This window comes from Flavobacterium chilense (assembly GCF_001602525.1).
Taxonomy (GTDB): domain Bacteria; phylum Bacteroidota; class Bacteroidia; order Flavobacteriales; family Flavobacteriaceae; genus Flavobacterium; species Flavobacterium chilense.
This window is the reverse complement of the sequence record NZ_LSYT01000001.1, coordinates 1-57,671: the sequence shown is the minus strand read 5'-3', so window position 1 is coordinate 57,671 and position 57,671 is coordinate 1. Positions and strand designations below refer to the sequence as shown.

Here is a 57,671-nt window from a genome sequence, read left to right as displayed (position 1 = left end):
AAATGCAACAGGCAATTATCAGAATATTGCCGAGGTTACGGCTGCCGATCTTCCCGATCCTGATTCTACGCCAAATAATGGTGTTACCACCGAGGATGATTATGCAACTGTAAGTACAACTCCAATAAGTCAGTCTTCGGATTTATCTTTGACCAAAACGGTTAATAATGCAACCCCAATTGTAGGTTCACAAGTTACTTTTGAAGTCGTGGTAACCAATAATGGCCCTCAGGATAATACTGGTGTTCAGGTAACTGATTTATTACCTTCAGGCTACACCTACAATGCTTTTACGATTTCAACCGGAACATACAATCCCGCAACAGGATTATGGATTGTAGGCAATTTAATTAACGGAAAATCAGAGACATTGCAAATCACAGGAACTGTAAATGCAACGGGAGATTATCTTAATATTGCAGAGGTTACGGCTGCTGATCTTCCCGATCCGGATTCTACGCCAAATAATGGTGTTACCACCGAGGATGATTATGCAACGGCCATCACAACTCCAATAAGTCAGGCTTCGGATTTATCATTAACTAAAAAAGTAAACAATCCAACGCCGATTGTAGGTTCACCAGTTACTTTTGAAGTTGTGGTAACCAATAGTGGTCCACAAAACAATACCGGTGTTCAGGTCACTGATTTGCTTCCGAATGGTTATACCTATAATAGCTTTACAGTTTCCACCGGAACCTATAATTCAACAACAGGATTGTGGACTGTTGGTAATTTAATTAACGGAAAATCAGAAACACTGCAGATTACCGGAACCGTAAACGCAACTGGTAATTATTTAAATATTGCAGAAGTTACCGCTGCTGATCTTCCCGATCCGGATTCAACGCCGAATAATGGTGTTACCACCGAAGATGATTATGCAACGGCTACGATAACACCAACCAATCAGGCTTCGGATTTATCATTAACTAAAAAAGTAAACAATCCAACACCAATTGTAGGTTCACAAGTTACTTTTGAAGTTGTGGTAACCAATAGTGGTCCACAAAACAATACTGGTGTTCAGGTCACTGATTTGCTTCCGAATGGTTATACCTATAATAGCTTTACAGTTTCAACAGGAACCTATAATTCAACAACAGGATTGTGGACTGTTGGTAATTTAATTAACGGAAAATCAGAAACACTGCAAATTACCGGAACCGTAAACGCAACTGGTAATTATTTAAATATTGCAGAAGTTACCGCTGCCGATCTTCCCGATCCGGATTCTACGCCAAATAATGGTGTTACCACCGAAGATGATTATGCAACGGCTACGATAACACCAACCAATCAGGCTTCGGATTTATCATTAACTAAAAGAGTAAACAATCCAACGCCATTAGTGGGCTCACAAGTTACTTTTGAAATCGTGGTAACCAATAGTGGCCCACAAAACAATACTGGTGTTCAGGTGACTGATTTATTACCTTCAGGTTACACCTATAATAGTTTTACAGTTTCTACCGGAACTTACAATCCCACAACAGGATTGTGGACAGTTGGTAATTTAATCAACGGAAAATCAGAAACATTGCAAATTACCGGAACCGTAAATTTAACCGGTACTTACCTGAATATTGCAGAGGTAACCGCTGCTGATCTTCCCGATCCGGATTCTACGCCAAATAATGGTGTTACCACCGAGGATGATTATGCGACTGCAACTACGGTTCCAATAACCCAGGCAGCTAATTTATCATTAACCAAAACAGTAAGCAATCCAACACCATTGATAGGTTCATTCGTTACTTTTGAAGTTATTGTAACCAATAGCGGCCCTCAAAATACTGCTGGTGTCGAAGTAACTGATTTATTACCTTCTGGTTATACCTACAGCAGCTTTACGGCTACAAAAGGAACTTATAATAAAAATACCGGAAAATGGAATATTGGTTCTTTACTAAACGGAGATTCGCAAACATTGCAAATAACAGCAACTGTAAACGCAACAGGCAACTACCTCAACGTTGCCGAAGTAACCGCGAGCAGTTTACCAGATCCAAATTCAACTCCTAATAACGGTGTAACTACAGAAGATGATTATGCAACGGCAACTACTACTCCAACATCTGCTTTAGCTGATTTATCATTAACAAAAACTTTGGTAGGTGGTAATTTGAGTCCGATTTTTGGTACAACGGTTACTTTTGAAATCACTGTAAAAAACAGCGGTCCGCAAACTGCAACCGGTGTAAAAGTAATTGACTTACTGCCTAACGGATATGAATATATTGTGTACAGCTCTACTGCCGGACAATACAATCAAATTACCGGAATATGGGATGTTGGTACTATTGCTAACGGAGATTCACAATCTCTGTTGCTTTCTGTAAAAGTGAACAATACAGGAAACTATCTCAATGTGGCAGAAGTTTACAGCTCGAATCAGGCAGATCCAAACAGTACACCAAATAACAATGCACCTGGCGAAGATGATATAAGTTCTGTTACCCTTACTCCTGTTCCTGCGGTAGCTGATCTTTCGATAGAGAAAAAAGTCATCAATAATATTCTTACTCCTGATGTTGGATCACAGATTTCATTTTCTGTTACGGTAACCAATTCAGGGCCAAGTATTGCAACAGGTGTTACAATCAAAGATATTTTACCTTCAGGATATGATTACATTTTTTACAGTGCTACGTCCGGAAGTTACAATCGTATTACCGGAATATGGTCACCAGGAGTTATTCTGCCGGGCAATAGCCATACTTTATTGATTAATGTTTTTGTTAAAACTCCAACGGGAACTGCAAATGAATATCTGAATTCTGCAGAAATAATGACATCAGATCAATTTGATCCGGACAGTACACCAGGAAATGGTGTCGTAACCGAAGATGATTACGACAGTATTTCTGTAACTCCTGTAATTGTCATGGCCGATTTGTCTATCAGCAAAACGGCCCTAAATGGCGATGCTTTACAAGAAGTTGGCGGAACCGTTATTTTTACGGTTACAGTGACCAATGATGGCCCGGGAGATGCAAGTGGTGTCATGGTAAAAGATTTATTACCTCCCGGATTTACTTATATAACCAGTAGTCCTACAAGCGGTCTTTACAACTATATTACAGGAGTCTGGAATGCAGGAAGTGTAGCAAATGGCGCTACACAATCTCTGGATATTTATACGAAAGTAAATCCGCCAACAGGTGTACCTAACGAATATACAAATGAAACTGAAATTATTGCCAGTAACTTACCAGATCCGGATTCAACACCAAACAATGGCGTAAAAACCGAAGACGATTATGACAGTCTTCAGATAAAAGTTGCGATCTCTGACCTGAGTCTGAACAAAACAGTCAGCAATAAAAATGCAAATGTAAACGAGGTTATCACCTTTACCCTGCAGCTCGACAATGCAGGACCAAGTGTCGCTACCGGAGTTGCTGTAGAAGATATGATCCCTTTAGGATATTACAATATCTCCAATATTAATAACGGAGGAATCTTTAGTAAAAACGTGATAAAATGGACAGATCTTACTGTTCCGGTTGGTGGTATTACTTTAAGCTATCAGGTTACAGTTGCCAATCCGCATGGACTGGACAGCAACGATTACCTCAACATCGCGCAGGTTACAGCCAGCGATCAGTACGATCCTGACAGTAAACCAAACAATGATAATGGGGATCAGAGCGAAGACGACGAAGATTCAGAATTTGTCAATATTCCGTCAACTGATATTGCCATCAACAAAGAAGTTGATAAAACAGATGTTCCAATGGGCAGTACAGTAGTCTTTACTATTATGGCAGAAAATCTGGGCAATCTGACCGCAACCAATGTCGAAGTTCAGGATATTTTACCAAAAGGATATACACTTGACAGTTTTACGGTAACATCCGGAGTTTACAACGCCTCAACAGGTGTCTGGACTATTCCTGCTGTAAATAAAGGAAGTTCACAAACGCTTACGATTACTGCAAAAGTGGTAGACTTTAATGATTATCTCAACACGGCACATTTTGTAAAAATGGATCAGATTGATACCAATTCGTCCAACAATCAGGATAGTGCAACCGTTTCGCCAAACTGTCTGAAAATTTACAACGAATTCTCGCCAAATGACGATGGGCAAAATGATACTTTTTATATCGATTGTATCACACAATATCCGGAAAATCAGTTGCAGATATTCAATCGTTGGGGTAATCTGGTGTATTATAAAAAAGGATATAATAACACCTGGGACGGAAAAGCAGACGGTTCTGCCAAAACACTTCCGGAAGGAACTTATTTCTACATTCTTGATCTCGGAAACGGTTCTCCTAAAGTCTCCGGATGGCTTTATTTAAAATAAAATGGTAATAACCAAAATAAGAATTGGCTATGATTCAAAATATAAAAAAGATTATCACCATCATTACGATGCTTTCTGTATACAATGTTGTAGCACAGCAAGATCCGCAATACACACAGTATATGTATAATACGCTTACTGTAAACTCTGCATATGCCGGCTCATTAGGACATTTAGCCATAACGGGATTATACAGAACACAATGGGTTGGTCTTGACGGAGCTCCCAAGACACAGTCTTTTACACTCGATACTCCTGTTGGAAAACATGTTGGGCTTGGTTTATCTGTAATTAGTGAAGAAATCGGACCTATGGAAGAACAGTATATCGATGCCAATTTTTCCTATACCATTCAGTCCGGACAAACACACAAATTGTCCTTTGGTATAAAAGGTGGCGGAAGAGTCGTAAACATCGACTGGACCAAAGGAAGTTATAAAGATCCTGATGTACAGTTTCGCGAAAACATTACCAATAAATTTCTTCCGGTAGTAGGTGCCGGTTTATACTGGCATGGCGAAAGAGATTATATCGGATTGTCTATTCCTAATTTTATCACCAGAGAACGATACAATTATGATGATATTGCCGAAAATCTTGTCAACGAGCGCATGCACTTATACCTTATTGGCGGAATTGTTTTTGATCTTTCGGCTCATACCAAATTCAAACCTGCAGCTTTTGTTAAATATGTAGCCGGAGCTCCGCTTATTGCTGATTTTTCTGCCAACTTTATGTTCAATAACTGCCTCACGCTTGGTGCATCTTATCGTACATCAGACTCTGTTAGTGCTTTGGCATCCATACAAATTACACCACAAATACTAATTGGTTATGCTTATGATTATACCACAACAGAATTGCAAAATTATAATAGTGGTACGCACGAGATTATGCTTCGTTTTGAATTGGTATCCCGTAAAAATGGTTTAAAATCTCCCCGATTCTTTTAATACTGTGATTTATGAAAAGAACAATTATTATACTTGTACTGTTAGCCATACAAATGATGTATTCGCAAACGAAGAACAAAACAGCCGATGCTCTTTTTGATAAAATGTATTATGTAGATGCCGCAAAGTCGTATGAATTGTCCCTGAAAAATGGTGATGCTTCTAAAGAGACTTTACAGCGAATTGGAGACGCCTATTACTTTAATACACAAATGGAGCACGCCAGTAAATGGTACAGCAAACTGCTTTCAGACTACTCTAATGAAGTTTCTGCAGAATATTATTTCCGTTATGCACAGTCTTTACAGGGAGTTCAGAATTATGAACTGGCAAAAAAATGGATGAAATCATTTTCAGAAAAACAAAAATCTTCTGATTTAAGAGCACAGAATTTTTCGCTTAAAACAGTCACGCTTGAAGACATCAAAAAAATAAAGCCACAGTTTACACTGGAAAATCTCGAAATCAATTCGGCTTATTCTGATTTTGGTCCCATGTTTTACAAAGGCAATTTAGTGTATTCAACCACAGTAGATTCTTCTTATCTGAAAACGGCTAAATATGGCTGGAACGATCAGCCTTTTCTAAACATGCAACTCGGAAAAATAAGCCCGTCACAAACTAATGTTACCTTTAAGGAACGTTTTGGAAAAGAAATTACAACCCAATATCACGAAGCCTGTGTTGCCTTTTCGCCAGATGAGAAAACAATTTATTTTACCCGAAATAATTATAACGGAAAACTAAAAAGAGACAGTAAAGGCATCAATAACTTAAAAATTTATTCGGCAAAAGCTGTAGAAAACGGGAACGGAACCGTTCGCTGGGAAAACATAAAAGAACTTCCTTTTAACAGTGATAATTATTCCGTTGGACAGCCTTCTGTCAGCAAAGACGGAAAAAAACTATATTTTGTTTCTGATATGCCCGGAACAATTGGTTCTACCGACATTTTTGTTGTTGACATTCTGGGAGAAGATCAATACTCCAATCCGAAGAATTTAGGTGAAAAAATAAATACCAGCGGACGTGAAATGTTTCCTTTCATTACTGATAAAGCGTTGTATTTCTCTTCTGACGGATTTCTGGGACTGGGCGGACTTGACGTTTTTGAAAGCAGGTTAAACAACGAAATCTTCGATGCTCCGGTTAATCTTGGCGCACCGTTAAACAGCAATATGGATGACTTTGGTTATATCGTAAACGAAGATACCAACAGGGGTTTTGTATGTTCTAACAGAAAAACCGGAAAAGGAGACGATGATATTTATTCTTTCGAAAGAAGCTGTACACAAGCTATCGAAGGATATGTTTTTGATGCCATTTCGAATAATAAAATTGCCGGAGCTATTGTTACTTTAAAAGATAATGAAAACCGGAAAATAGAAGAAACCGTTTCAAAAATTGATGGGAAATTTGAATTTTCAGAAACCATAACCTGCAAAACGCCTTATACGATTGAGGTTTCAAAAGACAACTTCACACCGGCATCAAAAGCAATTGTAACAGCTGAAAATTCAGGAATTACGCAAGTCCCAATTGGTCTTGATCCTGCTCTTATTGAGCGTAAAGACGGTGTATTGAAGATCAAAATCGGAATCATTTTCTTTGATCTCGATAAATCGAATATACGTTATGATGCCGCAATCGAATTAAACAAAGTCGTTTTGCTGATGAGCCAGTATCCAAGTGTGGTTATTAAAATCGAATCTCATACTGATTCCAGAGCAAATGATCAGTACAATCTTGAATTATCTGACCGAAGAGCCAAGGCAACCCGCGATTACATCATTTCTCAGGGAATTGCTCCTGAACGAATTGAAAGCGCGATTGGATATGGCGAAACACAACTCATCAACAATTGTTCTAATGGGGTTCCGTGTACAGATGCACAACATCAAATGAACAGACGAAGCGAGTTTATTATTACCAAAATGTAGCAAACATTATTTACGATACATTAAAAGGCAATCTTAATTTTAAGATTGCCTTTTTTATATACTTAAAAATCAAACCTCATCACTAAACAGCTTAAGAAACATTCAGCGATGGCAACTGGTTGGGCGATAATCCGTACTTTTTCTTGAAAGCAAACGAAAAATGAGAAAGATCTTCAAAGCCCACTTCCAGATATACTTCTGTTGGTTTTTTCTTTTTTTCAGATAATTGATAATACGCTAATTGTAATCTTTTATCAGTCAGCCATTTTTGTGGCGTAATATGAAACAGCTTTTTAAAATCCCGGTTAAAAGTAGATAAACTGCGTCCGGTTAAATACCCCAATTTTTCCATTGGCATATTAAACATAAAATTACGTTCCATAAATGTAATCAGATCCACTTTTCCGGGTTCATCAAAATTAGCCAGAATACTATCTACACCTTTATCAATTTCCCTTAAAATACTAATCGCTTCAGTAATCTTCAGGGATGCAATATTTTCAGGAAATGCCCCTTCAACATCAAAATAAGGAATTACTGAGCTCAAGCAGCTTTTTAGTAGTGGATGATTGCTAAAACGTTGTATCGTCTGCTCTTTAGCAGGCTTTTTGTCAACATCAATTTTTTCGTAAAACTTTTTTAACCTTTCGGCTGATAAATGCATGACCACAGTTTTATGAGGTTTTCCGTTTTTAGGATAATTGATTATAGTTGCCAAAAGATTTCTCGGAATCAGGAATATATCACCCGTCTTAAAATAAAATGTAGCATCTGCCTGTATTATTTTTGTCTCGCCCGAAATAAACCAAATCAGCATATGGTCATCAAACATCAAATCTGATTTGAACAGCTTATCGTCGTAGCTGGAAAGCTTAATTTCTGGCGTCAGGTATTTTGAAATGTGTTCCATATTGTAATGGTTATAATTTGAAAATTAATCATTTTTTTTAAGTTTTTACCCCGCCAATTCAAATAAAACTTACCTCTTAAATTCTAAAAGATACACCGGTCATTTTCTCGCTTAAATCCCATAGTCTTTTAGCGTTTTCTTCATCCAGAGAATAAGCTTCAACGCCATATGAACCAAAACCTTCCTCACCTTTAACCAGTTTTGCAATGTCTGCATCTTCACAATACACACCTCCAATTTGGTCAAGTTGTGCACTTGTAGCGCACCAAACGGTTGTAGCTGCACCTTGTGGAATTGTTTTTAAATTTGCTGCAACTTCCGGAAGCATATTACCATCAGCATCCAGAAAACCCATTTTTTGAAATAATTCTAACGAAGCTTCTCTTGCCAGCTCTGTGCCTGCTATTGAACCAGGATGTACAGCATATGCCCTTACATTATAAACTTTAGCACGATTGTCCAGTTCAAGAGAAAATAAATTACTTGCCGTTTTAGATTGCCCGTAAGCCTGAAGTGTTTCGTATTCTCTGTGAAGAAAATTAGGGTCATCAAAATTAAAAGATCCCATTTGGTGTCCCAGAGAAGACACATTTACTACCCTTGCACCATTTGCTTTTTTAAGTGCAGGAAACAATCTGGCAGTCAAATGATATTGTCCCAGATAGTTGGTAGCCAATTGCGATTCGATTCCGCGGCTGTCTCGGCGAAGCGGAACCCACATAATACCCGCATTATTAATCAGCAAATGCAAAGATCTTTCTGAGGCAAGGAATTTTTTAGCAAACTGATCAATAGACAACGGATTCATTACATCCATTTCTTCTATTACTACATTTTGAATCCCTTCAAGATTTTTCTTTGCTTTTTCAACATCTCTTGCTGCTACAATTACTGTCGCGCCTGCGGCTGCCAGTATTTTAGTAGTTTCAAGACCAATTCCTGTATTTCCTCCCGTAACAATTGCAATTTTTCCGCTTAGATCAATTCCGTTGATGACTTCGCCTGCAGTTGATTTTGCGTTAAATCCTGAACCAATTGATTGTTGTAACGCTCCCTGATAATTATTCTGTTCCATTTTTTTTATTGTTAAAAAGTTATAGGACAAAATTAGGCGCAATGTTTCTGCCCGGCTTTGTTCAAAAAGTCAACTTTCTTTGTTTAAAACGTCATTAGAAAAGAGGTCATTTTTATAGAAATCTTTTTAAAATATTTTATCTTCACTCCCAACCTTTTTATCATTATTTCCCTCTATAAAAAAAAAGAGACTATGAAAAGAATACTAGTTACCTTGTTTATTTATTGTATTACACAAACTTTATTTTCTCAAACTGCTCTAAATACTGTATTTAAAGATGCTGTTGCTATAGAGAATGAAAATGTTGCTACAAATGGATTTGATTATATACTGAATGTCGTATTAGAAATTCCAAATCAAAAAGAATTAGTCATTGCGAATAATGCTTCTATGCTGCCCAATAAAATATTATTTCATTCTTCACTTGTTAATAGATTCAATTCAGTTACAGTAATTTCTCCTGATTGGGTATATTATAAAGCGGTAAGTAGCATAAAAGACGTTGATTGTGCAGAACCCAGTCCTTCATTCAGGGTTTATAAAATAACAAAGGGTCCTCAAAATAAAATTTCTATTGATAGCACTATCACATATAGAGGTACATTCCCTACAATACAATACAGAAAATCAAAAGAAACTGCTCAGGATAAATTATTAATTTATTACACTGAAAACTGGGGTTCAATATGTTGTCCAAAAGATCCTAAATGGGATCGCATAAAAGAAATTGAAGCATTCAAAAAGCAATTCAGAAATTACGAATCAAAAACATATTTAAAGAATCGTGGAAAAGAAGGTGAACATGAATATTATTATACTTTGGAAAAGCTTGAATTAAAAGACCGATTAAATTTTATTTTAAAAAGCAAGTCCTATGATGAAAAACCAAACACTAAAAAATTAAGTCCTGAACTTTATTTTCCATATTATATCAGCAATTATGATTTGACAGAAGTCAAATAAATACTGAAAACTCTTTTTTACGATGATTCATTTTAAAATAATATTATCCTTTCTTTTATGTTCTCAATTCTTTCTAGCACAAGACAGAAAAATATATGGCGTTGTTAAAGACAGTACTGGAAGTGTTTTACCAGGAGTAAATATTCTGGTTGAAGGAAAGCAGACCTATACCACAACAGATTTTTACGGTAATTATAATATAAAAGCCAATTCTGCTGATTTTTTAATTTTCAGTTATGTTGGAATGAAATCCAAAAAAATTAGTGCCAATCCAGAAGAGATAAATGTTACACTACAAGCAGATACTATAGTTGAAGATTTGCTACCACCTGTTATTCAGCAAAAAAAACCTAAGTATGCAATTAGTCGGGTATCTGAAGAGGATCTTAAAAACGGTAATAATCCCAATTACAACTTTAATAAAAATGCCAAAAATAATTTGTTTGTTATTTTTATTTCCAGTTTTAATGGTTTACAAAAAGAAGATTTCGACTTTCAACAAAAATATAAAATACTCTATTCAGGACCGGGAAGTTACTCTGCTAAATATTTAAACAAATACAATAAGCTTACATTTGAATATTTGACAAGAAAATACAAAAAAGACTGGTTATCTGAAGTACGACAAGACGCCATCGGGTTAAAAAAGTACAGCAATTAATCATCATTAAAAAAATAAAAAATGTGCAAAGCCAGAAGCATTTGCACATTTTTTATATCTAAAACTTTCAGAGCGTTTTAATCCCAATTGTTGTTTTTAGAAAGGGCATATTTTCCTCCACCAGTGAAAAACAAAACAAGAGAACCAAAAAAGTATAAACCAAGAAGTTCCAGTTCCCAACCGCCATGATCGCTTAATTTGAATATATCTGCACTATGAACCATTAAAACAGCCACTAAACAATTAACTGCATAAATTATTGCAGCGATTCTGGTTCTAAAACCAATGATAAGTAATACTGGTGCCAGAATCTCGCCAATTAAAACACCATAAGCAAAAAATCCCGGAAGACCTTTTTCTACAAGCATTCCGCTTATAAATTCTAAACCTCCTCCAAATTTAGAGATACCATGCAAAAGCATTAATAATCCAATTGTAATACGAAGTATTAACAAACCAAAATCGTTGTTTTTTCTCATTTTTCAATAATTTTTTAATAATAAACAAATCAGTATCTCCTGCAAAAAAAGGTTTCTGCAAGATAGCCGCTATGGGTAAAAATAGTAAAAAATAATTCGAAACACCCAAGAGCAAAAGATTTCTGATTATAAAATTCAGCGTTTTTATAAAATTTAAAACATATATAAAACAATAAAAAAAGCGCAACATCAGAGACAGACAGTTGCGCATTCTTTCACCATATATTTTAGAAATCAATCTGATATCTAACTTTCTAAAGCCAGTTTAGCTTTCAGTTTTCGGTCGTAAACAATTACAAATCCAATCCATACAACCAAAAGTCCCAAAATTACCATCAGTTCCTGTTCGTGTACCCCTTTTACAAAAAAATTGTTTAACGAATGAACACCGGCAACAGCAAGTAAAGAGCCTGTTTTAGTATATATTTTACCAATTCCCCAGGTACCAAAGAAAATAACGCCAAGAAAAATTAAATTAGTAGCTGTCATTTCGATATTAAGATGCCATAAAAACCAGAGAACCGCAATAATTACAGTACTGTAAAATGTTGGAAGCCCTTTTAATTGCTCCTGTAAAAATCCTCTCCAGCCAATTTCTTCCAAAAGGCCATAAACCAAAACCGTAAAAGCAAATACAATTGGAAATTTGCCATACATGAAATAATATAAAGTTGTAACCACAATTGCCGGAAGTATCCAAAAAACAGCAAAAGGCAAAACATAATTATTGTATATTCCTTTTAAAGACATGGAATTTTGAAGAGAGAATAATTTTATCGCCACCAATGCACCCAAAGCCGGACCAATACCGCGAAGCAAAATAAAGATATATTCATGTACAGTACCTGTTAGTAAATCTGTTTTTACTGCTACAAATCTGCAAGTGATAGCAATGATATAAAAAACTGCAATAGCCAAATAATTAATGTTACGTTTCATAAGATAAATTTGTTTGTTTGATTAGGTTGAGACAAACTTACTAAGTGGTAACAAGAATAAAATTGACTTTGGGTAAGAAATCACTTTTCGGTAATTCTTTTTCGAATTCGGCTTAAACTTTCAGCTGTTAGTCCTAAATAAGAAGCAATAACTTTTAACGGAGTACGTTGAAATATCTCGGGTCTCGATTCAATTAGTTTTAAATATCGATCCTGCGGTGTCAGCGTTAAAAGATCAATTTGCTGTTGTTGTTTTTGTACATACAACATTTCAGAAACTGCTTTTCCTACTCTTAAACCCGCTTCAGATCTACTGTAAAGCTCTTTAAGATCTGTATGAGAAATTGACCATAAAGTAATATCTTCCAAAGCTTCGACCTTAATACCAGAAGTTTTTTGATTAAGAAAAGAAAGATAATCACTTATAAACGATCTTTCGTAAAGCAAATTGATGCAGATATCCCTGTTCCCGTCCCAGACAAACAATCCGGCCGAACCATTTATGATGATATTCAGAAACCTTTCTATCTGGTCATATTCTTTTATAATCTCAGACTTTTTAAATTCCCGAATTGCTATCTTTTTAGAAAAAGCATCCCAGATATTGGTATCTGAAGCATAATAGGAATCAAAAATCTTTTTTACATCTTCTGGAGAAGGATTTTGGGACATAATTATGAAAATAACAATTTTACAAAAACCAAATTACAAAACTAATCCTGGCATATTGCATATTAACAACACATAGAAACATAGATTTTGATTCTGCTAAAAAAAGCGTTTCACTTATTTAGAAAACACATAACTGACTATGTGAAAGAAATGTGTTTCCTTTTGTCTACTTTTTTATATATAAATCTATGTTTCTATGTGTTAAATGATTTTTTTACAAATTATAGTATGCAATGTTTAGCTCATTTTAAATCTTCGCATTTTTTGGAAAAAATTAAGATTCCTTACTTTTCAAATTAGTATATTTGGCGCACCATCAAATATAAGCCTGTTAGAACAGAAAACAAATTTATAATCTTCGAATTCGATCGATGAAAAACACGAAGTTCACTTGTATCCTTTTATTATTTCTGTTGCTCTTTATAAAGAGTACAGAATCTAATAAATATCATGCTGAACAGGATGCCTGCAAAAATCTTTGCGAACTTACCATTTCGGATATTCCGCAGCTTTCATCTTCAGACTTTACTGCAAAAGAACTGCAGATTCATTACATTGTAAAAAAGAAGATTAAACACAGAGCAACTACTCTCGACAGCAGTACGCTCAAAACACCTTACTACAGCAATTTAATAAACTTTAAGCGCTATAAAAGAAGCTTAATCTATGGTATAGCTTCTATATACCAAATCCAGCGTCATACTTACCTTCATTTGTATCAGTTATTCTAGTTTAAGAATAACGTTAATCCCTTTGGGCGTAATTATTTTTAACAGATAGAAACATAGATTTAGCACTCACAAAAAAGGTGTTTCAGTTATTTAAACACACAGAGACTACTATGTGTTTAGTAACTTGTTTCTGTTTATATTCTTTTATACACGTAAAACCTATGTTTCTATGTGATAAATGATTTTTTTTATTAATTACACACATTGAGTTAACGCTAGTATTTTTATAAAAATGCGGTTTTTTAACTGCAGGATCTTTTTGTGTACCTAACCATGCACAAAGAGCGTATATCTGCTTATAAAAATATTTACCCGACCCGAAACTGTCTTAAAAAATAGTATTCGCGGTACCCCCTGTTTTATTTCTAAACCTAATTAAAAACTCCCTGTAGCTTCTATAAGGGAGAGAATCTATTTATTTATATTATAACAAATTAATCATGAGCATTAAAAACAATTCATTTTTCATCGCTATTTTATCGCTTTTCGTCCTGGTCTCGTGCGGAGATAAAGCCAAAAAAAATGCAGACAAAGTAAAAACACTTCCTGTGTATAAAGTAACTTTAAAAGATACCATCGTTTCGAACCGGTTTGTTGCCGATGTGCACGCCAAAAACAATGTCGAAATTCACGTTCGTATTCCCGGATTACTGGACAAAGTATATGTAAGCGAAGGCCAAAAAGTAAAAAAGGGACAATTATTATTTAAAATAAGCGATGTAGAACTTCAAATACAACTTTTAAAAGCCGAAGCTGTTTATAAAAGCAGTATGGCCGATTTAAGAATCGCAACCGTAGAGCTGGAACAAGCTCAAACCCTCTTCAATAAAAAAGTAATTGCCGATAAAGAATTAGAATTATCTAAAGCAAAACATGATGCGGCTTCTGCCAAAGTAGCGCACGCTTCCGCGGAAAGAAAAGCGATCAACCAGCAGATTAGTTTTACCACAATCCGTGCACCGTTTGATGGTACTGTGGATAGAATTCCGTTTAAAGAAGGAAGTCTGGTCGAAAACGGATCGCTGCTTACAACCGTTTCACAATTAGACGATGTTTACGCCTATTTTTCTATTCCTGAGAATACGTATTTCCAGATGATGGAAGACAAAACCCTTCATACACAAGGCGATATCAAACTGGTATTGCCAAACGGAATGGTTTACGACCAAAAAGGAGAACTAAGAACCGCCGACGGAGAAATCGACAGACAAACAGGCTCTATTCAATACAAAGCAAAATTTCATAATCCGCAGGGATTTATCAAACACGGAACTTCGGGAAAACTGATTATTTCAGAACCTAAAACCGATGCCATTATAATTCCGCAAAAAGCAGTTTTCTCTATTCAGGATAAACAATTCGTATTTCTGGTGGGCAAAGAAGGCATTGTAAAAATGACCAACGTAACCATTGGAAGTACGCTTGACGATGTATACATTTTAAACAAAGGACTAAAAAACAACGATTTAATTGTTCAGGAAGGCATTCAGTCTTTACGTGACGGCGATAAAATCAATATAAAAGAAACCCAAAACGTAAGCCTGTAATTAGTATACATATTTAAAAGATTTCACAATGATAGAAATGTTTATCAAAAGAAAAATATTATCATTAATCATCTCGGTTATGATAGTACTTTTAGGATTACTGGCTTTGTTTCAGCTTCCTATTACCCAGTTTCCGGATATTGTACCGCCGTCTGTAACGGTTACGGCAAAATATACGGGAGCAAATGCGGAGGTTTCTGCCAATGCCGTGGCACTTCCGTTAGAACGTGCCATAAACGGTGTTCCCGGAATGACGTATATGTCGACCGTAACTTCTAACGATGGTTTAACGCTGATTCAGGTTTTCTTTGAAGTAGGAACCGATCCGGATCTGGCAGCCGTAAACGTTCAGAACCGTGTTACAACCATACTCGACGAACTTCCGGAAGAAGTAATTCGTGCCGGAGTTACCACAGAAAAAGAGGTAAACAGTATGCTGATGTACCTGAATATTACGAGTACCGATAAAACTCAGGACGAACAGTTTATCTTCAACTTTACGGATATTAATATTCTTCAGGAATTAAAACGTATTGATGGTGTAGGACGTGCTGAAATTATGGGTCAGAAAGAATATTCGATGCGTGTCTGGCTGGATCCGCAAAAGATGCTTTCGTATAATATTTCGGCAAATGAAGTGATCAATTCTCTTCAAAAACAAAATATTTCTGCCGCTCCCGGAAAAGTGGGCGAAGGATCCGGACAGCTGGACAATCAGCTGCAATATGTAATTAAATACGGCGGAAAATTCTTTGAACCAAAACAATATGAAGAAATTCCACTGAGAGCCAATTCAGATGGAACAATTTTACGATTAAAAGACATTTCGAACATTGAATTTGGTTCGATGAGCTACGGAATGGTTTCTAAAACCGACGGAAAACCTTCGGCATCAATCATGTTAAAACAGCGTCCGGGTTCTAATGCTTCTGAAGTTATTGCCAGCGTAAAAGAAAAAATGGCAGAACTAAAAGGAACTTCTTTTCCTCCGGGAATGGAATTTAATATTGCGTATGACGTTTCGCGTTTTCTTGATGCTTCTATCGACGAGGTTTTAAAAACATTAATCGAAGCTTTTATTCTGGTTGCCTTTGTCGTTTTTATTTTCCTGCAAGACTGGCGTTCGACTTTAATTCCGGTATTGGCCGTTCCTGTTGCCCTGATTGGTTCGTTTACTTTTATGTCGATGATGGGATTCTCCATCAACCTGTTAACACTTTTTGCTTTGGTACTTTCCATCGGGATTGTAGTAGATAACGCCATTGTCGTCGTCGAAGCCGTTCACGTGAAAATTTCCGAGGAACACATGGAGCCCCTGCCCGCCACGATCAGCGCCATGAAAGAAATTACCGGAGCCGTTATTGCGATTACCATTGTTATGGCCGCTGTATTTATTCCTGTAGCATTTTTGAGTGGTCCGGTTGGAGTTTTCTACAGGCAGTTTTCGTTAACCATGGCGATTAGTATTGTCATTTCCGGAATCAATGCGCTAACGCTTACTCCGGCTTTATGTGCCATTATGCTTAAAGCGCACGATCCTAATAAACAAAAGACTTCTTTACTCGACAGGTTCTTCCACAGCTTCAATAAATGGTTTGACAGCATCACTTCTAAATACATTCGGGTATTGGTAAAATTTGCCGATCGTACTTCGATTACAGTTGGGTTATTGGTTTTATTCTGTCTGTTTACCTGGGGAACGAGCAAGTTTCTTCCTTCCGGATTTATTCCGTCTGAAGATCAGGGAATGGTTTATGTAAACGTAACCACACCACAAGGAGCAACTGTAGAACGTACCGAAAAAGCATTAGACGAAGTAACGCGTCTTGCCAAAGAAATTAATGGAGTTGACAACGTAACAACACTTGCCGGATACAGTATTGTAACCGAAATTGCCGGGGCTTCGTACGGAATGGGAATGATTAACTTGAAAGACTGGAAAGAACGTGATATTTCGGTAAACGAATTTATTGCCAAACTAACCGAAAAAACAAGAGGCATTACCGATGCACAAATCGAAATTTTTGCACCGCCAACGGTTCCCGGATTTGGTAATACCAGTGGTTTTGAACTTCGTTTACTCGACAAATCAGGCGGAACTATTAATAATACCGATGAAGTAACTAAAAACTTTATAAAGGAACTTAACGCTTCGCCCGAAATACAAAACTCTTTTACCAGTTTTGATGCTACTTTCCCGCAGTATTTAGTCCATATTGATTATGATCTTGCGGCCAAAAAAGGAATTTCTGTAGACAATGCGATGGCAACTTTACAGACGATGTTAGGTTCGTTTTATGCAACCAACTTTATTCGTTTCTCTCAAATGTATAAAGTAATGGTTCAGGCAAGTCCGCAGTTTAGAAAAAATCCCGAAAGCATTCTGGATATGTATCTCAAAAATGATGCAGGCGAAATGGTTCCGTTTTCGACTTTTATAAAACTGGAACGCGTTTACGGACCCGAAGTTTTAACGCGATACAATATGTATATGTCGGCGATGATTAACGGAGAACCTGCCGAAGGTTACAGTTCCGGAGATGCGATTGCTGCCGTAGAAAAAATTGCCGCAGAAAAACTCCCGAGCCGTTTTGAACTCGAATGGTCGGGAATGACGCGCGAAGAAATTCTGTCCGGAAATCAGACCATTTACATTTTTGCCTTATGTATTTTGTTTGTCTATTTACTGCTTGCCGCACAGTACGAGAGTTTGCTCCTTCCGTTTCCGGTTCTTTTAAGTCTTCCTGTGGGGGTTTTTGGTTCATACCTTGCCCTTTTGATGGTTGGTTTAGACAACAATATTTATGCTCAGGTGGCACTCGTCATGCTGATTGGTCTGCTCGCTAAAAATGCCATTCTGATTGTGGAGTTTGCCATGGCACAAAACAAATTAGGACGAGACATTACCGAAGCAGCGATTGAAGGCGCAAGACTTCGTTTCAGACCTATTCTGATGACCTCATTTGCTTTTATTTCAGGATTGATTCCGTTGTGTATTGCAACCGGAGCCGGAGCAGTAGGAAACCGTTCGATTGGTACTGCTGCTGCCGGAGGAATGCTTATAGGAACTGTTTTCGGACTGGTAATCATTCCGGGGCTATACATCCTGTTTGCCAAATTAGAAAAAGCAATGAATAAAAATTAAAACATGAAACAAATAAATCAATATATAATCCTGGGCGGTATTTTGCTCCTTAGCGCCTGCTCTGCTCCTAAAATCAATGATAATCTGGCAGCAAAACAACTGCCTGAAAATTTTGACTTAAAAAGAAAAAAAGCGACTGATAGTCTGCAAACTTTTATTCCGTTAAAAACAGCAACCTATTTTAAAGACGCCAAACTCGAAGATCTTTTAAAGAAAGCCATTGCTCAAAATCCTGACTATTTAATTATGCAGGAAAGAATTTTAATTGCCAATTCTCATTTAAAAGTGGCAAAACTGGCTTTACTTCCGTCTTTAGATCTTGTTGCAGATGCTTCCGGAACGCATTATGGAAAGTATACTATGGATGGCGTAGGGAATTTTGATACTAATTTTTCCCAAAATATTAATGAGAAACAAAGGATAAACGAAAATGTCTCTCCCAACCTTTTTTTAGGAGGAAAAGTTTCCTGGGAAGCTGATATCTGGGGAAAACTAAGCAATCGTAAAAAAGCAGCACGCGAACGTTTTTTTGCTTCTCAGCAAGGAATGCGTTTACTGCAAACCCGATTGTTAAGTGATGTTGCCGACTTGTATTACAAACTCATTGCTTTAGATAAACAAGCCGAGATTTACAAAAACAACATGAAAACACAGCAAAAAGCGCTTGATATTGTAGCAGCACAACGATCTGTGGGAAAAGCTACAGAATTAGCGGTACAGCAGTTTAATGCGCAGAATAATAATATTTTGGCTGAAGCCGAACAACTTAACTTAAGCATCGATCAAACCGAAAAAGCGTTATTGAATCTTTTAGGTGAATATGGCGGCAAAATCGAAAGAAGTGCTGATTTCCTTTCCGGTCATCTGGAGGTTTTAAACCAAAAAATTAGCGTTGATTCGATTATCCATAAAAGACCTGATGTTGCTGAAGCGTATCATGAACTGCGTGCCACAAATGCTGATGCAAAAGCAGCGCGTGCCGCCTTTTTCCCGACTTTAAATTTGGGTGGATATGCTGGTTTTAATTCGTTTTCTTTTTCTACCTTTTTTGATAACGAATCGTTTGCCTGGCAATTACTTGGCGGTTTAACGGCTCCGGTTTTCAATAAAGGACAAATTAAACAGGAATTTTTTGTATCCAATAAAAGACAGCAGATTTCGTTTTTACAATATCAAAATACCATTACAACAGCGTATAACGAATTGAGTGCTTTACTGCACAGAACGGAATCTTTTGTAGACGTTTTGAAATATAAATCGAAAGAAATTGAGCATCTCGAAATTGCCGTAAATGTTTCGAATGATTTGTATTTGAGCGGTTATGCCAATTATCTGGAAATTATTAATGCACAAAAAAATAAACTGCAGGCCGAACTTGACTTTGTAGACATTCAATTAAAAAATGCAGAGTCACAGGTTTTATTGTACAAGGCTTTAGGAGGAGGAATTAACTAATCTTAAAGTTTTTAATTGGTCGTAAACTTTTGAATTCGTACTTAAAAACTGTAGCGTTAAAGGCTGTCTGAAATGTATTTCAGGCAGCCTTTTTTTATTATACAAGGTCTATCAGGGTGATATTAATTTTCTGTAAAATCTTCTTTGCTTAATTTTAAAATACTGCCATAAGCCACAGCAGCTTTATGAACCTGAACGGTCCAGTCTTCGGCGGCATTATCATCAGCACCATCAGATATGTATTTTAAACATAAAAACGGAATATTCTCTTTCATGGCGATCATCGCTAATGCATAAGATTCCATATCGACCACATCATAAATGGTTTCAGCATGCTGCATTTCGAAACTGTCTCCTGTACCACAAATACCTATCGGCAGACCGTTCATTTCCAAGCCATATTCTAAAACTGGCGGTAAACCGGACAAAGGCGTTTCGTATAAAGCAAAACCTAATCCTCTGACATCCATATCCCTTTGAACAAATTTGGTGCAGCAAACCACATCGCCCTTCTTAAAATGAGTACTTCCAGCCGACCCTAAATTGACAATTAATGCAGGTTTATGTGTTTGTATCGCTTTCGTCAATTCGTATGCCGCATTAACTTTACCAATTCCGGTTATAAGCGCTGTATGATCTTTAAAAACTTCGGCAGCTTCTGAAGCAAGGGCAAAAGTAAAAAGAACATCGTTAAACGGATAGGAATGATTTTCGTTTATTTCTAACATAAAAGAGTCTGTTTTTTGAGTTGCAAATATCGGGTATTTTGATAGAAAAACTCTCCTTAACCGGAAGTATCACAACTCCAAAAAGATTTTGTAATATTGATCTCCCTTAAATTTCGATAAAATGAAGATCCATATTTTTGGCGCATCCGGAAGCGGTGTAACCACAACAGGCAATGCATTGGCTGAAAAGCTGAACTATCAATATTTAGACAGCGATGCTTATTTCTGGGAATCTTCAGCCGTTCCTTTTACTGTGAAAAGAAATCCTGAAAAAAGAAATTCCAAAGTAAAATCAGATCTTGAAAGTATAGAAAACTGGATTCTTGGAGGTTCTGTTTTTCAATGGGGAGAAAATATTTTTCCGGACTTTGATTTGGTGGTATTTCTATGGATACCTCAGCAAATTAGAATTGAAAGACTAAAAAAGAGGGAATTTGAACGCTATGGAAATGTTATTTACACAGAACCTGACCGAATCAAACAGTATGAAGACTTTATCGAATGGGCTACGGATTACGATGATCATACGGGAATTGCCAACAGAAATTTTAATGCTCACGTAAGCTGGTTAAATGCTATTAAGTTTCCCGTTTTAAAAATATCAGGTGATTTAACCCTTCAACAACGAATTGATCTTATTTTGGAAGAAATTGAGATTATAAAACAATAAACCCCTGCTTTAGCAAGGGTTTTATAATAACACACTAAAAGTTAAATTCTAACACATAGAAACACAGATTCTGAATCTTGTATAATTAACATATTTCTCTCACATAGCATAACTATGAGTGTTTAAAATAAGTGAAACGTCTTTTTAAGTATATTAAATCTATGTTTCTATGAGTTTAAATAAATTACTTCTTAAAAAGTACTTCCAGTATTTTAGAATAGATCTCTGTATTTTGGTAAACTCCTGTAAAATTCTGAGCTCCTGGTCCATAAGCAAAAACCGGAACCGGAACTGCTGTATGATCATTAGTACTAAAACTTCCGTGAACATATCCTTTTTCGATACTTCCGTCGATTAAAGAAAGTCCGCCTGTTTCGTGATCGGCTGTAACGATTAATAAAGTTTCCGGATTTTGATCTACAAACTCCATTGCCTGCCCAACCAACTGATCAAAATCAAGCATTTCGCGAACCACATATTCTACATTATTACTATGTCCGCCATAATCAATTTGTGCACCTTCTGCCATGATAAAAAACGGATTTTTTGTTTTAGAGAAAGTAGCTGTTGTTTTCGCTAACGATTTGGCTAAGAAATTTCCTCTTCCGTTTTTCATAGAAACTACTGCTGCATCTTCTAAAACTACAAACCTGCTATTTTTGATTGTATCCAGAGAGCTGAATTTACCTGAAAAGGTATAGCCTTTTTGAGTCAATAGTTTAGACAAATCTTTACCGTCTTTTCTGGATGTAAATTCTTTTGTTCCTCCTCCAATTAAAATATCTGAAGGATTCGATAAAAAATCTTCGGCGATTGGTTCGCTGTAACTTCTTTCAGGCTGATGCGCATAAAAAGCCGCCGGGGTAGCATCTGTAATATTTCCTGCTGAAATAATTCCGGTTTTATACCCTTTCTTTGCTAATTGCTGCGTGATTAATTCTAAAGGTTTTCCGTTTTCATCCACACTAATAAAGCGGTTGTTGGTTTTATGTCCTGTTGCCATTGCTGTTGCTCCAGCTGCTGAATCAGTGATATAACTGTCTGAAGATTTAGTTATAGAAAATCCCTGAGTTGGAATATTAAATAAACTCAACTGACCTTTATTTGCAGTGTACCCTGCATATATTTGCGTTAATCCCATTCCGTCACCAATTAAAAGAATAACGTTTTTAGGTTTCTTTTTGGCAAAAGCCGATACATTCTTTGGAACATATGCCTGATGAAACTCTGTATTTTGATAAAATGTAGATTTGATGTTGTTGATGAAATGAGTCAATTCTGAAACATTATCAGTACCAATAAAATCAACCTTTAAATTCATTAGCGTCATCCACGTATTTACATTATCCTGTGTTGCCCAGAATCTTATTTTTTTATGCTGATCGTGTACTTTCTTAATGATTGCCTGAATTTTTTCTGAATCGACTTGTGTCATTACACCTTTGCCATTCCAAATAGTGATTTCTTTTAAGTCTTCGCTGATCATTTCTACACGGGACAATTGTTCCGGTGTATAATTTTCGTTTAGTCTTCCGTCAAAATAAATAAATTCAGGATAGTCTTTCCAGTTTGCCGGAGAAGGTCGGTTTCCTGAAATGACGATTTTTATATTTTTATTCGAAACCAAATCCGGATATGTCTTGAGTTGTTGAGCGATTAATTTTAAAGTTGCATCCGCTTCTGTTTTGATGTCAATCATTAAAATTAAAGGTTTATTACCCGGATATGCTTTTCCTGCTAAACTTTTAAACTTTACAGCCAATGGATCTAAATATTGGCTTTTCAGAGTATTTTGCGGGTTAATTTCTTTAGAAGTATGTGCAACAAAAAGTTCATTATTGACTAAAAAAACATCGGCTTCTATAACGCCAGCTTCATTCGAATAAGCTTCGTAAAAAGGAAGTTTGCTTGCGTAGTCGTTATGAGAATGAATGTTGGATGAACTGTATTCCTGTGCTTGTGCAAACAGGAAAAACTGGAGGCAAAAAAGGGTGATTATTTTTTTCATTGGAAAAATTGGGTTTGTTTATTTTTAAAACTGTAGGTTTTTTAAATTGCTGAAGTTGATTTAAACATATAGAAACATAGTATTTAGTCTGTGAAAAAAGACGTTTTACTTGTTTGAATACACATAGCACATCTGATTTATTATTTTAGGTTGTTTTCTCTTTAATTTTATTAGTAAAACTCCAGAGGAGCGTAATATTTATAGCAATTATATTTTGCCAGCATTAAAGCTCCAGAGAAGCGATATATATGCCACCCCGATGGGGCTTATTTTCTTGTTATTAAAATAATTTTCTATAAATGTATCGTCCCGCTGGGACTTCGTAACTTCAGAGGAGCGCAATATTTATAGCAATCATATCTACCAGCATTAAAGCTCCAGAGGAGCGATATATATGTCATCCCGATGGGGCTTATTTTCTTGTTATCCAAAATAAATTTCTATAAATGTATCGTCCCGCTGGGACTTCGTAACTTCAGAGAAGCGTAATATTTATAGCAATCATATTTGCCAGCATTAAAGCTCCAGATAAGCGATACATATGCCACCCCGATGGGGCTTATTTTCTTGTCATTCAGAATAATTTTCTATAAATGTATCGTCCCGCTGGGACTTCATAGCTTCAGAGAAGCGTAATATTTATAGCAATCATGTTTGCCAGCATTAAAGCTCCAGAGGAGCGATATATAGATCATCCCGATGGGGCTTATTTTCTTGTCATTCAGAATAATTTTCTATAAACGTATAGTTGCCAGGACTTGATGTATTATTAATTTAAAACCGGTTCAAATCATTTTCTTCTTTATCCCGATAGTTATTGCGAGTACCTTAAAAAATTAAATAAACCAGCCTTTTCCTTAGAAAAAACTGGCTTATTTTATATATAAAATTCATCTGTTCTTTTTTTACAACTGCAAGCTCCGACTAAGCTTGCAGCGTAAAAAAACTAAAAACAAACAATGAAACTAAAACTACAAACTACCAGCCTTTGTTTTGTGTAAGCGCTCCTTTGCTCACTGCAATTTCATCCGGTGGTATTGGCCATACATGGTGAATAGCAGGATTAAAATTACGTGCAGGATAAATTACTGTTCCGTTATAATGGTGCAAAGGTTTTGCATACGTTGCCTGAGCATCTCCCCAGCGTACTAAATCAAAATGACGATCTGTCCATTCTCCGGCAAGCTCACAACGTCTTTCTCTTTTTAAATCGGTTAAAGTAGCTCCGGCAAGATCTCCAAGTCCGGCGCGACGACGAATCATATTAATTTCGGTATCAGCATTTAAACCTTTCATTAATTTGGCTTCTGCCAACATTAAAATGACATCGGCATAACGTAAAAGCGGTACATTTAAAGCTGTCGAAGGTTTATCTCCGTTGGCATTTACATAACGAATATCGATTCCGCCTGAGTTTGTTTTGGCATAACCAAACGGCTCCATGTATTTATTAAACTGATATCCGGTTCTGTTACTGGAACTTACAATATATTTTCCTTCGTTAAAAGTAGCTAATTCTCCAAAATACATAAACTTGTCTCCTTTTTGTAAAATCGTAGCACTACGTCTTTTATCTGACGGATCATAAGCATCAAACAATTCTTTTGTTGGATAAAAATTTCCCCAACCGTTGTAAACTCCCCAACCTTTATCTTCCAGACAAACCCCAGGAAAAATAGAACCTAAAGAAGTATTTTCGGCACTTGACGTTACAGACCAAATGTATTCTGAAGACCAGTTGTTTTTGATTTTAAATACATCTTCAAAATTATCCAGCAATTTGTGTCTCCCGCTGTTTACAATCATATTGGCATATTTAATAGCATTGTCCCAGTCTTTGGCATACAAATACGTACGGACTAAATATCCCCAGGCTGCTGTTTTGTGAGCACGTCCGTAATTATCCGGAGTTAATTCACTGAAATAAGGTAATAAATCTGCTGCTTTTACTAAATCTGCTGCAATATAAGCGTAGTTTTCAGCTACGTTTTTAGCTCTTGGCACGTATACATTTGACGGATTCTCACGATCCTGAATCGGAATTCCGGCACGGTCATCTCCGTAATGGTAAGCCAGTTCTAAATGCATTACAGCATGGTTAAAATAAGCCTCACCCAGCATCATATTTTTTGTTTTATCGTCTAAAGCAATTTTCGGAATATTACGAATCACATCGTTACAACGTTTCATGATTTCGTAGTGAATTCTCCAGATATCTTTGGTATCAGATTCTGCTCCGTCTACGATAAAGTTTTTGATACGTTCAGCATTTTGTCTTGGTTTGGTTCCAATATCATCACTTGCATTGTTTAGCCAGAAAAAACCACGACCGTACATATTGTCATCAGAATATAAAGCATAAATTGCGTTTACTCCTGCTTTTGCATCTGCCGGTGTTTTCCAGAAATTTCCGCTGGAAGGCGCTCCCTGCGGAACAAGGTCAAGTTCACTTTCGCAAGCTGCCGTGCCTAATAAAAGCACAAAACTCAATAATAAAAGACTTAAATTTTTCATTTTGTTTGTTTTATATTTTTTAAAAAGTTGCATTTACACCTGTCATATAAATACGGGAAAGCGGATATTTTCCTAAGTCCATTCCAAAATTGTTTAATCCAACTTCCGGATCCATTCCTGAATATTTGGTGATCGTGAAAAGATTTTGACCTGAGATAAAGAATCTTAGTTTTGCTTTTCCGTTCATCCATTGTTCTTTGACGGTATAACCAATTGAAAGGTTTCTCAATCTTACGAATGAAGCATCTTCGATATAAAAATCAGAGATACGTCCGAAGTTGTTATTGTTGTCTGTTGAAGAAAGTACCGGAATATTAGTATTTGTATTCGTTGGTGACCATGCATTTTTAGAATCGGCCAATAAATTATATCCAGGGAACGAAGCATTAACACCTGTATATTTTACAGCATTAAATACACTGTTTCCTGCTGTTCCGCTTAAAAAGATATTCATATCAAACCCTTTGTATCTAAAGTTGGTATTTAAACTAAAAGTGGTTTTAGGAAACGGATTTCCAAGTATTACTCTGTCGCTGTTATTGATAACACCATCACCGTTTACATCTTTAAATTTCATATCTCCTGCTACAGCATTTGGCTGATATGCTACTCCGCTTGAGTTTACATACGCTTTTGCTTCGGCATTACTCTGAAACAATCCATCTGTTGCATATCCGTAAAAAGCGCCAACAGGACTTCCTACCTGATAGATATTTGCCAAAGGCAAACTACGAACCCTGCTTAAATTCAATGGTTCAAGAGATGTTAAATCGTCTTTGATAGAAACAATTTTATTGCTTAAGAATGCTGCATTTGCTGTGATATCAAATTTAAAATCTCCACGTGTTTTCTGATAAGTTAAACTTGCTTCGATTCCTCTGTTTTCAACATTTCCTGAGTTTACAATTCTGCCTTTTGGAGTTCCTGAAACACCCGGAAGCTGATCACGAACCAACATGTCTTTGTTTGTTTTTACATAAGCATCTACAGATCCTGTAAGGGCATTATTAAACATAGTAAAATCTAATCCCACGTTGGTTTGTTCTGAGCTTTCCCATCTTAAATTAGGATTTGATAATTCGCTTTCAGAATATCCGTAGTTAATTGCCGGACTTGAACCAATAAGAGCCTGAGTCTGGTTTAACGGTACACTAAACTGGTATGGTCCAAGGTTTCCTAAGTTTCCTATTTGTCCCCAGCTTGCACGTAATTTTAAGTTGCTTACTATCGGGCTAATTGATTTCATAAATTCTTCTTCAGAAACCAACCAACCTGCAGAAACTGAAGGATATACTTTCCAGCGGTTTTCTGAAGTAAGTTTTGAAGTTCCGTCACGACGAACAATTCCTGAAATCATATATTTTTGATTAAAGTCGTAATTTAGCCTTCCAACATACGAAGAGATAATTTCCTCTGCCATTCCAGCCTCTATTTGCTGAACCAGTTTGGCGTTTAATAAATAACGTTGTGATGGATCTTCGTTGTCAAAACCTGTACCCTGAACCGTATAGAAATCTCTTTTGGTTTGTTGGTACGTATATCCTGCTAAAGCTTTGAAGTTATGTTTCCCTAATGATTTTTCGTAAGAAACTGTTTGCTCACTTAATAAATCAGTAGTTGTTGAATTGGTTTGAGTTAATCTGTTGAAATCGAATATTTTTCCAGGTTCTGTAACTTTAACCGCAAAATCTTTTGAATTGTTTTGTATTCTGGTATAACCCCAGTTTGATTTTAGTTTCAACCCATCAATAATTTCCCATTCGGCATAAGGATTAATCAAAACAGTCGAAATAGGATTTCTGTTGTCTAACCTTTTTAAATACGCTACGGGATTTACAACGTCTCCATAAGAACCAATATATTTTTCAGGAACTCCTCCAAAATTTCCAGAACCGTCTTCTCTGTAAATCGTTGCGTTTGGCGGATAAAAAATCGCTGCTAAAATTGCTCCTGTATAACCACTGGTTGTGTTTGCTGCCTGACCATCTGTTAAAGAGTAAGAAAGGTTTTCTCCAACTGTAAAATTTGGTGCCAGTTTAAATGAAGAGTTTGCTCTCGCTGTATATCTGCTTCCAAAAGTATTCAATAAAATACCTTCGTTTTTTCTATAACTTCCTGATAAAAAGAAATTTGATTTTTCTGTTTTTCCGTTTACAGAAATAGATAAATCCTGTATTTCGCCTGTACGGAAAATTTCATCCATCCAGTTGGTTTTTGTAGTTCTTGCTGTTGGTTCAAATGCAGGGTCAAAAGCAGGAATTCTTGGCATTCCGGCATTGTCTCTCGCAGTGTTCATCGCATCAGCATATTCGGCAGCATTTAAAACATTCAGTTTTTTAGCAACACTCTGAAAACCTCCCTGATAGTTTACATTGACATTAATTTTATCAGAAACTCCTTTTTTAGAAGTAATTAAAATTACACCTCCAGAAGCTCTTGCACCATAAATAGCAGCAGAAGCCGCATCTTTTAAAACACTGATCGAAGCAATATCATTTGGGTTTAAGGTATTTAATGATCCGCTGTAGATAATTCCGTCTAAAACAATAAGAGGTGTTTCGGCATTCAAAGAACCAATACCACGAATATTAATTGTTGGTTCAGCCGTTGGATCTCCACCACTATTAATTACAGTAACACCGGCTACAGTTCCCTGCAATAATTCGGCAGCACTATTGTAAGTTCTGCTTGAGGATTCTTTCATAGAAACAGTTCCTACAGCTCCCAAAACTTCGTTCTTTTTTACACTTCCATATCCCATAACAACCACTTCCTGTAGTTGTTTCATATCGGCTAATAATTTGACACTTATATTTTTATCTGATTGGGTTACTTTTACTTCCTGTGTAATATATCCCACATATGAAAAAACAAGTACCGCTTCAGATGAATTGATTTCTATCTTGAAAGTTCCGTCAAAATCTGTTGTAGCAGTGGCATCAGAATCTTTGTCCTTAATACCAACTCCTGGCAACGGCATTTTGTCATCACCTCCAAAAACAGTTCCTGAAATGCTGATTTTGCCTTGATTGGCATCCGCTACTTTCTGATTCTTTTTGATGACAATATTGTTGCTCACAATTTCATATTTCAGGAAAAAATTACCGCATATCTTATCCAGTGCCTGCTCTAAGGTTACGTTATTCAGTATCAGGCTAATTTTCTGATTGGTATTGACCTGATTGGTTTCGTACATGAAATGCACATCTGCCTGTTTTTCGATTTTCTGAAAAACATTTTTTATACTTTCATTCTCTACTTTTAATGTTACTCGCTTGCCCATGTTTATACTGGCCGCTTTCATTGTGAATCCGATACAAAATAAAGCCACAAACAGTAGTGCTTTGTTCCATATTGATTTTTTAATGCTCTGACAGTTTACAACATACCGCATTTGTTTTTCATTCATGATTTTTGGAGTTTAAGTGTTTTTGATTATTTATAGGTTTCTACGTAGATGATTGATTCGTTTGATTAAATATTATTGCAATAAATGGTGTTTCTTTTTTTAACACCTAGAAACATAGTTTTCAAGGCGTTAAAAAGATGTTTCGCTTTAAATAAACCCTATAGGGCTATGTGAAAAGATTATAATTTTCTAAAAGCATCTTTAATTTTAATTTAAAATCTATGTGCTGTGCGTTTAAAATTATTTGGCTCATCATCACCCTATTTATTGTATGATATAAGTTCCGGATTCGAGTTTGTAATTGGCATTAATGATGTTACACACTAAAGCCACTACCTGATTTACAGGTAATTCTTTGAAATACGCACTGATTTTTAGATTGTTGAGATTTTTGTTTTCGATTTGAATCGCCACATTATAATTGCGGTTTATTGTAGCAATGACTTCTGGCAAAGGAGCATCTTCGAATACAATTATGTTTTTTCTCCATAATGAAATCGAATTCACCGGAATATCCGTAAAGGCCTGCATTTTATTGTTTTGTGATTTAAAAACGACTTTTTGTCCCGGTGTTACATAGACATTTTCTTCTGTCACAGTCGATTTTACATTTACTCTTCCGGTTAAAACCGAAACTTCCTGTGTGGCGTGATCCGGATAAGCCTGAACATTAAAACTGGTTCCTAATACTTTGGTATCCATTTTATTGGTATGAATAATAAAAGGATGTTCTTTGTCTTTGGCAACATCAAAAAAAGCTTCTCCGGTCAGATATACTTCTCTGGTTCTTCCTTTAAACTTAATAGGATATTTTAAATGACTTCCTGCGTTTAGCCAAATTTGGGTTCCGTCGCTTAATGTTATTTTAGCGTGTTGTCCTAATTTTGTTTCGTAATCTTTAGAAATTGTTCTTACAGATGTCAGGTAAAAGAAACCGGATAGTCCTAATAAAAGGGCTAACGAAGCTGCCATAGCCCAATTTCTGTTCTGAAGAAAAATAACCTGATTGGATTTCTTTATTTGTCTGATTTCTTTTTTTAGTTTCGAACGATCAGATTGGATTATAATAGTAGTTTCTAATATTTCTTCAGGATGATCATACCAGTTATTCCATAATTCTTCTCCTTTTACAGAAGGCTTACCTTCTAAAAAAAGTTGTATATCTTGATGTGATTTTTCAGGCATTATAATTTTTTTATCTCTTTAATAGTATGTCTTGCGAATGTTGTTTTCAGGTAGGTGGTCAAGGTTACGCTTTTGTTAAGAATAAAATTTGCATCTTAATATTGAAGGCGCTTAATAATTGAACTCGCCCAAAAAGTTTCGCATAAATTTTAGCGCGTAAGCAATATGGTATTTTACCGTTTCGTGTGAGACATTCAGCTCTTCGGCTATTTCTTTGTTTGAATATTGTTTGATCCGACTCAGAATAAAAACTTCTTTGGATTTTTTGGGAAGTAATGAGGTGGCTTTGTCTACCGCTTGTTGCAGCTCTTCGTAATAAATAGAATCTTCGGTAGCATTATTGTTATTCGTGTAATCGTTACTGCTCCTGTCCGAAACTTCTTTTATATACTGGTCTGTAACGGTATGTGATTTTATATAATCTAAAGTTACGTAGCGAACTGATGTATAGATATATGCCGAAAATTTCTTTTGAATAACCAGGGTTTTCCGGCGTTCCCAAATGGTGGTAAAAACTTCCTGAACGATTTCTTCAGAAATGGGAACTGATTTCATTCGCACATATACAAAGCGAACTAATAAATCCCGGTACCGAAAATACAATTCATCAAATGCTTTGTCTTTGCCTTGTTTTAATAACTCGACAAGTTGTTCATCGGTAAAACCTTTATACATAATGCACCACTTTTGTATTTTTTAGGGAATCAGTGGCGGTTGCTAAAGCAACAATTCTTATTCTTTTTTTGCGATGTATTCTTAATTTTAAAAATGACATATACTACACTGTTTTGTTTTATAATATGTCTTCAAAATTAGAAATGAGGGTAGGTCGATAAGGTTACGTTTACATTAATAAAATGGTGGGATTATGAAACATTGTATTAACATTCGTGCAGCAGATGTTACGGGGAGATTTAGAATGTTATGCAGTAGTGGAGAGAATGACAATGATAATATCATTTTAAATAAAAATCTATCTCAAAATATTTGAAATATTTTTTTTGGAAGCAGAAAACACAAAAAAATGGCAATTATTTAAGAAATAGCCTTTAACTATCTGATAATAATGCAATTATTTAAGTTAATTTTATAATAGAGTCATGTAGGTTATGCCTACATTTGTCTGGTTAATATGTAAAAGATGGAATTATGACAACTTCAAATCATAAAAATAACATTTCAAGTACGAGAACTTCTGAGAAAAAATCTACAGTAAAGTCGTCATCGTCAAGAACGAATCAAAAAAGTACTATTGAAGTAAATAAGTCAACATTAACAAAGACGAATTTTTAACAGCAAAAATTAAGAAGGCTTAAATTAGTCTGAATTCTCTTCGGTTCTGTTTTTCAAGTGAAAGCCAATCCATGTGCAATACATTACGAATAAGAGATTTTAATTCGTCGAATGTGCTTGGTTTTACGGCATAAAATGTAGCTCCAAGGTCAAATGCCTTTTCTATCGTTATTGGATCACTGGAGGTTGAAAGCATGATCACAAATAATTTTTTAAGTCTGGTATGCTGTTTTATTTCCTCAAGACATTCAAAACCGTCTAATTTAGGCATATTAATATCCAGAAAAACAACTTCGGGCAGAGGGTCTGAATTTTCATTAAGAATATCCATCAATTGTTTTCCATCTTCGGCCTGAGTCAAAATTACAGAGCTGTCAACTTCCTGCAAAGCTTCTACAAACATGATTCTGTCATCGTCATCATCGTCTGCTAAATAGATATTTCTTAGGGAATTTGGGCTTTGTAGAGTCATCGCTGTATACTTTAATTGCAAAACATAAGACAAGAATTTAAAAATCTGCAAATTTATATATACAATATAAGCTTTTGAAAATCGATAAATGATCGAATTATATCCGTGTAAGCGGTTAATAATTTTTTAAAGATACTGATTAATTTTAAGAAAAAACATATAAAATCATATTTTATCCTCTTTTTAACAGCTTAAAACAACCGATTAACTTCATTATTTTTTATTTATTGACCCGTTTGATGATGTGGTGCATCAACTGGTTTAGATTGTGAGGAACCAATTTGTCGCAAATAAATGGAAAAAATAACGATAGCAAAAACAGATAGAAATTCGCTTTGCCAGTTTTGAAATGATTCAAACCAGAATCTTGAATCACCAATATATTGAGAAGCTTTTTCTAAAGGCATTCCTTTTAATAAAAGCGTTTCATTTTGGTCTTTTAAACTTCCGTAAAAATGAGCCACAAAAGAAAGTACAAACAAAACTAATAAAGCGATCGTAAGCGAATGCTTGTATATCGTGAGGATCAATCCTCCTTTTTTTACCGGCCAGGGAACATCTTTTTTATTTGCCGAAGGCGCTCTGTCAACCTCTTCCTTTTTATCAAAATCTTTAGACTCTGAAGAACCTTTTTGCTGCAGGAAAATGGTAAGGACTACCAAAAGTGCCATTTGCAGAAACTCACTTTCCCAGTTTTCAAAAGTTGATTCTACAAAATGTCCTGTTGTGAGATACGCTAACATCGAAATTGACGAAGCGCCATTCTCAATTAATTCTTTATTATGTTCTTCGAAACCAAACAGAATTTGTCCTGCAAAAGCTCCCATAAATAATACGAAAAAACAAATTGAAAGCCCATTATTACGTACAAAAGTTTTCATGATTTCGGTGTGGTATTAAATATATTGGTTATTATTCTGCAACGGGTAAGAGTTGTGATTCCATAAATTTTCCTGTCACAATAGTTCCTTCTTCATCTTCCCATTGTGTTATGACGTTTTCGATAAATTCCGGTTCAAAACCAATCACTTTCATGATCTGATTACCAAATTCCTGTTGTACATTCTGCCCTTTCTTTAACATAACTTCCCATTTTTTTATGGTATTAAAATTACTTTAACTTTAGTCATAAACTTTATATGATTCGTTGAGATCATTATATGATTACAGGTTTTAAATAACTGATATAAAGCATCCTGCTTTAAATGAAAATTTTATAATGATCCATTTTTATTATATAAAACTGATTTCTAAAAATTCACGTTCTTTATAGTACGTTTACCTCAACCTCAACAATTTTATTATGAGCGACATTGCCCGCAGATTTCCGGAAAACCCATTATTAATGCCAAAAGATTTGCAATCCAGTACAAGCGATTTGCAAATTATTAGTCTTTTAAATCCCGGCGCTTTTTTCTTTGAGCAAAAAATATGGCTTTTGGTACGTGTTGCCGAGAGTATTGCTCAAAAGGAAGGTGTTATTTTTTTTCCGGTAATTAATGCTTTAGGCAAAGTCGAAATCATAGAACTGCCGCTAAACGATCCGGACCTAATTGCAACAGATGCAAGAGTGGTTACTTATAAAGGCTTGGATTATCTCACTACGTTATCGCATCTTCGGCTGGTTTGCAGTGATGACGGAATTCATTTTTATGAACCTGAGTCTTCTTCTCTACTCATGGGTTCTGGAATTCTGGAACAATTTGGTATCGAAGATTGCCGTGTTTCTAAAATCGAAGATACTTTTTATCTGACTTATACGGCAGTTTCAGAAAATGGTGTTGGCGTTGGATTGCGAACTACCAAAGACTGGAAAAACTTTGAATCAAAGGGAATGATTTTGCCGCCGCATAATAAGGATTGTGCCCTTTTTGAAGAAAAAATTAATGGAAAATTCTACGCATTACATCGTCCGTCAAGTCCGCAGATTGGTGGAAATTTTATCTGGCTTGCTGAATCTCCTGACGGAATTTACTGGGGAAATCATAAATGCATCATTAAATCCCGTCCCGGATTATGGGACAGTGCACGGGTTGGTGCCGGAGCCGCTCCTATTAAAACAGATCAGGGCTGGCTGGAAATCTATCATGGGGCAAATGCAGAACATCAATATTGCCTGGGCGCTTTTTTAATGGATCTTAATGATCCTTCGATTATAATTTCACGAACTATAGAACCCATCATGATGCCTCAGGAAAATTATGAACTAAGCGGATTTTTTGGTTATGTTGTTTTTACAAACGGTCATATTGTAGAAGGCGATAAACTTACTGTATATTATGGTGCAGCAGACGAATTTGTTTGTGGTGCCCATTTTTCGATCAGAGAAATTTTATCGGCATTACAACCCTTATAATTAAAAAGCCTGTAATGATTACAGGCTTATTAATATCTCACGATTACCTTACTCTGTTTCTTTCATCCTCATTACCAAAATCTCTTTGTTTGGATTTCAAATTGGCATTTCCGAATTTATAGCTTAATGAAATTCTGAAAGCTCTGGTGTCGCTGTAACTTTGTATGCTGTTTTTTATTCCGTTAGAATAATACGTAATTAAAGGTTTTTGGGCATTTAATACATCTTCTGCAATCAGGGTAACCGAAAGATTTTTATGGAATGATAAAACTTTAAATGACAGGTCTAAAATATTTAAAGTCGAAATATTAAAAATCTGATAACGTCCCGCCAATTGTAAACCATAATTTACGCCAACAAATATTGTTTTGGACTGGTTTAAGGTAAAATCATTATTACTGTAAAAATAGCCATTGTACCCATCAACCGATTCAATGAAATTAGTCTTAGATGTTACATTTTGATAGTTAACATTAAATCCTGTGAAGCTGTTCCAACGCGAAAACTTATTAAAGTTATAATAGGTCGAAAATCCAATCTGGTACGTATTTGCATAGTTTAAAGGTGTGCTTCTGGTAATATTGGTTACAGGATCTACAATGGATAATTCCTGTCCGAAATCTGAAACTTTAGAAAAATAAACTGAGTTGACCCACTTTTGATTACGGGTATAAGAAAACTCTAAATTATCAATAAGTGAAGGTTTTAAATACGGGTTTCCTTCTGAATAATAAAACGGACTGGTTCTGATAACAAAAGGATTCAGATATTCAAAATCCGGTCTTCTGATTCTTTTACTGTAATTTAACGACAGTGAATTATTATCATTTGGTACATAGGTTATATAAGCTGTTGGAAACAATTGTATGTAATGATTTGTATTGGTTTGATTGAGATTTTCTGAATAGCCTTTGGTTTGTGTGGCTTCTGCCCTTAAACCAAGCTGTGTTTCCCATTTTGCATTTATTTTTTTACTTCCTGAAAAATAAACTGCTTCGTTGTATTCTTTATAATTAAAAATATTAGACTGATTTGTATTTAAAACGGGAGCTCCGGTTTCATTATCAAACACCGTCAGATTATTGCGGGTATTGTTGTAAAAAGCTTTACCGCCAAAACTTAAGTTCGCCCATTTGTTTGGTAACGAAACATCTATTTTTGCCGAGTAACTATTAACTTCATTTATATTTGTGTTGGTAGACGAAAAAAAGGTATTGGGAATTTTGTTTTGGTTGCTGTCTAGTTCATTTCCTGCAAAAAAGCGATAATCTTTTTTAAGATAATTAAAATAATCAAAATCAACCGAGATGTTTTTGCCCACAGAATCTAATGTAAAAGTGTGATTCCAGTTTAGCGAATTCATTCTGGGTTTATTATTGGTATTTACATCAGACCTGATATAAGAATCTATGGTTCCGTTTTCAGTATTAAATCTTGTGGTAAGCGGAGTATTAGTCGCATCACGATCTGTAAAACTGCCCAGATATTTTATGCCTGTCGACCATTTGTTTGTTATTTTATAATCAATACCCAATCCTAAACTTAATAAATCACTTTCGGATGTGTTTTTGATTTCCTGTTTCCAAAGTTCTTTTGGGTAGTAAATTTTGCTTTCAGAATTGGTCTGAAATTTTTCTTTTCCTTTATTTACAGATGCCTGAACAGCTAATTTCTCATAGTTATAATTAAAAAGTCCCTGTATATTTCCGCTGGCATAGATTCTTTGTGTATATGAAGTTCCAATGTTTGCGTTCCACGAGTTCATTTTAGCCACTTTCAGTTTGATATTGATAATACCGCTATTTCCTTCGGCTTCATATTTAGCCGGTGGCGTAGTAATCACTTCGATACTTTTGATATGATCTGCCGGAATTGATTTTAAAAATACGGCAAGGTCATCCGGAGACATTCTTTGTAAGCGATCGTCTATTAAAACCAAAACAGCACCTTTTCCCACAATAGAAACATTATCGTTCTGCACCCGTACTGTTGGTGTAGTTTTTAGTGCGTCTAAAGCGGTTCCTCCTGTTGCAGCAGTCGAATTTTCTACATTAAATACCAATCTGTCTACTTTTTGCTCTACGATTTTTTTTCTTGTCGTTACAGCAACACCTTCAAGTTGTATGGATTCTTTTATTTCAAGGGTTCCAAGATCAATATCATGATTCAGCTGTATTTCTTTATTTAAAAATTCAACACCAAATTGCTCAATGATCAGGCGATAATTTTCTTTTACTGCCTGAATTTTAAAATTCCCTAAACTGTCTGTCGAAGCCTGCGATATTACTTTATTGTCTTTTAATAAACTGGCTACAACAAATTCAACAGGCGATTTACTTTGATTGACAATTTTTCCTTTTAATAAAAATTGCTGACTCATGGCATGTGTCTGGTATAAGAATACGGCAAGTAAAAAAATAGTGTTTTTCATGTTTTAATAAATTAATTACAGCGCAAAACTGTAAGAAATAAATAGCTTACACTACTTTTATCGACAAACCCCTCCCATTAATCTACAAACCCTGTTTATTGCTTTTTAATGAATCTGTATCTTTGAAAAAAATCCAAAACATGTATAAAGGAACATTATCCAAAAAAACAGAAGGTCTTATTCATCTTATTTATTGGCTGCTTTTAGCTTATTTTACTTTTGTAAAAAACCCAATGCAATTACAGTTTTTTGTTCCTGATATGTTTTTTATCACCTATGTTATTGTATTTATAATCACGTTTTACTTTCATTACTTTGTGGTGATGAAAAGGGTTTTTAAGGTTTTTAAATGGAAATTCTTTTTTGTGGGAGTGATGGTTTCGTATTTAGTTTTTACGATACTTCGCTGGTTTACAGAACAGGTAATTACAAAGATTTTATTTGAACGGGTAAACTATACCAATTTTAATCCTCTGAATTATATGATGGATAATTTGCAGTATAGCAGTAAGGCAATTATCCTGAGTTCGCTGCTTTGGTTTGTGATTTATTTTATCCGTCTTTTAGAGTACAACCAGATTATTCTGGAAGAGAATAAAAACACCGAAATCAAATTTTTAAAAGCCCAGATTAATCCGCATTTTATTTTTAATACACTTAATAATATCTATTCGATGGTTTATTTTCAATCGGACAAATCATTGGCTGCAATTGAAAAACTGAGTCAGATTATGCGTTTTACCACTTACGAATCTCAAAAGGAAAAAATTAAACTGGCCGATGAAATAGATTATATCAAAGCTTATATCGAACTGGAACAATTGCGACATCAGGATAATGCTTTTGTTGATTTGCATGTTGAAACTGTAAATCTTACCGAAGAAGTTCCGCCTTATATTTTATCTCCATTGGTCGAAAATGCATTAAAACATGGCGTAACATCAAATGATAAACCTATTGTTATTGATTTAAAGATACTAGACAACCAGCTCAATTTTAAAGTAACAAACCATATTGGGGTTCAAAAAAAAGATAAACTGGGCGGAATTGGCCTGGATAATTTACGAAAACGATTAGAGATTTATTATCCGCAAAAACATTATTTAACCCTTACCAACCAAAACAATCAGTTTAATGCCGAAATTCAAATAGACTTAAAATGAAGAATAAAATAAATTGTATTATCCTCGACGATGAACCGCTGGCTGTCAAACTTATCGCCGATTATGCATCAAAAATTCCAAAACTAAATGTTCTGTATGCAGATTGTGATGTCTATAAAGCCATTGAAGTGTTGAATACGGAAACGGTCGATTTGATTTTTATTGACATTCAGATGCCACAGCTTACAGGAATTGAATTTATGCAGATGTTTAATCAAAAACATAATTTTATTATTACTTCTGCTTATCCGGAATATGCTCTGGATGTGTTTCAGTTTCATGTAATTGATTATTTGCTAAAACCAATCACATTCAGTCGTTTTTATCAAAGTATAGAGAAATTTACACGCTGGCAGGAAACGTTTCAAAATCAGGAAACAGATCAGTTTATAGTCGTAAAAGCAGATCGCAAATTGTATAAGATTGCCAATGCCACTATTTTATATATCGAAGGTTTAAAAGATTATATCCGTATTCATACCAATACAGAAAAAATAATGGTGCTGGAAAACATGAAAGACATATTAGAGAAACTTCCTCCAAATCAGTTTATACGTATTCATCGTTCGTACATTATTCCTCAAAACAAAATAAAAATTATTGAGGGAAATCAGATTCATATGATCAACGGAGAATCTTTTCCTATTGGCGAAACCTATCGAAAATTTGTAAGCGAGTGGCTCAATTAAAGGAAGTGGTTTTATTTTTAAAACATAAGATCTCACCATCAAAATTACGTTTGATGGTGAGATCTTTTTTTAAGTGCAGCTGTAAATGCGCTACTTTATTTTTTCTAAATCATTGAGCTTCCAGCTATGATCGTATAAGTTGGGTGTTGGTCCGTAAAAGCGGGCCAGTATTTCAAACTTTCCTTTGGGATCTGTTGGTATCCAATTTGATTCACCGCTTGCAGGCGGAGTTGGTCCAAAATAAAGATCGACCGAACCATCTGTATTTTTCTTAAGTCCCGGTGTTTGGGAGGAGCGTCCTGCCCACTTTTGATTGCGTATAAACGTGTGGGTTTCACGATTGTAAACTGTCATCGACCAATACTGTTTTACAGGAACATTTGCCGGAACATTTACTTTATAAGAGTTGTTTCCGTCCAGAGCATTTCCGTCTTTATCTAGAATTTGTAACAAATAGAATTGTGATTCACCAAGATGTTTTGCACTAAAAAAGGCGATCATATATATCATTCCCCTGTTATCAATTGGATAAGAATCAGGCACTTTGTACATCGCTTTTACATTTCCTGCAAATTCTTCGGTAGCCGGAAAAATCCAATGTGTATCCTTAAAAAATACAGGTGTTTCTTCATAAATATAATTCAGCCACGATCTGGCAGCCTTTACAGCAGATGTCAGTATTTCTTTGGTGCGTTCATCGGGATTAAATGCTTTTCCTCTTACTATACCAATTGTTTTGAGCGGATCGATCATGGCACGATCTCTTTCGATCCAGGGTTCTGTCTGGATGATTTCGTTTAATGTTGCATAAAAGCTAGAGTCATACACAATGTTCGATTCATAGACCTTATCACTGGCATCTACAAAAACGGTAGCAGGATTTTTTGAGGCTTCGCTTAACGGATATAACTTAACTCTTTTAGCGTAGGCTACGGCTGTTGCCACATCTGCTGCGCTACCGCTTTTTAATACAGAACGCAGCAATGCATAACCGCGATAGGTATCTGACTGTAACGGAATATAACCTGTTGGGATTTTACTTTTATCATAACCCGGAGGTAAAATAAGGTATTTTCCGCCTTTTCCTTTATCTACTCCGCCTGGGCCTACATCATCAAGGGCATTTTGCCAAAAGGTCATTATACTGCCATTAAAAACACCACTATCTACCGGTGGTATTTCAAGTACTACCGGTCCTGTTTTCTCGGTATTAAAAAAAGGCATCAGATAAATTACATCCGGATTTGGTGTAAGGGTCTGATTTTTCCAGTCTAATAATTTAGGCCAGATCACGATCTGATTGTAATCGCCGTTAAACTTTTTCAGCTCGTCAAACATTAATTGATAATTAACTGCCGGAATGCCCCAAATCGCGGCATCAACAGCACGCTGATACAAAATTTGTTCTTTAATATTAGCGGGTTTAAATGCTGTACCCTCAACATTTGTTTCAGCTGTTTTTTCAGGGTTTGTTGTTTTTGACTGATTGCAGGCTGTAAGCAGCAACACAGGTAAAAAATATAGGAAAAACTTTTTCATAATCAATTTATTACTGGTTATACCTTGAATGGATCTCATTTTATAAAAGAAAATCAGTTACGTATTTCTAACCATATAAAACAAGATTTCTTCTTCTAATTCTTTTGCTAAATTTTCGCATTCTAACTGATGCCGAAAATTTTTTTCATGTTTTTTTTTATAATTCTCAGCATTTGCAATACTGGAACAATAATCGTCACAAATTGTCCTGAATCGTTCATCTTGTTGATACATAGCTTTCATAGATTCAAAATACTCGGCAAATTTTACGTTATATAATTCATCTGGTAGTGACATAATTTCTACGTTTTAAGAGTATGATTCCGTTAACAATTTCCTTCTCTTTTTTTGTACCATTGTTAATACACTTTTACAAAAAATAAAAATCAGGATCGATATATCAAAAAATAGTATTTGTAAAATGTCTAATTTACCTCTTCAAAATCACCCGGTTTCCAGCTTCCGTTAAATGCCGCAGTTTCTGGTCCGTAAATTCTAAAATAGACAAACCAGCCTTTTCCCGGAATTGTTTTAATCCATTGTCCTTCTTTTCCAGCCGGTGCTTTTGGTCCAAAGTATAAATCAACACTTTTACCTCCTATTTTATCTTTTAGCTCAAACATAGATCGCAAAGCTGCTTTATTTTGATCTGTTGCGACCTGACTTCTGGTATTGGCATCATAAACGGTAACAGACCAGAATAGTTTTGCCGGAACAGGAGTTGGTACAGTTAGTTTGTACGTTTTAGCGCCATCAACATATTTTCCGTTAGCATCTTTAAGTCCGAGCCAGTATAATGATCCGCCTCCTTCTTTTCTTCTAAACATCGACGGAGAAGCTCCAATTGCCTGATAAAACCAGGTTTCGCGGCCATCAAGGTCTACATAACTTGTTGAATTAAAATCGCCATCTTCAAATCGAAGTGCTACCCACTCCCACTGACGGTCTTTCCAGACAACACGATCCGGACGACGGTCTGCAAAAGATTGTACCCGCATTTGGGCATTGGCAATTTTAGCTGCTTTTTCGAGTATTTCTTTCATTCGTGTATCTGGTTTAAAAGGCTTTCCTTTTATGATTCCCAATACGGCAAGTTCTCCGTAATAATTTCTGTAACCATCATAAGCAGGTTCACGTTGTATGGCATCATTTAAATTTTCCCAGTATTTGATATTGGTTTCCCATGCCAGAGGTGTACTATTTTGGTGTTTATCTGTAAAATCAAGCCAGGTTGGTTCTTTCCAGTCTGCAGATTTGTTTAAGGGATAAACTTTTACTGTTTTAATGCGTTCCATTGCAGCTTTTACATCACCGCCAACAGGAAGCGAACGCACTCCAACAGTAAGATTATCTGATGAGGATTTCCAGACATGATAACCAGAGGCAGGAACAGTGCCTTTGTAATTTGGCGGAAGCAGCAGGTGTTTGCCTCCATTTCCGGCATCCGGACCCGGAATTCCCATATCGGCTACCCAGCGTTGGTTAACATCCATTGCCACCACAATAAGCGGACCTTTAGGAATATCTATTACCATAGGACCTTTAGACAAATCAATTAAGATTGGTCCATAAGGTGTGTCAGAATTCAGCGTATATCCAATTTGGGATGGTTTAGTATCTAATGTACCAAACGAAGTATTGGGTTTGACATTGATACTGTCATTTCCTTTAACCATTGCTTCTCCTGAAACCGTTGGATAGAAAAATTTATAAGCTTGTACAGCACGACTGAGATCAGCATCGTCATAAGCTTTTTTAATAGTGGCTTCTGTTGGATAACCACCTACAAATTCATATCCGTCTGCATTCGAAACGGATTTTGTGGTATCAATACTACCCTCTTTTTCTCCTTCTTTTTTACAGCCACCAGTGACAGCAAGAGAAAATATGCACAAGTAAAAAAATAGTTTTTTCATGATTTTGATTTAGATTGTTGTACGTAGAAAACAGTATCTAAATTATGCATGATTTAGCATCTTATCTTATTAATAATGTGCGAATTACGTTTCATATTATAAGTTGCAACCAAGTTGTAAAATGCACACTTCTTTATTTTGTATAAACAGGAGCAAAAAAAAGATACCATTTGGAGGTATCTTCTTTTTTTAAATATTTTTTTTTGATTTTTTTAATGGTTTGTATTTCAACCAATATTCTATAATCGTGCTGATCACTTCTTTGAACTTTGTATAGTCATACGGTTTAATAAAGTGACTTTGTGTGGGAACAGAATAAGGATCAATTACAAAACTTTGTTCAAACAAGGTGGTAAAAAAGAGATACGGACAATTGAATATCATCTCAACTTTGTCTATATTGGGTTCTACGATTTTGTAGTTCATTACATTTAATAAGGTAATATCTGAAAATACAAGAAACGGACTGATTTCATGTCTGAGTAAATATTTACATGCCGTATCAGCATCATTAAAATAAATAATCTGATTGGCATAATTCAATTCTGAAAAAACTTCTATAAATAACTTACGATCTCCCTGCTTGTTTTCTATTATGATAATAGGTCCTTTTTTATTCATAATCGTTTCATTTATAATTTGTACTATTTATTTTAGACCAATAATTATTGTTTTGAGCGGTTAAAACTTCTACACAAATATTTGAATTTTACACGCTAAAAAACTTACAAAATGATAATTTCAGATTATATAATTTTCACTCTGGAATTCTATTCAGACATTTTATACACTAAATCTTTAAAATTTAAAAACACTTATTTATCACAAAACAATTTGATTTACTGATAATTATATAATGAGAAATTAAAATATTATAATCGGATTATTCTTTTTTTAATATAAATTTGAATGAAAATACTCATAAATAGATTTATCGAAAAAATCCCGTCTAACCATTTAAAATTATTTATATGAACACTTTAGATCAAAACGACAAAACGATTTACAACGCTATTAGATTCTCTGAAGGAAATGACAATTATGAAGAGGAATATGAGGATGAAAATGATATAACCGAAAACGAAGATCAGGATGATTATGATGAAGATATTGACGAAAATGACCTTGACGATGATCTTATAGAACATTATGACGAGAACGATCGTGAAATAGACAATTATGCTACAGATTAATTAAAAAAGTACAAAATGGAATCCGTAAGATTTTACATTTTGTGAAACTCTAAAACTTAGAAATCATGGGAAATATATTCAATCCAAAAACAAAGGAAAACACAGGTTATGGGGCAAAAGAGGAAATTACTCCTGTTTCTCCTGAAAAATTAATAATTGCCGCCAGCGGATCATTATTGGTTGGAGGCGCTTTAAAATTAGCAGGGAAACATAAAACAGCTTCTTTAATAAGCAAATTTGCATTGCCTTTATTAGCACTTGGCTGTTATAGAAAATTTACCTCAAACGATGCCATATAAAATGAATTAAAACTTTTCTTTCTGCTTATGCGATTTTAAATCTATTAAAATTATGGATTTTTACACTTTCATACAGCTTTTAATAGTTTCTATTACAGCAACATCTGCAATGACCGCTTTTAGTTATGCGGCTTCCGGAAAATTTCAGGAACTGTACAAAGAACCTGTTTTACTTTCTTATATGCTTAAGATATTCAAAGTAAAATTACCCGGACAGTCTAAAACAACCTGGGGCTGGATCGTTCATTTTCTTATAGGTTACTGGTTTGTCATTGTTTATTACTGGCTCTGGATAACTGATATTTTACCCATATCGCTTTTAAGCGCTTTACTATTGGGTGCATTAAGCGGTATCATTGGTATTTTGGGCTGGATGCTTATTTTTAAACTCAGCAGCGATCAGCCCAAAATTAATTTTAAACGCTATTATTTTCAATTATTTATAGCTCATATCATTTTTGCCATTGTAGCAACCGCTATTTACTTCATTTCTTTGACCATTTTGATATTGGCAAAAGCGTATATCACGCTCTAATTGCCATTAAAAAAGGACGGTATTATTTGTAATAAAGGGCTGTTTCTTCGATTAAGGAATCCATTAATTCTAAGGCTTTGGTATGTTTTAAAATAGGTGAAATTTGTCCGCCCCAAAATAAAATCATATCCCATTTTTCCTGATCAATCGCTGCTTTCCGTAATGGGGCAATAAATGTAGTCTGAAGCGGAAATGGCAGAATATGATCTTCTTTGCCGAGAATTTCTTTAGCAACCCTGCTTGTCAGTCCACGCCCGAGTCTTCCTGTAAAAGCCCGGGATAAAGTGGTGTATTTTGCAGCATCAGAAAACAGCATTTCCCTGTGAACGGGTAAAGCATTTGATTCGTCACAGGCTAAAAATGCCGTACCAATCTGAGCAGCATCGGCACCCAGAGTCAGCGCTGCGGCAATACCTTTTCCGGTAGCGATTCCGCCTGCTGCGATAATAGGCGTTTTTACTTTTTCTTTAATCAATTGCAGTAAAACAAAAGTTCCGGTTAAAGAAGATTCTGAATCTTTTAAAAACGAAGGACGGTGTCCGCCAGCTTCAAATCCCGAAGCGATAATCATATCTACTCCTTTACTATCGAGAAAAATAGCTTCGTCTAAAGTTGTTGCAGCACCCACTGTAACTATCCCGGATCTGCGGCATTGTTCGAGAACATCATCTGAAGGAACGCCAAACATAAAACTAAACACTTTGGGCTTAACGTCTAAAATTACTTCTAACTGATTCTCAAATCTGGATTGAAATGGTCCCGGTTTTTCCGGTAACGGAATCCCGGCTTCATCAAAATATGGTTTAAAAACGGCTTTGGCTTTGTTAAACTGCTCGTCTGTAAGACCCGTTTCCGGAATATCATGATCAGATACCCAAAGATTAATATTATAGGGTTTATTGGTAGCGGCTTTTATTTGTTTATCAACTTCAAAAATTTCCTGCGGACTCATTGTATAAGCACCATAACCACCTAATCCGCCTGCATTAGAAACGGCTGCTGTAAGTGCTACTGTAGATAAATTTCCGCCAAAAGGCCCTAGCAAAATTGGATATTGAATGCCTAATATATCTTTAGCTTTTGTATTGTACCACATTATAAAATAGATTTTTTATGTTTCGAAAAGTCTTTTTTTGTAAAGTTATAAAATCAAATGAACTTATAGATTGTCTATTTCAGATTTCAATTTGTCCGGTTCACCTAAATATGCATATGAAACCTATCGTTATTGCCGCAATTTTGTCCTGTTTAACAACTTAAAATTTTAAAATCATGAATGCAAAAACAACAAAAATTATTTATTGGACAGGAATTACATTAACTTCTTTATGGTTTGGTGCCAGCGGATTTTTTGAACTTACAACCAACAAACTGGTTTGGCAAATTACCCAACAACTGGGTTATCCGGCTCATTTTATTTACATTCTTGGTGTAATGAAAATCTCCGGAGTAATTACCTTATTGATTCCCAATAAGCTATTACGATTAAAAGAATGGGTATTTGCGGGTGTATTTTTTGATATTCTATTTGCTTTCTTTTCAAAACTGGTTGTTCTGGGATTTCCTGCCACAATCGATGCTATTGTAGCTTTTGTTATGGTAAGTGTTACTTATGCAATGTTTAGAAAGCTTTATACTGCAACTTATACGGTAAGAGTTTCAGAGTAAAACTAATGACTTACTTATAATCCTAAAGCCACGAAAAGCGCAAAGAAAATTAATCTTTGCGCTTTCGTGCTTTTACTTTTTATTGCGGCTAAACATTATGCGTGCTATTTAACTCTGTTATTCAAAAATCGTTGCTGCTTTTAGATGTAGTTTTTACTCTACATTAATTATAGTATTTGTTCTACAGTTTAATTCTAACTATGCGCTGTTAAAATCTAAAAATTTATCTGTTCTCAAGCCAGCTTAAAAATGCTGTTGCTTTTTCTTTTCCTATCAATAGTTTCTCCTCTGTTGGAATAGTCAGTTTAAGGATTAATTTTCGGGAGAAATAATGTTCTGCCTCTCTTATAGCCGAAAAATTGACGAGATATTGTCTGTTGATTCTAAAAAACTGAATTGGCGATAAGAGCTTATGAACTTCATCAAGCGATTGTGTAATCTGATATTCTGTTTTATCAAAAGTAACAATGGTTGGAGTTTCGTTTTTGATGTAGAAGAAAGCAATATTCTCAGTTAGAATCGTTTGGTATTTATTGTTTTTAAAAACCAAAAAGCTACTTTTACCTTTGTTTTCACCTGTTCTGGTTAAGAGATAATCAAAATCAGGGAGCATTTTTTTATTTCTTTGAAAGAAGTTTTTCAATTCGCCTGCTTTTTTTATTGCCTGCGAAATGCTTTCTCTCGAAAAAGGTTTTAGGACATAATCGATTCCGTTCGATTTGAAAGCTTCAATGGCATAATCATCAAAAGCGGTACAAAAAATTACAGGCGACAGCACCTCAACGTTTTTAAAAATTTCAAAACACAATCCGTCTGCGAGCTGAATATCCATAAAAATCAAATCCGGCTGATCGTTTTCTAAAAGATAACTCACCGCGCCGTCTATACTTTGAATATACGACAAAATTTGAGCATCTGGTCTGATACTCAAAATAAGCTGACCAAGTGCTTTGGCCGTTTTTACTTCATCTTCAATTATTATGATCGTCATAAATGAGTGGTATTTTTACTTTAAAAAGGGTTTCGGTTTTATCAATTTCAATTTCTTTGTGAACCAAATGCATAAAACGCTGATTGATATTATTTAATCCAACTCCGGTGGATAAAGTGCCTCGCTTGAGCTGAATGGGATTTTCGATTACCAGAAAATTATTTTCGGTATATAATTTAATTTTTAAAGGTTTATCAAGCGAAACGACATTGTGTTTGATGCAATTTTCGATAAGTAATTGCAGAGAAAAAGGCGGAATCACACAGTCGTATTGTTTTTCGTCTATTTCTTTCAGGACTTCAAATCCGTCTTCAAAACGGGCTTTTAGCAGATAGCTATACGAATCTAAAATTTGTAATTCTTCTTTTAGCGGAATCAAATCCATTTTTCGGCTTTCGAGCGTGAATCGGTAAAAATCAGATAATTTCAGGATAAAATCAGAACTCTGCGGATCCTGCATATCGACCATTGATTTTAAGGTATTGAGACTGTTAAATAAAAAATGTGGGTTTACCTGTTGTTTCAGCAATTCGTATTGTGCTCCCAGATGTACGGCTTTTGTACGTTCGAGCTCTACTCCCATTTGCTGGGTCTGATAATTCTGAAATAGTAAATGCAAAAACATATAGACGATCAGATTGATCAAAACTCCGCGAAGTTCAAACATAATTGGTGCATCCATTTTCGAAACCTGAAAAAGTTCCTGATGTGCGATTACAAGTATCACCATGAGTAAAATTCCCAGAACAACACTCAGTAAAAGCTTCCAGTTAAAAAGGCTTTTATTAGTATGTTGCGATGAGAATTTGGGTAAACTGTAAATGTTGTAATACCAGATAAAAAGCGAAAACAGCAGTGTAATCGAAGAGTTTATAATGATGTCGCCAGGTGTAGAACCGGAATCGAATAGTTTGGGAATCGAAGCCAGAATTGCCAGTGCAATCGAACTTCCCCAAATTACTTTGGGCGAAACCTGAAAACGTTTTACTTTTTTCATAATTGTATCAGTTTTTTATCCTGATTGTCAAAGATAAGTTTATTTTGAAAAAATGGAGATTTGTTGTTCATAGGAACTTAAAATTTTCATGCAGATTTAAAAAGATAGGAACCTGGTTTTTCTTTTCGGGTAAAGACGTTTCAGCTGATTAAAACCAACATATACTAACGTATTTCGAGCAACGAGAAATCTCTAAGAAATACGCTGTAAAAATGGATGACATTCTGTACGACGTTACTTGCGAAGATTTCTCGTTTCCCGAAATGACAAATATGACGATGTACTCTCTTTAAATCTGCATGAAACAAAAATTACGCTCTTTTTACTTCTAAAATTGCCCCGGAATTCATGTCCTGAATAAATCCAATAATTTCAAAATCTTTTGAGTTGTAATCTTTAGGAAGATGAACCGATGTTATACCTTTTTTGATTTTGTTCAAATCAACCGACTGCAAATGACGAACGATTTGATAATGTGATAAAACTCTATTGGCGTTCTCTCCTCTTTTTACATTGCTTTTTGCTTCTTTTTGAACGACTGCAATAAACAAACGACTGTTTTTTGAGATAGTTTCGACAGCATAATTTACAGCAAGATTTTCTCCGTTTTGAGTACTTTCTAAGTTTAAACTTGCTGATCCTGATTTTGAAAGGGCAGTTCTGATTCCGTTTCTCAGACTTGTTTCCTGAGATCCTATATAATCTATTTTCCCGTTAATGATTACTTGTGGCGTGTAGACAGGGTCTTTGCCCATATATCTGGCATAATCGTACTGTCTTTTGGTATAATCAACATTACTAAAAATATCTTTCCAGCCTTGTTTATCCCAATAATCAACATGATACGATAAAACATATACATTGTTTTCTTTTTGTTCTTTTTGAATTTTACCCAACAATTCATCTGCTGGCGGACAACTCGAACAACCTTCGGAAGTATATAATTCTAAAAGGGCAAAACCTTTTTTATCCTGATTGTTTTGACTAAAAATGATGTTTCCGGATAAGAAAAACAGCATTATAAAAGTCGTTACTATATTTTTCATGTTTTTGAAGTGAAAGATTTGTGAATTGTGAATTGTGAACTGTGAGTTGTGAACTGTGAATTGTGAGTTATGGGTTATGAATCAAGTATTAAAAGGAACAAATCAAATAATGTATGCTACCCGATACATAAGCCATTAACCTTTATTAACATACAACATTTAACATTTAACATATAACATTTAACATATAACATTTAACATACAACATTTAACATTTAACATATAACTCATAACTCATAACTATTATAAAATAGTAATCTCAACGTTTATATTTCCTCTTGTTGCTTTTGAGTACGGACAAGTCTGATGTGCCTGTGCAGCCAAATTTTCTGCAGTTTGGGTATCAATGCCCGGAAGACTGATGTTTAAGCGTGCCTGCAAAGAATATTCGCCTTCGGTTACACATAAATCTACTTCGGCATCGACCGCAGTTTCTGCCGGAAGTCTTACTCCTAGTTTTGAAGCGGCAATTCCTAACGCCCCTATAAAACAAGCCGACCAGCCTGCAGCAAATAACTGCTCGGGATTTGTTCCCGGACGTGATGATCCCGGCGAACTTAGCTTAATATTCAATTGCTCATCTGAACTTTGAGAAGCTCCTTCTCTACCACCTGTTGTATGTGTTTTTCCTGTGTATAATACTGTTGTTTTCATGATTTTAATTTTTAGATATTAGATTATTTTTAATTTTTAATTCCTGATTTTTAATTCTTAAAGCCGTCTACATCAATTATCGCCTGAGCAAATGCTTTCGGGTCTTCTTGCGGAACATTGTGTCCTATTGCTTTCAGGATTCGGTGGGCATATTTTCCGGTAAATTTGCTGGCGTATGCTTTTCCATCTGCAAAAGCGCCGTCAAAATCGCTGCCAATTGTAATGGTGGGTACTTTTATTTCCGGTTTTTCGGCAAGACGTTTCTCAAGATTATCATATTTAGCTTCTCCTGCTTCCAGAGATTGTCTCCATCTGTAATTGTGAATTACGATTGCGACATGATCCGGATTGTTAAAAGACTGAGCAGTTTGATCGTAAGTTGTTTTGTCGAAATTCCATAACGGCGAAGCGATTTGCCAGATTTGTTTATTGAATTCGTAAGTATTTTGGCTGTAGCCGAGTTTCCCTCTTTCGGTAGCAAAATAATACTGATACCACCAACCTAATTCAGCTTTTGGAGGCAATGGTTTTAAATTGGCTTCAAGATTGACCACCAAATAACCACTTACCGAAACCAGGCCTTTTACACGTTCCGGCCAAAGTGCTGCTGTAACTACCGCTGTTCTGGCACCCCAATCGAAACCGCCAATTATAGCTTTATCAATTTTTAGCGCATCCATAAAAGCAATAAGATCACTTGCCAAAGCTGCCTGTTGTCCGTTTCTGAAAGTATCTTTTGACAGGAAAGTTGTAGTTCCAAAACCTCTTAAATACGGCGTAAAAACATGATATCCTTTTGAAACTAAAACGGGTACCACTTCATTGTAACTGTGAATATCATAAGGCCATCCGTGAAGCAAAATTACCGGAGTTCCTGTTGACGGACCTGCTTCTGTATATCCTACATTTAATAAACCGGCATTGATTTGTTTTAAAGTCCCAAGCGGACTATTTTGTGCATGCATTGAAGCTGCATGTACTAAAAGAAAAGCAATTAAGAGTATTGCATTTGTAAAACTGTTTTTAATTTTCAAGATCGTTTTCATATTTTTTAATGTTTTTATTAGTTGATTATCAGTTAATTTCCTCGTCAAAGGTATCTTGACTATCCGCGTTTTAAAAGGCAAAAAAAGGTGAAGCGGACAATGTAAAAGGTGAAACGGACAATGTGTAGGTTGTGAATGGTGAGAGGTGAAATGTGTGGTATTTAACCGTAAGATTCACGAAATTTTATCTACATATAACTTTGTGCTTTTTACGTTTTTACAAAAACCTACAAGCAAAAAACTTTGTATCCTTTGCGGTTCAATTATTCGCATTTCAACCTGAAATCTGAAATTACTTTTTCATAACCAGAACCGGTTTTCCTTTTTCGACTATATATGTCGCCAGTTCAGATGCTTTAAAATTGGTATTATTTTTCGCCGAGTGAATTTTACCTGCCGGAATAAAAAGTACTTCTCCGGCTTTTAGTGTTACGGGAATTTCGCCTTCTATTTCATACTCCAGCGAACCTTCGAGTACATAAATAATTTCTTCGCCGGGATGAGAGTGTTTTCCGAAAGCAGTATGTCCGTCAAAATCAATTCGAGCCTGAACGGTTTCTCTTCCTAGAATACTCAGATCATGTTTTTGTAAATCGGTACAATTAATTCCGTTTTGGGCTGCAATCTGATTTGGTATTAAAAAGGCAATAATCCCCAAAATGATTATAGCAATGATCACCCATGTTTTTTGTTTTTTAGTTTCCATAACTTTTGACTTTAAAATGATTTTTACTGGTTAATTTCTTTGTCAAAAGTATATCGATACTGTTTCTTAAGAAATCAGAAAACAGTTCAAATGGACGAAGTTTGGGGGGAAGTGGACAATACTTAAATTTAAGTGGAAAAGAGGATTTAAAATTTAAAAACTCTTACTAATAAAGCATCTAAAGTTATTTTCGGGTTTTCACTAAGTTCTTCCCACAACTATTATTATATAGATTTAGATACAAAAAACCATTGTTAACAATAAAGATTTTTTTTGTTAATATCATTCTTTCTCTTTTGCTAAATCTAAAAAAACTTATTACTATCATTGTGCTCTATTCTTACAAAAAAAATTAAATTTTAATATGTATTACACTTCTCGTTTAAAGCTAATTCTGATTATTCTTTTAATTCCTTTCTCAATTCAATCTCAAATAACTAAAGATTTGCCCAACTATTTTCCGGTAAGTCCAAATGCCGCTTCCTTTGCAAAACAAGGCTTATATCCTGTTGATTATTCTACAGGAAAACTAAATGTCAGTGTTCCTATTTATACTATCAAAACTAAAGAATTAACTGTGCCTATTTCTTTAAATTACAATACTTCAGGAATACAGTTAAACGAAACGGCATCGTGGGTGGGGCTTGGTTGGAATTTAAATGCTGGTGGTGCAATTGTACGTAATACTAAAGGGCGTCCTGATGGCTCATTAGGCTCACAAAGTAACTGGAAACCAATTCCTGCTTTATCTTCAAATTTTGCTTTTACTAAAGAAAATTACAGAGCTCTTTATGATATGCAAAAAGGAGAAAGAGATTCTGCTCCTGATGAATACGTTGTTAATGCCCCTGGATTATCCGGTTCATTTTATTTTGATCAAAATGATTCCTATAAAGCATATTTTAGAGATTTTCAAAATACAAAAGTGAAAATAATTTCAAATACAGAAATTGAAATCACTAAAGATGACGGTACTATATATAAATTTGGTAAAAACTTACAAGGTATTGACGTTCTCGAAATAACATCAAATCCCTCAGAATTAGTTCAGTCTTTGGGAATGGATTTTATTTCTGCCTGGTATCTTACAGAAATAATTTCTGCTAATGGCAAAGAAAAAATAGCATTTCAGTATAAATCAATAAATAGTGCTGATTATCCTGTAATAACTAGTGAAAGATTAGATTTTGACAGTCCTACAACTTTTTTAATCAGACCAAATTATCCTACTGGAAACGGTTATCTTGCTCCAATACAAAAGCAGTTTTTACAGACTATAACTTTTCCTAATGGAAAAGTTGATTTTATATCTACCCTGGACAGACAAGACTTAGCTGATGACTATAAGTTAAATGCAATTGAAATAAGTTCAGTGCAAAATAATCAAAATACTTCAATTCAAAAATATAGTTTTTCCTATGATTACTATTCCAGAAGTGGCGGTCAGGCTTTTTCAACTTCTTATACAGATCCTTTAGCCAACAATGCAAGAATACAAAATAGTAAAGTTTATGCTTTACGATTAAAAGAAGTTCTTAATAACAAAACAAATACAAAATATAGTTTTCAATATAACTCATCTCCAATATTTAGAAGAGGAACCACAAGCCAGGATTATTGGGGATATATGAACGGTAATACCGGTTCGTTAATGCCTCCAACTACAATACCTATAAAAGCTATTACCTCCTACCCTGACATAACTTTTGGTAATGGTAATAGAGCCGGAGATGAAAATATTATGAAATCAGGTATTTTAGAAAAAATAACATACCCGGAAGGAGGGTATAGTGTTTTTGAATATGAAGCTAACAGATATATTAAAAACATAACTTCAACCACTGCAGTTGACAGATCATTAACTGTAAGGGCTGATGGAACGGGAAATAACTGTAATGTTCATTATGGCGAAGATACTGTTGTAGTAGGCCCTAATTATATACTCGGTAGCGGTAAAATATTTTATTATATTTCTCCTGCTAAAAATGAAAATGGTCCAAATTCATATGTAAAATATGGTAATACAACTATTTACAGGCTTAACTATGATTCTGGTTTACAACAATACCCAACGTCGTCCGGAACAATTAATAATATAGATGTTTCAGGAATTGTTTTGAAAGCTGCTGATTTCAGAAGTGGAGTTACTGGCCCTACTGGTTGTCCGTTTTTAAATATTACGGCTTCATGGAAAGAAGCTACAGGAACGATTGTAACTCCTACAACTATTTTTGTTGGAGGTTTAAGAATAAAATCGATTAAAAATTATCTCCCTGGAGCCACTTTACCAGAAACTCAAAAACAATACGTTTATGAACAGGAGAATTTAATTGCCCCGGAAGGTGCGGGAACCTATAAAAGAGGAATTATTGAAACTCAAAATCAAAGCATTGTAAAGCCAATATGTTCTTCTTCTACAATATATAACAATAACATTGGTGGCGGACCTGGCATGACATATGGTAAAGTTACCGAAATAGATATTAATAAAGACACGGCAATCAAAAACGGAAAAATTGAATACTTTTATGAAAACATTCCTGCTCTTAGAGAAATCGATTTTTTTCCGACTATATATAAACATCCGCAATATAATGATACTTCAATACAATTTTCTAATGGTTTAGTTCCTTTTGCAACACAAATTTCTGATTTTGCCTATTACAAAAATGATACATGGAATTATGGCTCACTAATAAAAACTAAATATTATAAAAATGATACCTCAAATACTTTCAAAATAGTTAAAAACATTGATAATACTTATCAAAAACTGATTGAAAAGAAAATACCTTATGATATAGTTTTTAGTATTTTTGAGCCGCCTTTTGATCCTGGAAACAACTATGTTTTTCCAACAACCCCTTATGATCAAAGTGGGGATTTTTACAGTTATCAATTTTTCTATTTTACTGGCAGTACCACATTTGGAAAAAAAGTTCTTACAAGTACCATAGAAACAGATTATGATGTTAATGAAGCACCTACGACTCAAAAAACAACTAATTATGGTTATGAAAATCCCGCACATTATCAGCTAACAAAAACAGAAACTTTTAATAGTAAAAATGAAGTTTTAAGAACACAGCTTAGCTATCCTCAGGATTTGGTTTCAACTGGTCAGACTGCCGAAATGCAGAAATTGATAACTCAAAACAAAATTGATAAGCCGGTCAAAACGGAAACTTTTGTCAATAATGTTCAAACATCGGAGTCCATAACTAAATATGAAGAAAGTTCTGCTACAGGAAATGTTCTTTTGCCTAAAGAAATTCATTCCTCAAAAGGAGCTGTCGAAACTTTTCCGTTTGATAATAGTAATCGAAAAGTAAATTTCGTTTTATATGATTCTGATTTAGTGAGTGGTGTTTCTGTAGGTAATGGAAATGTTATCGAATATTCGCTGGAAAATGGTACACCTGTTTCTATCATTTGGGGCTATAATAAAACTCAGCCCATAGCCAAAATAGAAAATGCAACTTATAGTGAAGTTTCTTCATATGTAGTCAATCTGCAAGATAAATCAAATACAGCAACAGAGACAGAGTTAATCAATGCTCTGAATTCTTTAAGAACTGCCTTGCCAAATGCTATGATCACGACCTACACTTATATTCCACTGGTGGGAGTAAGCACCATAACAGATCCTAAAGGAGATAAAATAACTTATACCTATGATTCCTTTGGAAGACTTGAATTTGTGAAAGACAAAAACAACAATATCCTTTCTCAAAACCAGTACAATTACAAACAATAAACCAAAAGCACCATGAAAAATATACTAAAACTACTTTTGGTTTTGTTTCCTGTTATGGTAATAGGGCAAACCACAACCCAAAATTATATTAAAACCACCACTTATAAAGTAGCTACTCCTACTGTTATTGTTTCTCCTACTGCCACTCAGGCAGCACAAAATGTAACTTATTTTGACGGGTTGGGAAGGCCTGTTCAGCAAATTGCAGGACAGCAGTCTTCTTCAGGCAAAGATATCGTTACCCATATCAAATACGATGGTTTTGGAAGACAGACACAAGAATACCTGCCATTTAAAGCCGAAACCTCTGCCATGGATTTTGATCCAATTGCAGAAGCACATGTTTCTTCTTACTATGCCAATCCAAATCCTGTTAGTAACGGAAATCCTGCTATGGAAGCCACCAGCTATCCTTACAGTCAAAAAGAGCTAGAGTCCTCTCCTCTTAACCGTGTCCTGAAACAGGCTGCTCCGGGAGACGCCTGGTATTCCGGTTCTGGTCATGAAATAAAAATGGATTATCAGACCAATGGTCTGGAAGAAGTAAAACTCTTCACGGCTAATACATCGTGGAATGCAACAGCGGGATTATATGCGATTTCACTTTTAAACAGCGGTTATTACCTTCCTAATCAGCTTTACAAAACCATTACTTATGATGAAAATACTGTAGCTCCCCTATCTGAAAATAACGGATCAACTGTAGAATTCAAAAACAAAGAAGGACAGGTTGTATTAAAAAGAACTTATGGCACTGTAGGGGCCGGAACGGTTAACGAAAAACACGATACGTATTACATCTATGATATTTACGGAAACCTTACTTATGTTATCCCTCCAAAAGCGGTAGATCTTATTGGGGCAACCACAAACATACAGGCAGATGTAACCTCCACTGCTGTAGTAAGTCCGGGAACTGCTTTAAATCTTACGGCTACTAATTCTATTCGATTACTCCCGGGTTTTAACGCTCAGACCGGAAGCACTTTTAGTGCTGTTATTGACAATGGAACCCAGGGTATTTTAGATATTTTATGTTACCAGTACAAATACGATTACCGCAACAGGCTGGTAGAGAAAAAACTTCCGGGCAAACAATGGGAATTTATTGTTTATGATAAACTGGACCGTCCTGTGGCTACAGGTCCGGCCAATGCTCCTTTTTCGGATTTAACTTCTGCAGGATGGATCATTACCAAGTATGATGCTTTTAATCGTCCAGTATATACCGGATGGATGAATGCTACAGAACCAACTGCTGCCGGAAGAACTGCTCTGCAGGCTGCTCAGAACAGTACTGCCCTGAATGTACTTAACGAAAGTAAACAAACCAGCGGAACCCTTGACGGTATTGCAGCATATTACAGTAATGTAGTAGCCCCAACATCTTTCAGGCTGTTGACCGTTAATTATTATGATAACTATACCTTTCCCAGTACACCGGCTATTACCATTCCGGCAAGTGTAGAAGGACAAGCTACCTTAACTACAGATCAGGTGAAAGGTCTGCCAACAGCTTCCTGGACCAGAATACTGACTACCAGCGGCAGTACAGCGGGGGAAACTTCGGCTACTTTTTATGAAGCAAAAGCAAGACCGGTACGTACTTATATGCAAAACTTTATAGGAGGTTATACCTATACAGACAGTAAACTGGATGCTTTTTCAGGACAATTGCAATACAGCATTACCCGACACAAAAGAAGCAACGCTGATCCTGAACTGATTACCAAAGATGCTTTTACTTACTCACCACAAGACCGTTTATTGACACAAACACACCAGATCAATGGCGGTAATATTGAAACCATCACAAGTAATACTTATGATGAACTGGGACAGCTTATCTCTAAAAAAACAGGAAACAATACTCAGAATGTCAATTATACTTATAACATCCGTGGGTGGATGACGGCAATCAACAATATAAATGCGCTGAATCAGGGCAGCGACCCTAAAGATTTATTTGCTTTTAAGATTAACTACAACACTACTGCTTCGGGAATCAGTAATGTAAAACCATTGTATAACGGAAACATTTCTGAAACTTATTGGGCAACCAATTCAGATAATGGTGTTGTAAGGGCTTATGGCTATAAATACGACAATCTGAACCGATTAAAGGAAGGGGTTTATAAAAACGGATCTGTACTAAATGCCTATAATGAAAATTTATGGTATGATAAAAACGGAAATATCACCGCACTTACCCGTAACGGAACCAGTGAAACAGTTAAAGTAATTGATGATCTGGTATACACATATGCCAATAACAATACTGCCAACCAGCTTTTAAAAGTGGTAGACAACAGCAACAAATCATTAGGTTTTGTAGACAGTGCTTCAAACACTGTCGATGATTATGCTTATGATGCCAATGGTAATATGACCAAAGACAATAATAAAAACATCACCTCTATTGTTTACAATCACCTGAATCTGCCTACTCAAATTACCTTTGCAACTACTGGTAATATTGTGTATATTTACAATGCTGCAGGACAAAAAGTACAGAAAATTGTAAACCGAAGCGGGGTTTCACCAGTAACGACAGATTATTTGGGCGGATATCAGTATGAAAATGGTATTTTAAAGTTTTTCCCAACAACAGAGGGTTAT

45 protein-coding genes (1 of these 45 running past the window's edge) are annotated in these 57,671 nt (G+C 35.4%); 19 read left to right on the top strand and 26 right to left on the bottom strand.

The window, feature by feature from the left end; genetic code table 11:
- The 3 genes in view from A4F88_RS00220 to A4F88_RS00210 are tightly spaced (at most 29 nt apart) and all read left to right on the top strand, a layout consistent with a single transcriptional unit that may run on beyond the window.
- Positions 1 to 4,318, top strand: the final stretch of a protein-coding gene (locus A4F88_RS00220) for a PKD domain-containing protein (protein WP_068840538.1). It extends 6,107 nt beyond the left edge of the window; 4,318 of the gene's 10,425 nt are visible here — the last part of the coding sequence; its start codon lies beyond the left edge, outside the window; the stop codon is at positions 4,316 to 4,318.
- Positions 4,319 to 4,347: 29 nt separating this feature from the next.
- Positions 4,348 to 5,271, top strand: a complete 924-nt coding sequence (locus A4F88_RS00215) for a PorP/SprF family type IX secretion system membrane protein (RefSeq protein ID WP_068840537.1) — start codon at positions 4,348 to 4,350, stop codon at positions 5,269 to 5,271.
- An 11-nt stretch (positions 5,272 to 5,282) separates the two neighbouring features.
- Complete coding sequence (locus A4F88_RS00210; RefSeq protein ID WP_068840536.1) at positions 5,283 to 7,211, top strand: OmpA family protein; 1,929 nt, start codon at positions 5,283 to 5,285, stop codon at positions 7,209 to 7,211.
- A 91-nt stretch (positions 7,212 to 7,302) separates the two neighbouring features.
- Here the strand turns inward: A4F88_RS00210 and A4F88_RS00205 are convergent, their stop codons facing one another.
- On the bottom strand, positions 7,303 to 8,121 hold the full coding sequence (locus A4F88_RS00205; protein WP_068840535.1) for a helix-turn-helix domain-containing protein: 819 nt from the start codon (positions 8,119 to 8,121) through the stop codon (positions 7,303 to 7,305).
- 76 nt (positions 8,122 to 8,197) lie between these two features.
- Positions 8,198 to 9,196 carry an SDR family NAD(P)-dependent oxidoreductase gene (locus A4F88_RS00200; RefSeq protein ID WP_068840534.1) on the bottom strand — a complete coding sequence of 333 codons (999 nt, stop codon included), beginning with the start codon at positions 9,194 to 9,196 and terminating at the stop codon, positions 8,198 to 8,200.
- 192 nt (positions 9,197 to 9,388) lie between these two features.
- On the opposite strand from A4F88_RS00200, the gene A4F88_RS00195 reads away from it, so the two are divergent.
- A complete protein-coding gene (locus A4F88_RS00195; RefSeq protein WP_068840533.1) occupies positions 9,389 to 10,159 on the top strand; it encodes a hypothetical protein in 771 nt (256 codons plus the stop codon).
- A gap of 22 nt (positions 10,160 to 10,181) precedes the next feature.
- Positions 10,182 to 10,820, top strand: coding sequence for an FEKKY domain-containing protein (locus A4F88_RS00190; protein ID WP_068840532.1), 639 nt, complete (start codon positions 10,182 to 10,184; stop codon positions 10,818 to 10,820).
- A gap of 77 nt (positions 10,821 to 10,897) precedes the next feature.
- Here A4F88_RS00190 and A4F88_RS00185 read toward each other — a convergent pair whose 3' ends face one another.
- The 3 genes from A4F88_RS00185 to A4F88_RS00175 all read right to left on the bottom strand — a co-directional run bounded on the left by A4F88_RS00185 (position 10,898) and on the right by A4F88_RS00175 (position 12,909).
- Positions 10,898 to 11,299, bottom strand: a complete 402-nt coding sequence (locus A4F88_RS00185) for a DoxX family protein (protein ID WP_068840531.1) — start codon at positions 11,297 to 11,299, stop codon at positions 10,898 to 10,900.
- A 246-nt stretch (positions 11,300 to 11,545) separates the two neighbouring features.
- Positions 11,546 to 12,238, bottom strand: a complete 693-nt coding sequence (locus A4F88_RS00180) for a CPBP family intramembrane glutamic endopeptidase (RefSeq protein ID WP_068840530.1) — start codon at positions 12,236 to 12,238, stop codon at positions 11,546 to 11,548.
- A gap of 80 nt (positions 12,239 to 12,318) precedes the next feature.
- Complete coding sequence (locus A4F88_RS00175; RefSeq protein ID WP_068840529.1) at positions 12,319 to 12,909, bottom strand: Crp/Fnr family transcriptional regulator; 591 nt, start codon at positions 12,907 to 12,909, stop codon at positions 12,319 to 12,321.
- Between the two features lie 371 nt (positions 12,910 to 13,280).
- On the opposite strand from A4F88_RS00175, the gene A4F88_RS00170 reads away from it, so the two are divergent.
- The 4 genes from A4F88_RS00170 to A4F88_RS00155 all read left to right on the top strand — a co-directional run bounded on the left by A4F88_RS00170 (position 13,281) and on the right by A4F88_RS00155 (position 19,787).
- The gene (locus tag A4F88_RS00170; RefSeq protein ID WP_068840528.1) at positions 13,281 to 13,640 is read left to right on the top strand and encodes a hypothetical protein; all 360 of its coding nucleotides are present in this window, start codon (positions 13,281 to 13,283) and stop codon (positions 13,638 to 13,640) included.
- Positions 13,641 to 14,080: 440 nt separating this feature from the next.
- Entirely contained in the window at positions 14,081 to 15,187 is a 1,107-nt protein-coding gene (locus A4F88_RS00165; RefSeq protein ID WP_068840527.1) for an efflux RND transporter periplasmic adaptor subunit, read from the top strand.
- 28 nt (positions 15,188 to 15,215) lie between these two features.
- Positions 15,216 to 18,332, top strand: a complete 3,117-nt coding sequence (locus tag A4F88_RS00160) for an efflux RND transporter permease subunit (protein WP_068840526.1) — start codon at positions 15,216 to 15,218, stop codon at positions 18,330 to 18,332.
- 3 nt (positions 18,333 to 18,335) lie between these two features.
- Complete coding sequence (locus A4F88_RS00155) at positions 18,336 to 19,787, top strand: TolC family protein (RefSeq protein WP_068840525.1); 1,452 nt, start codon at positions 18,336 to 18,338, stop codon at positions 19,785 to 19,787.
- A 122-nt stretch (positions 19,788 to 19,909) separates the two neighbouring features.
- Here A4F88_RS00155 and A4F88_RS00150 read toward each other — a convergent pair whose 3' ends face one another.
- Positions 19,910 to 20,515, bottom strand: coding sequence for a 5'-methylthioadenosine/S-adenosylhomocysteine nucleosidase family protein (locus tag A4F88_RS00150; RefSeq protein WP_068840524.1), 606 nt, complete (start codon positions 20,513 to 20,515; stop codon positions 19,910 to 19,912).
- Between the two features lie 121 nt (positions 20,516 to 20,636).
- On the opposite strand from A4F88_RS00150, the gene A4F88_RS00145 reads away from it, so the two are divergent.
- Positions 20,637 to 21,185 (top strand): ATP-binding protein, encoded by a 549-nt coding sequence (locus A4F88_RS00145; protein WP_068840523.1) that lies wholly within the window; start codon positions 20,637 to 20,639, stop codon positions 21,183 to 21,185.
- Between the two features lie 184 nt (positions 21,186 to 21,369).
- On the opposite strand, the gene A4F88_RS00140 is transcribed toward A4F88_RS00145, so the two are convergent.
- The 8 genes from A4F88_RS00140 to A4F88_RS25590 all read right to left on the bottom strand — a co-directional run bounded on the left by A4F88_RS00140 (position 21,370) and on the right by A4F88_RS25590 (position 33,149).
- On the bottom strand, positions 21,370 to 23,193 hold the full coding sequence (locus tag A4F88_RS00140) for an alkaline phosphatase (RefSeq protein ID WP_068840522.1): 1,824 nt from the start codon (positions 23,191 to 23,193) through the stop codon (positions 21,370 to 21,372).
- A gap of 978 nt (positions 23,194 to 24,171) precedes the next feature.
- Positions 24,172 to 25,707, bottom strand: coding sequence for a RagB/SusD family nutrient uptake outer membrane protein (locus A4F88_RS00135; protein ID WP_068841412.1), 1,536 nt, complete (start codon positions 25,705 to 25,707; stop codon positions 24,172 to 24,174).
- A gap of 19 nt (positions 25,708 to 25,726) precedes the next feature.
- Positions 25,727 to 29,116, bottom strand: coding sequence for a SusC/RagA family TonB-linked outer membrane protein (locus A4F88_RS00130; protein ID WP_068840521.1), 3,390 nt, complete (start codon positions 29,114 to 29,116; stop codon positions 25,727 to 25,729).
- A gap of 264 nt (positions 29,117 to 29,380) precedes the next feature.
- Positions 29,381 to 30,301 (bottom strand): FecR family protein, encoded by a 921-nt coding sequence (locus A4F88_RS00125; protein WP_068840520.1) that lies wholly within the window; start codon positions 30,299 to 30,301, stop codon positions 29,381 to 29,383.
- A gap of 111 nt (positions 30,302 to 30,412) precedes the next feature.
- A complete protein-coding gene (locus tag A4F88_RS00120) occupies positions 30,413 to 30,976 on the bottom strand; it encodes an RNA polymerase sigma-70 factor (RefSeq protein ID WP_068840519.1) in 564 nt (187 codons plus the stop codon).
- A 637-nt stretch (positions 30,977 to 31,613) separates the two neighbouring features.
- Positions 31,614 to 32,066: a response regulator gene (locus A4F88_RS00115; RefSeq protein ID WP_068840518.1), complete on the bottom strand. Its 453-nt coding sequence runs from the start codon at positions 32,064 to 32,066 to the stop codon at positions 31,614 to 31,616.
- Positions 32,067 to 32,290: 224 nt separating this feature from the next.
- Entirely contained in the window at positions 32,291 to 32,947 is a 657-nt protein-coding gene (locus A4F88_RS00110; RefSeq protein ID WP_068840517.1) for a DUF6766 family protein, read from the bottom strand.
- Between the two features lie 31 nt (positions 32,948 to 32,978).
- Positions 32,979 to 33,149 carry a hypothetical protein gene (locus tag A4F88_RS25590; protein ID WP_167349252.1) on the bottom strand — a complete coding sequence of 57 codons (171 nt, stop codon included), beginning with the start codon at positions 33,147 to 33,149 and terminating at the stop codon, positions 32,979 to 32,981.
- 220 nt (positions 33,150 to 33,369) lie between these two features.
- Between A4F88_RS25590 and A4F88_RS00105 the strand changes: the two genes are divergently transcribed.
- Positions 33,370 to 34,422, top strand: coding sequence for a glycoside hydrolase family 130 protein (locus A4F88_RS00105; RefSeq protein ID WP_068840516.1), 1,053 nt, complete (start codon positions 33,370 to 33,372; stop codon positions 34,420 to 34,422).
- Between the two features lie 43 nt (positions 34,423 to 34,465).
- On the opposite strand, the gene A4F88_RS00100 is transcribed toward A4F88_RS00105, so the two are convergent.
- Positions 34,466 to 36,853: an outer membrane beta-barrel family protein gene (locus A4F88_RS00100; protein WP_068840515.1), complete on the bottom strand. Its 2,388-nt coding sequence runs from the start codon at positions 36,851 to 36,853 to the stop codon at positions 34,466 to 34,468.
- A 140-nt stretch (positions 36,854 to 36,993) separates the two neighbouring features.
- On the opposite strand from A4F88_RS00100, the gene A4F88_RS00095 reads away from it, so the two are divergent.
- Entirely contained in the window at positions 36,994 to 38,016 is a 1,023-nt protein-coding gene (locus A4F88_RS00095) for a sensor histidine kinase (RefSeq protein WP_068840514.1), read from the top strand.
- On the top strand, positions 38,013 to 38,705 hold the full coding sequence (locus A4F88_RS00090) for a LytR/AlgR family response regulator transcription factor (protein ID WP_068840513.1): 693 nt from the start codon (positions 38,013 to 38,015) through the stop codon (positions 38,703 to 38,705). The genes A4F88_RS00095 and A4F88_RS00090 overlap by 4 nt, the downstream gene beginning before the upstream one ends.
- 90 nt (positions 38,706 to 38,795) lie before the next feature.
- Here the strand turns inward: A4F88_RS00090 and A4F88_RS00085 are convergent, their stop codons facing one another.
- From A4F88_RS00085 to A4F88_RS00070, 4 genes are all read right to left on the bottom strand, one after another.
- A complete protein-coding gene (locus A4F88_RS00085) occupies positions 38,796 to 40,244 on the bottom strand; it encodes a DUF1214 domain-containing protein (protein WP_082815697.1) in 1,449 nt (482 codons plus the stop codon).
- Positions 40,245 to 40,301: 57 nt separating this feature from the next.
- Positions 40,302 to 40,541, bottom strand: coding sequence for a hypothetical protein (locus A4F88_RS00080; RefSeq protein WP_068840512.1), 240 nt, complete (start codon positions 40,539 to 40,541; stop codon positions 40,302 to 40,304).
- A gap of 128 nt (positions 40,542 to 40,669) precedes the next feature.
- Positions 40,670 to 42,160 (bottom strand): DUF1254 domain-containing protein, encoded by a 1,491-nt coding sequence (locus A4F88_RS00075; RefSeq protein ID WP_068840511.1) that lies wholly within the window; start codon positions 42,158 to 42,160, stop codon positions 40,670 to 40,672.
- Positions 42,161 to 42,349: 189 nt separating this feature from the next.
- Positions 42,350 to 42,781: a hypothetical protein gene (locus A4F88_RS00070; RefSeq protein WP_068840510.1), complete on the bottom strand. Its 432-nt coding sequence runs from the start codon at positions 42,779 to 42,781 to the stop codon at positions 42,350 to 42,352.
- A gap of 350 nt (positions 42,782 to 43,131) precedes the next feature.
- On the opposite strand from A4F88_RS00070, the gene A4F88_RS00065 reads away from it, so the two are divergent.
- From A4F88_RS00065 to A4F88_RS00055, 3 genes are all read left to right on the top strand, one after another.
- The gene (locus A4F88_RS00065) at positions 43,132 to 43,353 is read left to right on the top strand and encodes a hypothetical protein (RefSeq protein WP_068840509.1); all 222 of its coding nucleotides are present in this window, start codon (positions 43,132 to 43,134) and stop codon (positions 43,351 to 43,353) included.
- 65 nt (positions 43,354 to 43,418) lie between these two features.
- Positions 43,419 to 43,652, top strand: a complete 234-nt coding sequence (locus A4F88_RS00060) for a hypothetical protein (protein WP_068840508.1) — start codon at positions 43,419 to 43,421, stop codon at positions 43,650 to 43,652.
- Positions 43,653 to 43,704: 52 nt separating this feature from the next.
- Complete coding sequence (locus A4F88_RS00055) at positions 43,705 to 44,187, top strand: hypothetical protein (protein ID WP_068840507.1); 483 nt, start codon at positions 43,705 to 43,707, stop codon at positions 44,185 to 44,187.
- Between the two features lie 22 nt (positions 44,188 to 44,209).
- Here the strand turns inward: A4F88_RS00055 and A4F88_RS00050 are convergent, their stop codons facing one another.
- Positions 44,210 to 45,283: an NAD(P)H-dependent flavin oxidoreductase gene (locus tag A4F88_RS00050; RefSeq protein WP_068840506.1), complete on the bottom strand. Its 1,074-nt coding sequence runs from the start codon at positions 45,281 to 45,283 to the stop codon at positions 44,210 to 44,212.
- Between the two features lie 176 nt (positions 45,284 to 45,459).
- Here A4F88_RS00050 and A4F88_RS00045 point away from each other — a divergent pair, with 176 nt between their 5' ends.
- Positions 45,460 to 45,855 (top strand): DoxX family protein, encoded by a 396-nt coding sequence (locus A4F88_RS00045; RefSeq protein ID WP_068840505.1) that lies wholly within the window; start codon positions 45,460 to 45,462, stop codon positions 45,853 to 45,855.
- A 223-nt stretch (positions 45,856 to 46,078) separates the two neighbouring features.
- Here A4F88_RS00045 and A4F88_RS00040 read toward each other — a convergent pair whose 3' ends face one another.
- From A4F88_RS00040 to A4F88_RS00015, 6 genes are all read right to left on the bottom strand, one after another.
- Positions 46,079 to 46,846, bottom strand: coding sequence for a LytR/AlgR family response regulator transcription factor (locus A4F88_RS00040; RefSeq protein ID WP_068840504.1), 768 nt, complete (start codon positions 46,844 to 46,846; stop codon positions 46,079 to 46,081).
- Entirely contained in the window at positions 46,827 to 47,843 is a 1,017-nt protein-coding gene (locus A4F88_RS00035) for a sensor histidine kinase (protein ID WP_068840503.1), read from the bottom strand. The genes A4F88_RS00040 and A4F88_RS00035 overlap by 20 nt, the downstream gene beginning before the upstream one ends.
- 311 nt (positions 47,844 to 48,154) lie before the next feature.
- The gene (locus A4F88_RS00030) at positions 48,155 to 48,889 is read right to left on the bottom strand and encodes a DUF1223 domain-containing protein (protein ID WP_068840502.1); all 735 of its coding nucleotides are present in this window, start codon (positions 48,887 to 48,889) and stop codon (positions 48,155 to 48,157) included.
- Positions 48,890 to 49,132: 243 nt separating this feature from the next.
- Entirely contained in the window at positions 49,133 to 49,543 is a 411-nt protein-coding gene (locus tag A4F88_RS00025; protein ID WP_068840501.1) for an organic hydroperoxide resistance protein, read from the bottom strand.
- 50 nt (positions 49,544 to 49,593) lie between these two features.
- On the bottom strand, positions 49,594 to 50,589 hold the full coding sequence (locus A4F88_RS00020) for an alpha/beta fold hydrolase (RefSeq protein WP_068841410.1): 996 nt from the start codon (positions 50,587 to 50,589) through the stop codon (positions 49,594 to 49,596).
- A 292-nt stretch (positions 50,590 to 50,881) separates the two neighbouring features.
- Positions 50,882 to 51,295: a cupin domain-containing protein gene (locus tag A4F88_RS00015; RefSeq protein ID WP_068840500.1), complete on the bottom strand. Its 414-nt coding sequence runs from the start codon at positions 51,293 to 51,295 to the stop codon at positions 50,882 to 50,884.
- A 364-nt stretch (positions 51,296 to 51,659) separates the two neighbouring features.
- On the opposite strand from A4F88_RS00015, the gene A4F88_RS00010 reads away from it, so the two are divergent.
- Together A4F88_RS00010 and A4F88_RS25645 are read left to right on the top strand one after the other, a co-directional pair.
- Positions 51,660 to 55,052 (top strand): RHS repeat domain-containing protein, encoded by a 3,393-nt coding sequence (locus A4F88_RS00010; protein WP_068840499.1) that lies wholly within the window; start codon positions 51,660 to 51,662, stop codon positions 55,050 to 55,052.
- A gap of 12 nt (positions 55,053 to 55,064) precedes the next feature.
- The coding region (locus tag A4F88_RS25645; protein WP_245178975.1) for a DUF6443 domain-containing protein at positions 55,065 to 57,671 on the top strand (2,607 nt) is incomplete at its 3' end.

Coding starts and splice junctions, on each gene's coding strand:
- A4F88_RS00030 (WP_068840502.1), bottom strand. CDS start 48,889: ATGAAAAATATAGTAACGACTTTTATAATGCTGTTTTTCTTATCCGGA.
- A4F88_RS00135 (WP_068841412.1), bottom strand. CDS start 25,707: ATGAAAAATTTAAGTCTTTTATTATTGAGTTTTGTGCTTTTATTAGGC.
- A4F88_RS00205 (WP_068840535.1), bottom strand. CDS start 8,121: ATGGAACACATTTCAAAATACCTGACGCCAGAAATTAAGCTTTCCAGC.
- A4F88_RS00200 (WP_068840534.1), bottom strand. CDS start 9,196: ATGGAACAGAATAATTATCAGGGAGCGTTACAACAATCAATTGGTTCA.
- A4F88_RS00085 (WP_082815697.1), bottom strand. CDS start 40,244: ATGAAAAAGTTTTTCCTATATTTTTTACCTGTGTTGCTGCTTACAGCC.
- A4F88_RS00210 (WP_068840536.1), top strand. CDS start 5,283: ATGAAAAGAACAATTATTATACTTGTACTGTTAGCCATACAAATGATG.
- A4F88_RS00075 (WP_068840511.1), bottom strand. CDS start 42,160: ATGAAAAAACTATTTTTTTACTTGTGCATATTTTCTCTTGCTGTCACT.
- A4F88_RS00180 (WP_068840530.1), bottom strand. CDS start 12,238: ATGAAACGTAACATTAATTATTTGGCTATTGCAGTTTTTTATATCATT.
- A4F88_RS00040 (WP_068840504.1), bottom strand. CDS start 46,846: ATGACGATCATAATAATTGAAGATGAAGTAAAAACGGCCAAAGCACTT.
- A4F88_RS00090 (WP_068840513.1), top strand. CDS start 38,013: ATGAAGAATAAAATAAATTGTATTATCCTCGACGATGAACCGCTGGCT.
- A4F88_RS00105 (WP_068840516.1), top strand. CDS start 33,370: ATGAGCGACATTGCCCGCAGATTTCCGGAAAACCCATTATTAATGCCA.
- A4F88_RS00215 (WP_068840537.1), top strand. CDS start 4,348: ATGATTCAAAATATAAAAAAGATTATCACCATCATTACGATGCTTTCT.
- A4F88_RS00060 (WP_068840508.1), top strand. CDS start 43,419: ATGGGAAATATATTCAATCCAAAAACAAAGGAAAACACAGGTTATGGG.
- A4F88_RS00045 (WP_068840505.1), top strand. CDS start 45,460: ATGAATGCAAAAACAACAAAAATTATTTATTGGACAGGAATTACATTA.
- A4F88_RS00120 (WP_068840519.1), bottom strand. CDS start 30,976: ATGTATAAAGGTTTTACCGATGAACAACTTGTCGAGTTATTAAAACAA.
- A4F88_RS00070 (WP_068840510.1), bottom strand. CDS start 42,781: ATGAATAAAAAAGGACCTATTATCATAATAGAAAACAAGCAGGGAGAT.
- A4F88_RS00170 (WP_068840528.1), top strand. CDS start 13,281: ATGAAAAACACGAAGTTCACTTGTATCCTTTTATTATTTCTGTTGCTC.
- A4F88_RS00100 (WP_068840515.1), bottom strand. CDS start 36,853: ATGAAAAACACTATTTTTTTACTTGCCGTATTCTTATACCAGACACAT.
- A4F88_RS00020 (WP_068841410.1), bottom strand. CDS start 50,589: ATGAAAACGATCTTGAAAATTAAAAACAGTTTTACAAATGCAATACTC.
- A4F88_RS00145 (WP_068840523.1), top strand. CDS start 20,637: ATGAAGATCCATATTTTTGGCGCATCCGGAAGCGGTGTAACCACAACA.
- A4F88_RS00115 (WP_068840518.1), bottom strand. CDS start 32,066: ATGACTCTACAAAGCCCAAATTCCCTAAGAAATATCTATTTAGCAGAC.
- A4F88_RS00190 (WP_068840532.1), top strand. CDS start 10,182: ATGATTCATTTTAAAATAATATTATCCTTTCTTTTATGTTCTCAATTC.
- A4F88_RS00195 (WP_068840533.1), top strand. CDS start 9,389: ATGAAAAGAATACTAGTTACCTTGTTTATTTATTGTATTACACAAACT.
- A4F88_RS00165 (WP_068840527.1), top strand. CDS start 14,081: ATGAGCATTAAAAACAATTCATTTTTCATCGCTATTTTATCGCTTTTC.
- A4F88_RS00065 (WP_068840509.1), top strand. CDS start 43,132: ATGAACACTTTAGATCAAAACGACAAAACGATTTACAACGCTATTAGA.
- A4F88_RS00160 (WP_068840526.1), top strand. CDS start 15,216: ATGATAGAAATGTTTATCAAAAGAAAAATATTATCATTAATCATCTCG.
- A4F88_RS00035 (WP_068840503.1), bottom strand. CDS start 47,843: ATGAAAAAAGTAAAACGTTTTCAGGTTTCGCCCAAAGTAATTTGGGGA.
- A4F88_RS00185 (WP_068840531.1), bottom strand. CDS start 11,299: ATGAGAAAAAACAACGATTTTGGTTTGTTAATACTTCGTATTACAATT.
- A4F88_RS00080 (WP_068840512.1), bottom strand. CDS start 40,541: ATGTCACTACCAGATGAATTATATAACGTAAAATTTGCCGAGTATTTT.
- A4F88_RS00110 (WP_068840517.1), bottom strand. CDS start 32,947: ATGAAAACTTTTGTACGTAATAATGGGCTTTCAATTTGTTTTTTCGTA.
- A4F88_RS00025 (WP_068840501.1), bottom strand. CDS start 49,543: ATGAAAACAACAGTATTATACACAGGAAAAACACATACAACAGGTGGT.
- A4F88_RS00010 (WP_068840499.1), top strand. CDS start 51,660: ATGTATTACACTTCTCGTTTAAAGCTAATTCTGATTATTCTTTTAATT.
- A4F88_RS00140 (WP_068840522.1), bottom strand. CDS start 23,193: ATGAAAAAAATAATCACCCTTTTTTGCCTCCAGTTTTTCCTGTTTGCA.
- A4F88_RS00095 (WP_068840514.1), top strand. CDS start 36,994: ATGTATAAAGGAACATTATCCAAAAAAACAGAAGGTCTTATTCATCTT.
- A4F88_RS00130 (WP_068840521.1), bottom strand. CDS start 29,116: ATGAATGAAAAACAAATGCGGTATGTTGTAAACTGTCAGAGCATTAAA.
- A4F88_RS00155 (WP_068840525.1), top strand. CDS start 18,336: ATGAAACAAATAAATCAATATATAATCCTGGGCGGTATTTTGCTCCTT.
- A4F88_RS00055 (WP_068840507.1), top strand. CDS start 43,705: ATGGATTTTTACACTTTCATACAGCTTTTAATAGTTTCTATTACAGCA.
- A4F88_RS00175 (WP_068840529.1), bottom strand. CDS start 12,909: ATGTCCCAAAATCCTTCTCCAGAAGATGTAAAAAAGATTTTTGATTCC.
- A4F88_RS00015 (WP_068840500.1), bottom strand. CDS start 51,295: ATGGAAACTAAAAAACAAAAAACATGGGTGATCATTGCTATAATCATT.
- A4F88_RS25590 (WP_167349252.1), bottom strand. CDS start 33,149: ATGTTAAAGAAAGGGCAGAATGTACAACAGGAATTTGGTAATCAGATC.
- A4F88_RS00150 (WP_068840524.1), bottom strand. CDS start 20,515: ATGTTAGAAATAAACGAAAATCATTCCTATCCGTTTAACGATGTTCTT.
- A4F88_RS00125 (WP_068840520.1), bottom strand. CDS start 30,301: ATGCCTGAAAAATCACATCAAGATATACAACTTTTTTTAGAAGGTAAG.
- A4F88_RS00050 (WP_068840506.1), bottom strand. CDS start 45,283: ATGTGGTACAATACAAAAGCTAAAGATATATTAGGCATTCAATATCCA.